General features: G+C 53.2%; 56 protein-coding genes and 1 tRNA gene (1 of these 57 cut by a window edge). 10 read left to right on the forward strand and 47 right to left on the reverse strand.

Annotated elements, in window-relative coordinates; all coding sequences use genetic code 11:
• On the reverse strand, nucleotides 1-190 hold the 5' end (the start) of the coding sequence (locus FWG96_06885) for a potassium channel protein (GenBank protein ID MCL2032970.1). Its footprint begins 392 nt before the window's first position; the window shows 190 of its 582 coding nt (coding positions 1-190); the start codon lies at nucleotides 188-190; its stop codon lies beyond the left edge, outside the window.
• Nucleotides 187-861: a potassium transporter TrkA gene (locus FWG96_06890; GenBank protein MCL2032971.1), complete on the reverse strand. Its 675-nt coding sequence runs from the start codon at nucleotides 859-861 to the stop codon at nucleotides 187-189. Before FWG96_06890 ends, FWG96_06885 begins: the two co-directional genes overlap by 4 nt.
• A 223-nt stretch (nucleotides 862-1084) precedes the next feature.
• Here FWG96_06890 and FWG96_06895 point away from each other — a divergent pair, with 223 nt between their 5' ends.
• Both FWG96_06895 and FWG96_06900 read left to right on the forward strand, forming a co-directional pair.
• Entirely contained in the window at nucleotides 1085-2254 is a 1170-nt protein-coding gene (locus tag FWG96_06895) for a formate--phosphoribosylaminoimidazolecarboxamide ligase family protein (GenBank protein ID MCL2032972.1), read from the forward strand.
• A 9-nt stretch (nucleotides 2255-2263) separates the two neighbouring features.
• Nucleotides 2264-3088, forward strand: a complete 825-nt coding sequence (locus FWG96_06900) for a hypothetical protein (protein MCL2032973.1) — start codon at nucleotides 2264-2266, stop codon at nucleotides 3086-3088.
• Nucleotides 3089-3135: 47 nt separating this feature from the next.
• Here the strand turns inward: FWG96_06900 and FWG96_06905 are convergent, their stop codons facing one another.
• The 3 genes from FWG96_06905 to prf1 are packed head-to-tail and all read right to left on the reverse strand — an operon-like array spanning nucleotide 3136 to nucleotide 6583.
• Nucleotides 3136-3633 carry a GNAT family N-acetyltransferase gene (locus FWG96_06905; GenBank protein ID MCL2032974.1) on the reverse strand — a complete coding sequence of 166 codons (498 nt, stop codon included), beginning with the start codon at nucleotides 3631-3633 and terminating at the stop codon, nucleotides 3136-3138.
• Nucleotides 3633-5354 (reverse strand): arginine--tRNA ligase, encoded by a 1722-nt coding sequence (gene argS, locus FWG96_06910; protein ID MCL2032975.1) that lies wholly within the window; start codon nucleotides 5352-5354, stop codon nucleotides 3633-3635. The genes FWG96_06905 and argS overlap by 1 nt, the downstream gene beginning before the upstream one ends.
• Nucleotides 5351-6583, reverse strand: coding sequence for a peptide chain release factor aRF-1 (prf1, locus tag FWG96_06915; protein ID MCL2032976.1), 1233 nt, complete (start codon nucleotides 6581-6583; stop codon nucleotides 5351-5353). Before prf1 ends, argS begins: the two co-directional genes overlap by 4 nt.
• A 59-nt stretch (nucleotides 6584-6642) precedes the next feature.
• Between prf1 and pyrH the strand changes: the two genes are divergently transcribed.
• Nucleotides 6643-7329 (forward strand): UMP kinase, encoded by a 687-nt coding sequence (gene pyrH / locus FWG96_06920; protein ID MCL2032977.1) that lies wholly within the window; start codon nucleotides 6643-6645, stop codon nucleotides 7327-7329.
• Here the strand turns inward: pyrH and FWG96_06925 are convergent.
• Complete coding sequence (locus FWG96_06925) at nucleotides 7316-8164, reverse strand: D-aminoacyl-tRNA deacylase (protein ID MCL2032978.1); 849 nt, start codon at nucleotides 8162-8164, stop codon at nucleotides 7316-7318. The two genes, pyrH and FWG96_06925, sit on opposite strands and share 14 nt — an antisense overlap.
• Nucleotides 8165-8212: 48 nt before the next feature.
• On the opposite strand from FWG96_06925, the gene FWG96_06930 reads away from it, so the two are divergent.
• Nucleotides 8213-9472 carry a hypothetical protein gene (locus tag FWG96_06930; protein MCL2032979.1) on the forward strand — a complete coding sequence of 420 codons (1260 nt, stop codon included), beginning with the start codon at nucleotides 8213-8215 and terminating at the stop codon, nucleotides 9470-9472.
• Here FWG96_06930 and FWG96_06935 read toward each other — a convergent pair whose 3' ends face one another.
• Entirely contained in the window at nucleotides 9473-10993 is a 1521-nt protein-coding gene (locus FWG96_06935) for a phenylalanine--tRNA ligase subunit alpha (GenBank protein ID MCL2032980.1), read from the reverse strand.
• 4 nt (nucleotides 10994-10997) lie between these two features.
• Complete coding sequence (locus tag FWG96_06940; protein MCL2032981.1) at nucleotides 10998-12119, reverse strand: tryptophan--tRNA ligase; 1122 nt, start codon at nucleotides 12117-12119, stop codon at nucleotides 10998-11000.
• A 673-nt stretch (nucleotides 12120-12792) separates the two neighbouring features.
• Between FWG96_06940 and FWG96_06945 the strand changes: the two genes are divergently transcribed.
• Complete coding sequence (locus FWG96_06945; GenBank protein MCL2032982.1) at nucleotides 12793-13227, forward strand: hypothetical protein; 435 nt, start codon at nucleotides 12793-12795, stop codon at nucleotides 13225-13227.
• A gap of 5 nt (nucleotides 13228-13232) precedes the next feature.
• Here the strand turns inward: FWG96_06945 and FWG96_06950 are convergent, their stop codons facing one another.
• The 35 genes from FWG96_06950 to FWG96_07120 all read right to left on the reverse strand — a co-directional run bounded on the left by FWG96_06950 (nucleotide 13233) and on the right by FWG96_07120 (nucleotide 34938).
• Nucleotides 13233-14360, reverse strand: a complete 1128-nt coding sequence (locus FWG96_06950) for an oxidoreductase (GenBank protein MCL2032983.1) — start codon at nucleotides 14358-14360, stop codon at nucleotides 13233-13235.
• On the reverse strand, nucleotides 14342-14719 hold the full coding sequence (locus FWG96_06955) for a hypothetical protein (GenBank protein MCL2032984.1): 378 nt from the start codon (nucleotides 14717-14719) through the stop codon (nucleotides 14342-14344). The genes FWG96_06950 and FWG96_06955 overlap by 19 nt, the downstream gene beginning before the upstream one ends.
• 23 nt (nucleotides 14720-14742) lie before the next feature.
• Nucleotides 14743-15741 (reverse strand): RNA-guided pseudouridylation complex pseudouridine synthase subunit Cbf5, encoded by a 999-nt coding sequence (locus FWG96_06960; protein ID MCL2032985.1) that lies wholly within the window; start codon nucleotides 15739-15741, stop codon nucleotides 14743-14745.
• On the reverse strand, nucleotides 15732-16271 hold the full coding sequence (locus tag FWG96_06965) for an AAA family ATPase (GenBank protein ID MCL2032986.1): 540 nt from the start codon (nucleotides 16269-16271) through the stop codon (nucleotides 15732-15734). The genes FWG96_06960 and FWG96_06965 overlap by 10 nt, the downstream gene beginning before the upstream one ends.
• Before the next feature lie 7 nt (nucleotides 16272-16278).
• Nucleotides 16279-16968, reverse strand: coding sequence for an EMC3/TMCO1 family protein (locus FWG96_06970; protein ID MCL2032987.1), 690 nt, complete (start codon nucleotides 16966-16968; stop codon nucleotides 16279-16281).
• 2 nt (nucleotides 16969-16970) lie between these two features.
• Nucleotides 16971-18509 (reverse strand): preprotein translocase subunit SecY, encoded by a 1539-nt coding sequence (gene secY / locus FWG96_06975; protein ID MCL2032988.1) that lies wholly within the window; start codon nucleotides 18507-18509, stop codon nucleotides 16971-16973.
• Nucleotides 18510-18532: 23 nt separating this feature from the next.
• On the reverse strand, nucleotides 18533-18955 hold the full coding sequence (locus FWG96_06980; protein MCL2032989.1) for a 50S ribosomal protein L15: 423 nt from the start codon (nucleotides 18953-18955) through the stop codon (nucleotides 18533-18535).
• An 11-nt stretch (nucleotides 18956-18966) separates the two neighbouring features.
• On the reverse strand, nucleotides 18967-19431 hold the full coding sequence (locus tag FWG96_06985) for a 50S ribosomal protein L30 (protein MCL2032990.1): 465 nt from the start codon (nucleotides 19429-19431) through the stop codon (nucleotides 18967-18969).
• A gap of 2 nt (nucleotides 19432-19433) precedes the next feature.
• Complete coding sequence (locus FWG96_06990) at nucleotides 19434-20111, reverse strand: 30S ribosomal protein S5 (GenBank protein ID MCL2032991.1); 678 nt, start codon at nucleotides 20109-20111, stop codon at nucleotides 19434-19436.
• 1 nt (nucleotide 20112) lies between these two features.
• Complete coding sequence (locus FWG96_06995) at nucleotides 20113-20613, reverse strand: 50S ribosomal protein L18 (protein ID MCL2032992.1); 501 nt, start codon at nucleotides 20611-20613, stop codon at nucleotides 20113-20115.
• A complete protein-coding gene (locus FWG96_07000; GenBank protein MCL2032993.1) occupies nucleotides 20613-21071 on the reverse strand; it encodes a 50S ribosomal protein L19e in 459 nt (152 codons plus the stop codon). The genes FWG96_06995 and FWG96_07000 overlap by 1 nt, the downstream gene beginning before the upstream one ends.
• Before the next feature lie 2 nt (nucleotides 21072-21073).
• Nucleotides 21074-21769, reverse strand: a complete 696-nt coding sequence (locus tag FWG96_07005) for a 50S ribosomal protein L32e (GenBank protein ID MCL2032994.1) — start codon at nucleotides 21767-21769, stop codon at nucleotides 21074-21076.
• The gene (locus FWG96_07010; protein ID MCL2032995.1) at nucleotides 21766-22317 is read right to left on the reverse strand and encodes a 50S ribosomal protein L6; all 552 of its coding nucleotides are present in this window, start codon (nucleotides 22315-22317) and stop codon (nucleotides 21766-21768) included. The genes FWG96_07005 and FWG96_07010 overlap by 4 nt, the downstream gene beginning before the upstream one ends.
• 9 nt (nucleotides 22318-22326) lie before the next feature.
• The gene (locus FWG96_07015; GenBank protein MCL2032996.1) at nucleotides 22327-22716 is read right to left on the reverse strand and encodes a 30S ribosomal protein S8; all 390 of its coding nucleotides are present in this window, start codon (nucleotides 22714-22716) and stop codon (nucleotides 22327-22329) included.
• A 10-nt stretch (nucleotides 22717-22726) separates the two neighbouring features.
• Complete coding sequence (locus FWG96_07020) at nucleotides 22727-22873, reverse strand: 30S ribosomal protein S14 (GenBank protein ID MCL2032997.1); 147 nt, start codon at nucleotides 22871-22873, stop codon at nucleotides 22727-22729.
• Nucleotides 22870-23379, reverse strand: a complete 510-nt coding sequence (locus tag FWG96_07025) for a 50S ribosomal protein L5 (GenBank protein ID MCL2032998.1) — start codon at nucleotides 23377-23379, stop codon at nucleotides 22870-22872. The genes FWG96_07020 and FWG96_07025 overlap by 4 nt, the downstream gene beginning before the upstream one ends.
• Entirely contained in the window at nucleotides 23376-24083 is a 708-nt protein-coding gene (locus FWG96_07030; protein MCL2032999.1) for a 30S ribosomal protein S4e, read from the reverse strand. Before FWG96_07030 ends, FWG96_07025 begins: the two co-directional genes overlap by 4 nt.
• Nucleotides 24080-24454, reverse strand: a complete 375-nt coding sequence (gene rplX / locus FWG96_07035) for a 50S ribosomal protein L24 (GenBank protein ID MCL2033000.1) — start codon at nucleotides 24452-24454, stop codon at nucleotides 24080-24082. The genes FWG96_07030 and rplX overlap by 4 nt, the downstream gene beginning before the upstream one ends.
• A 10-nt stretch (nucleotides 24455-24464) precedes the next feature.
• Nucleotides 24465-24863 carry a 50S ribosomal protein L14 gene (locus FWG96_07040; protein ID MCL2033001.1) on the reverse strand — a complete coding sequence of 133 codons (399 nt, stop codon included), beginning with the start codon at nucleotides 24861-24863 and terminating at the stop codon, nucleotides 24465-24467.
• Nucleotides 24864-25202 (reverse strand): 30S ribosomal protein S17, encoded by a 339-nt coding sequence (locus FWG96_07045; GenBank protein MCL2033002.1) that lies wholly within the window; start codon nucleotides 25200-25202, stop codon nucleotides 24864-24866.
• A gap of 5 nt (nucleotides 25203-25207) precedes the next feature.
• Entirely contained in the window at nucleotides 25208-25462 is a 255-nt protein-coding gene (locus FWG96_07050) for a ribonuclease P protein subunit (GenBank protein ID MCL2033003.1), read from the reverse strand.
• Between the two features lies 1 nt (nucleotide 25463).
• Nucleotides 25464-25763, reverse strand: coding sequence for a stress response translation initiation inhibitor YciH (gene yciH / locus FWG96_07055; protein MCL2033004.1), 300 nt, complete (start codon nucleotides 25761-25763; stop codon nucleotides 25464-25466).
• Complete coding sequence (gene rpmC, locus FWG96_07060; GenBank protein ID MCL2033005.1) at nucleotides 25763-25966, reverse strand: 50S ribosomal protein L29; 204 nt, start codon at nucleotides 25964-25966, stop codon at nucleotides 25763-25765. The genes yciH and rpmC overlap by 1 nt, the downstream gene beginning before the upstream one ends.
• Entirely contained in the window at nucleotides 25966-26670 is a 705-nt protein-coding gene (locus tag FWG96_07065) for a 30S ribosomal protein S3 (protein ID MCL2033006.1), read from the reverse strand. Before FWG96_07065 ends, rpmC begins: the two co-directional genes overlap by 1 nt.
• A 1-nt stretch (nucleotide 26671) precedes the next feature.
• A complete protein-coding gene (locus tag FWG96_07070) occupies nucleotides 26672-27127 on the reverse strand; it encodes a 50S ribosomal protein L22 (protein MCL2033007.1) in 456 nt (151 codons plus the stop codon).
• 9 nt (nucleotides 27128-27136) lie between these two features.
• Nucleotides 27137-27598 (reverse strand): 30S ribosomal protein S19, encoded by a 462-nt coding sequence (locus tag FWG96_07075; protein ID MCL2033008.1) that lies wholly within the window; start codon nucleotides 27596-27598, stop codon nucleotides 27137-27139.
• A 6-nt stretch (nucleotides 27599-27604) separates the two neighbouring features.
• The gene (locus FWG96_07080) at nucleotides 27605-28294 is read right to left on the reverse strand and encodes a 50S ribosomal protein L2 (protein ID MCL2033009.1); all 690 of its coding nucleotides are present in this window, start codon (nucleotides 28292-28294) and stop codon (nucleotides 27605-27607) included.
• Nucleotides 28295-28303: 9 nt separating this feature from the next.
• Nucleotides 28304-28594 (reverse strand): 50S ribosomal protein L23, encoded by a 291-nt coding sequence (gene rplW, locus FWG96_07085; protein MCL2033010.1) that lies wholly within the window; start codon nucleotides 28592-28594, stop codon nucleotides 28304-28306.
• Nucleotides 28582-29352, reverse strand: a complete 771-nt coding sequence (gene rpl4p, locus FWG96_07090; protein MCL2033011.1) for a 50S ribosomal protein L4 — start codon at nucleotides 29350-29352, stop codon at nucleotides 28582-28584. Before rpl4p ends, rplW begins: the two co-directional genes overlap by 13 nt.
• 3 nt (nucleotides 29353-29355) lie before the next feature.
• On the reverse strand, nucleotides 29356-30354 hold the full coding sequence (locus FWG96_07095) for a 50S ribosomal protein L3 (GenBank protein MCL2033012.1): 999 nt from the start codon (nucleotides 30352-30354) through the stop codon (nucleotides 29356-29358).
• A 448-nt stretch (nucleotides 30355-30802) separates the two neighbouring features.
• A complete protein-coding gene (locus FWG96_07100) occupies nucleotides 30803-31129 on the reverse strand; it encodes a DUF5611 family protein (GenBank protein ID MCL2033013.1) in 327 nt (108 codons plus the stop codon).
• A complete protein-coding gene (locus FWG96_07105) occupies nucleotides 31122-32126 on the reverse strand; it encodes an archaeosine biosynthesis radical SAM protein RaSEA (GenBank protein MCL2033014.1) in 1005 nt (334 codons plus the stop codon). The genes FWG96_07100 and FWG96_07105 overlap by 8 nt, the downstream gene beginning before the upstream one ends.
• A 194-nt stretch (nucleotides 32127-32320) precedes the next feature.
• Nucleotides 32321-33403: a hypothetical protein gene (locus FWG96_07110; GenBank protein MCL2033015.1), complete on the reverse strand. Its 1083-nt coding sequence runs from the start codon at nucleotides 33401-33403 to the stop codon at nucleotides 32321-32323.
• 67 nt (nucleotides 33404-33470) lie between these two features.
• Nucleotides 33471-33842 carry a hypothetical protein gene (locus tag FWG96_07115; GenBank protein MCL2033016.1) on the reverse strand — a complete coding sequence of 124 codons (372 nt, stop codon included), beginning with the start codon at nucleotides 33840-33842 and terminating at the stop codon, nucleotides 33471-33473.
• Nucleotides 33832-34938, reverse strand: a complete 1107-nt coding sequence (locus FWG96_07120) for a hypothetical protein (GenBank protein ID MCL2033017.1) — start codon at nucleotides 34936-34938, stop codon at nucleotides 33832-33834. Before FWG96_07120 ends, FWG96_07115 begins: the two co-directional genes overlap by 11 nt.
• A 473-nt stretch (nucleotides 34939-35411) precedes the next feature.
• On the opposite strand from FWG96_07120, the gene FWG96_07125 reads away from it, so the two are divergent.
• Nucleotides 35412-36758: an FAD-dependent oxidoreductase gene (locus tag FWG96_07125; protein MCL2033018.1), complete on the forward strand. Its 1347-nt coding sequence runs from the start codon at nucleotides 35412-35414 to the stop codon at nucleotides 36756-36758.
• Nucleotides 36759-36762: 4 nt separating this feature from the next.
• Nucleotides 36763-37524, forward strand: coding sequence for a C15orf41 family protein (locus FWG96_07130; GenBank protein ID MCL2033019.1), 762 nt, complete (start codon nucleotides 36763-36765; stop codon nucleotides 37522-37524).
• On the opposite strand, the gene mptA is transcribed toward FWG96_07130, so the two are convergent.
• On the reverse strand, nucleotides 37514-38410 hold the full coding sequence (gene mptA / locus FWG96_07135; protein MCL2033020.1) for a GTP cyclohydrolase MptA: 897 nt from the start codon (nucleotides 38408-38410) through the stop codon (nucleotides 37514-37516). The genes FWG96_07130 and mptA overlap by 11 nt on opposite strands.
• A gap of 93 nt (nucleotides 38411-38503) precedes the next feature.
• Here mptA and rnhB point away from each other — a divergent pair, with 93 nt between their 5' ends.
• From rnhB to FWG96_07150, 3 genes are all read left to right on the forward strand, one after another.
• Nucleotides 38504-39142 carry a ribonuclease HII gene (gene rnhB, locus FWG96_07140; GenBank protein MCL2033021.1) on the forward strand — a complete coding sequence of 213 codons (639 nt, stop codon included), beginning with the start codon at nucleotides 38504-38506 and terminating at the stop codon, nucleotides 39140-39142.
• A 4-nt stretch (nucleotides 39143-39146) separates the two neighbouring features.
• Entirely contained in the window at nucleotides 39147-39479 is a 333-nt protein-coding gene (locus tag FWG96_07145) for an SCP2 sterol-binding domain-containing protein (protein ID MCL2033022.1), read from the forward strand.
• Between the two features lie 155 nt (nucleotides 39480-39634).
• Nucleotides 39635-39712, forward strand: a tRNA-Met gene (locus FWG96_07150).
• 40 nt (nucleotides 39713-39752) lie between these two features.
• Here the strand turns inward: FWG96_07150 and FWG96_07155 are convergent.
• The 3 genes from FWG96_07155 to FWG96_07165 form a co-directional block, all read right to left on the reverse strand.
• Complete coding sequence (locus tag FWG96_07155) at nucleotides 39753-40265, reverse strand: tetratricopeptide repeat protein (GenBank protein MCL2033023.1); 513 nt, start codon at nucleotides 40263-40265, stop codon at nucleotides 39753-39755.
• 233 nt (nucleotides 40266-40498) lie between these two features.
• A complete protein-coding gene (locus FWG96_07160; GenBank protein MCL2033024.1) occupies nucleotides 40499-44101 on the reverse strand; it encodes a hypothetical protein in 3603 nt (1200 codons plus the stop codon).
• A 657-nt stretch (nucleotides 44102-44758) separates the two neighbouring features.
• On the reverse strand, nucleotides 44759-45102 hold a 344-nt coding region (locus tag FWG96_07165; GenBank protein ID MCL2033025.1), incomplete at its 5' end, for a hypothetical protein.

The raw sequence follows: 45102 nt of genomic DNA on the forward strand, positions 1-45102 counted from the left end.
CCGGATTGCTGGTCCCGATATCGACGGCCTGTTCCTGGATCTTCGCGGAAAGGTTCTCCATTGTTCCGGCCAGGAAGATGACCTCTTCCGCTATCTCCTCATTGTCATAGATAAGGGAAGAATACGCCAGATCCACCATGAACTCGGAAGTGTTCTTCAGTTCCAAGATCATCTCCTGCAGCCTGTTCAATCTTCCTCCTCCTCTTCGTCGTTTATGCTGGCCGCCTCTTCCTGCGTGGTGGTCTCTTCCTCGTCCTCGGATATTTCGGGGAACTCCCACGGCTTGTTCCCTGTTGCGAATTCCACAAGCCGGTTGTATCCGTCCTCGGTCCCTCTTATTATTATGTCGTCGCCCGCACGGATCTTGACGTCATCCTCCGGGTCATATATCCACCCGCGGCGGTTCTTCAAAGCGATTATCCTGCATCCGGTGGACGCTTCGACACCCAATCTGCCTATCGTATACCCCACCATAGATGACTCCGGCCTCAGCCTTGTAGCGCGGATCTTTTCGCCTGATTCGTGCAGCATCGCCGAAACGAAGGGGCGCCTCTCGATAGGCAGTTTCAGAAGGTCCACGATCTCTGCCGCCGCGTCGGAGATCTTGTCTGCCGCGGAGGCGACCTGCAGCAGCCCGGAGAGCTGTTTCGCATCCTCTTTCGTCCTTGAGGACATCAGCACTTTGAATCGTATGACGAACTTAAGATCGTCCATCTCTTCTTCGAGCTCATTGACCTTCTGCGCCATGTCCTCGCTGTTGTACAGAAGGGATGCGTACGCCAGATCGACTATCACTTCGGATGTGTCCTTCATCTCCGTCAAAAGTTCGCGGACCGTCATCTCTATGTGGTCCAGATTCATATAGCCCTCGGAATCGCCCGTTATAACCCCTCCCCCGCCGGCTCTGGACAGCTACTGCTGCCGTCCGGTTCATCTGAGCTGATCAACAATTTCGGCCACCTTTATCGGAACTTATCCGAATGCAACGAACGTTCTACATATATTTAAGATTTAGATTCGACCGCTTCGGCGTTCGCCGACCGTTCACTTATAAAAGATTATATTATGGCGAAAACTATTGCGGATGAGGTTGACGATGATAAGCAGAGACGAGGTTCTGGCAAATCTTGACGATTATGATCTCAAAAAGGCCAAAGTGGGGGTCGTTGCGTCGCATTCCGCGCTGGACACCTGCGACGGAGCGGTATCCGAGGGCCTAAGGACCGTGGCGGTCTGCCAGAAGGGAAGGGAGAAGACCTTCGCCGATTACTTCAGGACTCAGCGCGACAGCTCCGGGAATGCTGTGCGGGGGGTCGTGGACGAGGTCGTCCTTGTGGACAAATTCAAGGACGTCATGCTTCCTGACGTACAGGACTCCCTGATGAAGAACAACGTGCTTTTCATCCCGAACAGATCGTTCGTCTCTTACGGCGGGATAGACGCTGTCGAAGACCGGTTCAAGGTCCCGCTTGTCGGAAGCAGGAACCTCCTCAGATCGGAAGAGAGAGGCGGCGAAAGGGATTACTACTGGATCCTGGAGAAGGCCGGTCTCCCATTCCCGAAGAAGATCGAGAAGCCCGAGGACATAGATTCCCTTACGATAATCAAGGTCCACCACAAAGTGAAGAAATTGGAAAGGGGATTCTTCACCGTTAAGGATTACGACCAATTCGTTGAGAAGTCAACAGAGCTGGTCAAACAAGGCGTCATAGAGAAGGATTTCCTAAAAGAGGCGAGGATGGAACAGTACATCATCGGGCCGGTGTTCAACCTGGACTTCTTCCGCTCTCCTCTGGAAGAGAAAGGGGAGCAGCTTGAGCTCCTGGGAGTGGACTGGAGGTTCGAGACCTCCCTTGACGGATACTGCCGGCTCCCCGGCAAGCAGCAGGTGGAGCTTGAAGATGACGGAATCATGCCGGAATACACAGTATGCGGCCATAATTCCGCAACTTTGAGGGAATCCCTTCTGGAGAGTGCATTCGAGATGGCCGAGAAGTATATCAAGGCCGCAAAGAGATACTATGACCCGGGGATAATCGGCCCGTTCTGTCTGCAGACGTGCGTAGACAAGGACCTGAACTTCTACATCTATGATGTAGCTCCGCGCATAGGAGGGGGCACCAACGTCCATATGTCGGTGGGGCACCCTTACGGCAACGCCCTTTGGAGGAAAGAGATGAGCACAGGAAGGAGGCTTTCCATGGAGATAAGAAGAGCCGTCGAACAAGAGCGCGTCGATGAGATAATTACCTGAGGTGAAGAGATGAACCACAAAAGAACAATGATCGCCCTTGCGGTCATCATGATGGCCGTCATACCGATGAGCATGATCACGTCTGACGAGTCGGACGCAAGTATGAATTTTGGTGATGTGAGGGGTGAAGGATTCACCAACACCGGCGACGGTACGCTCTTCATTCCCCTGATAAGCACCGAGGCCGTTCCCCACGACATAACGATAACCGTCACGGAGACGGAGGGCGGGAGGGTACTCGCAACCGCCACTGTGACGGTGCCCGCGGAAACCACATACGTGGCTGAGCTGAGATTCAGGCTTGGCGCGGGTGAGCATAACCTAACGGTCACCTGCACACCCGCCGACCCGTTCCCGACTCCTCCCGGCGGCAATCCGATAAATTATATTCCGGTACAGGTAACGGTCACCGAATCCATATGGAGCAAACCGACGACCTTTGCCGCGATCGCGGTCATCGCCATCCTGATCGTCATCGCCGCCTATATGCGGATGCGCAGCGCACCGACAACCAAGCCCGAAATGACATTCACCGAACTGGAGAAAAGGCAGAAGGGCTCCAAGGCCGACGAAGAGAAACCAAAGGCGTCTGCGACAGAAAGAAGAAGATACAGAGAATCCGACGGCTCCGCCAAGGGCGCTGAGAAATCTTCTGCGCCGCCGCCGGAGAAGAAGGCGGAGACCTTCACCGAGCTTGACAGACAGAAGAAGGCGGAGACCGCATCTAAGAAGGAATCATCAGAAGAACCGAAGAAGGCGGAGACCGCATCCAAAAAAGAATCGTCCTCGGAAGAGCCGAAGAAACTCAAATACGTCAGTTCCAGAAGGAAATGAACATTTGAAGCGGGACATGCCTCATCGGGGTGTGTCCCGCATATTTTTCATAATTTCAGTTTCGGGTCTTTAAGGTCTATGAGGGCAACTTCCCTTCTGTCCATGAAGAACCCGATCTTCTTGTGGAGCATTATTGAGGGCGCGTTCCCTGTCTGGAGCATGCTGTGCGCCGCTTCGGCGCCCATGGACTGACCTTTTCTGAGCACTTCCCTCAGAAGTCTGTATCCGATCGCGTTCCTCCGAACATACTGATGGACGCCCATGTTCTCGATCCACACCAATCTATTGACGTCGAAAACATGCTCCAGCATCTTTGCGAATATGAAGCCGTATATCTCGCCGTCCTCCTCCGCGACAAAGCTGAGGCCGCTTTCCATGTATGAGGCAAAGTGGTTCTTGCTGCTCGCTCCGAGATTGTCCTTCCACTCTTTGGGAAGCTCTTCCCACTTGTTCTCGATCGTTTCCGCAAAATATTCCTTTATACACGATATCTCAAGCGCCCGGACCTTCTCGATATCCTTGAGCTTCATCTGCCGGATCTCCATCACATCTCCTCCGGACAATCTATACCCAGACAGTCAAGGACGTTCCTCAGTACCGTCCTGGTGCACTCCACGAGCGTCAGCCTTGCGTTCCTGTTCTCTCCGGATTCGAGGACGGGCACCGCCGCATAGAACTGGTTGAACGCAGATGCCACCTCGTGGCCGTATGCTGGCAGCACGTGCACGCGCTTCTCTTCTCCAGCCTCCCTTATGACCCTGCCGAACTTGGACAGCGCTTTTATCAGCGCCTTTTCATATTCGTCGCGGAACATGCCCGGATCCGTGCAGTGCCCGTATTCCCCCGCCTTCCTGATCATGCTGCAGGCCCTCGCGTGAACGTATTGGATATACGGCCCGCTGTTCCCGTCGAAATTGAGCGCCTCATCCCATTTGAAGACAAACTGCTTTTCCGGATGGACCCTGATTATATTGTAGCGGATGGCACCTATGCCCACCTTTTTCGCGATGCACAGCATCTCATCTTCGGACAGATCCTTCCGTCTGGATCTTATCTCTTCCGTCGCGCGGCTCACAGCCTCGTCGATAAGATCGTCCAAATAGACGACGACCCCTTTCCTTGTGGACATCTTCCCTTCGGGAAGGGATACGAAGGCATAGAACATGGCCTCCGGGACCTTTTCGCTGCCGAGGATCCCCAGCGCGGAGCATAGCTGCTTTGAGCCGAGCTTCTGATCCTCCCCCAGGACGTCGATCGCCCTGTCCGCTCTTTTGAATTTATCCAGATGATACGCCAGATCGCGGGTTGTGTAGAGGGTGGTCCCGTCGGACCTCATGAATGTGAACTTTGTATTTTTGCCCTGTATCCCGAAATCCTTAAGGTCAAGGTACCATGAGCCGTCGTCGGTCTGCCCCGCATACTCGGACCCTTTGAGCTTCTCCACCACCTCCCTTGCCGAACCGTCGGCGATGAAATCCGATTCCCATGTATATCTGTCAAGTTCTACATTGATGCCCGACAGTGTCTCCCTGAGCCCGCCGATCATCGCCTCCGCCGTTTCTCTGACGCTGCCTATGACCGTTTCATCCCCGTCCTCGAACTTTCTGAGCATCTGGGATATCTGATCTTTGACATCGTCCTTCTCTTCCATCAGCCTGTTCGCTTCGCGGTAATATGAGACGAGCTTATGATCCGTTTTGTCCCTCTCCTCCTCATCTGCGGAACCCTTCGGGACATTGTTGACCCCCCATGTGAGGATTACCACCTGCTTCCCCACATCGTTCACGTAGTATTCTGTCTGCACATCATATCCGCATCTCTTCAGGGACCTGGCCAGCGTATCCCCTATTATGGGGTTCCTGGCTCTTCCCACATGTATCGGTCCGGTGGGGTTCGTTGACGTATGTTCGACATTGATTCTGATGCCGTTAGGAGACGCCGAGCCGTAAGCTTCACCTTCCGCAAGTATACTGTCCAAGGTCTCTTCTGTCAGAGCGGCCGCATCCATCATGAAATTCAGATAGCCGTTGAGTGTGCTCACCGATGATATCATTCCGGACGGTTCGATGTGAGCTGCCAATCTTTTGGCTATTTCTTCCGGGGCGGACCTCAGCTCTTTTGAGAGGCTGAAGCACGGCACCGCAAGGTCCGCCTTCTCCGAGACCTCTTTCACAAATCTTAGTTTGGGGTGACCTATCTTTTCCAGGGCCGCATTGACCGCCGAATCGACCTCTTCCTCAAACCTCACTATGCATTCCACGCTCATCCCGCCCTGTATCTCAATATGGCCGCCATCCCTCCGAACGCCCTCATCAGCATATCGCCTTCCTCCGAATCTCCGGAGATAAGCTGCACCTTTGTATTGAATCCGTCGGCGGTCTCGAAGAACTCATCTATGATGTCCTCCTGCTTGAGCACTTTTGCGGCCAGTCCGCATTCGGGACAAGTTATCTTCTCTTCGGGATCGTCGACGGTGACCTTCATGTTGTGTCCCGATGCGCACTCGATCTCCGTCCTGTATTTGTTGAGGGACTCCGACAGAAGCAGCACCTCTACCGCGCCTGACTCCGTCGCCGTCCTCACGTCGTCCTCGCCGTACGCCGCCAGTCCTCCGTCGGGTTTCCTTATCTCTCTGAAGAGTCTCTGCATATACTCCTTCTCGATGGTCAGCTGCATATCCGACAGGGCCTCCTTGGCCGCATCCACCAGCTCCCTGAGGCCGGATTCGTCGGTGTAGCCGGTATCGAAGAGGGGGCTTACGACCTTTTTCCTTAGTTCATGGTGCAGGTACTCCTCTTTCACGAAGAAGTCCTTCGTCGAGCCGGGGCCGCCTACCAATATCCCCTGAAGCTCCTGCCTGTTGAGGAAAACCTCCGTAGCATGGTCCGCCACCTTTCTGTAGAACTCATGGGCGGCTATCTCTATCAGCCTTTCGAAACGGACCGAGGACTGCCCGCCCTGGTGATGCTTGCTTGGAACCAGAGAGTCGAAGTGTTTCAGAACGGTTATCCTGCTTCCCGACAGGAGCCCGAGGGTCGCCTCTTTTCTGTCTATGGTGATAAGGCCGTATGATTTCTTGTCCAGGAGCATCTCCTCAAGCGGCTCCGTAAAGAACTCAGAGTCGCATCGGTATAGGAACGCGGCCACCTCTTCCGGGGGTTCCAGCGTGTACTGGACCATCCTGGTCTGGTCTCCCGCGCGGGGCACCTCCCCGCAGAATATCACCACGCCGTTCGGCGGCGTCGTCTTATACGTTCTGAGTCTGGACATTATGGAATCGATCGCGCTTGTGACGTTCTTCATGGTGGACTTTGACTTGATGTTCGACGCCTGGGACTGCTCTTCCCTGAGATACGACATAACGTCCGATATCATTTTGCCGCTCGGTACATAGACCGATATGAGTTCCGTTCCTCTTCCTCGGTATGACATTATCTCCTGCATCGCTTTCTTGAAATCGTATCTGGCCCTGTCCAGAGCGTTAGCCTCACTCATTTTGTTCCACCAATAATATTTATCTCAATTGCGCATTCCTATAAAAGTATTGGTGAAAAATGAAAGAAAAAGTGGTCGTATCCATCGGCGGGTCCATTCTTATACCCGGCAAAGACGATCCTGCATACATAAAGAGATTGGCCGATACGATCAAAGAGGTCTCCGAGATGGTGCAGATCGTTATCGTCTGCGGAGGCGGCAGGATCGCCAGATACTATACCGAGACGGGAAGGGACCTCGGAGGTTCCACTTATCAGCTTGACATGCTCGGCATCGGCGCCACAAGACTTAACGCCCAGCTTCTGGCCGTCTCTTTGAACGAACTCTCCTCGACCGACATCCCGCTGACGGCGGCGGAGGCCGCAGAAAAGTCCACCCCTTACAACATCGTCGTGATGGGGGGCACCGTGCCCGGACACACCACCGACGCGGTGGCGGCCATGGTGGCCAGGGAGATGCGCGCGGACAGAGTGGTTAACGCGACCTCCGTGGAGGCCGTCTACACGGACGACCCGAAGAAGAACCCGTCCGCCAAGAGATTCTCAAGGATGACGATAGACGAACTGGGAGATGTGGTTTACAAGGAACACGGCGCGGGGAGGTCGAGCGTCTTCGACCCCCTCGGAATAAAGATCGCAAAAGAAGAGAAGATAGACATCCTGATGGTGGACGGCAGGAACCTCGCCGAACTGAAGAACGCCATATTGGGCAAAGAGATCAGCGGGACGTACGTCAGCTCCCGCTGATGGTCTCCAGGTCGGACGACGATATCAGCTCTGATCCCGCCGACGCTATCAGTTCGGACAGCCTCCTCTCCTCCGACCCTTTCAGGGATTTTCTGTGCAGGTACACCAGCTTTGTGTCCGACGCTGTGCAGGCGTCCTTCACCATTCTGACTATGTCCTCGTCGTCCCTGCCTTCCATGTGATAATTGGGAAGCATGTGGCCGAAGTTTATCTTGAATTTCAGCGCAACCTCCGTGAACCTCGGCGCATAGTGACCGCCGGCGACGCCGACAGCCGTATCGTAATCATTCTGTTCCATACCCAGAAGAGCATCGGTGAGTATGTCCGCCGCCCTCTCGTTCCCCCAATTCCTCTCATCGCTCCCTATCTCGATGAAGAATGTCGGCCTCTCAAGCCACGGCCCGTGGTGCGTCACTTCGAAACAAACTCTGAAACCGGCCAGGTCATTGTATGCGGATATCCTTCTCAGCGCGTCGGTCATAAGGGCGGGGTTTGATCTGACAAGCGTTCTCTCCTTTCCTCCGAACTTGTTATCATGATAGTTGCCGATGGGGTGCACGGTAAGCGAGGCCTCTCCGCTTTTCGCCGAATGTCTGGACATGAACACTACCTCGCCGATATCTAAGGAAGCATCCTCGATCCTTCTGTCAAGGTCCTCTAAACGGATGTGGAAGTCCGGAGTTGTCATCATCACCATATCGCCGCAGGCGATGAAATGGTCACTGCCGAATCTCCCGATCTCCTCCCATTCCCTTTTCTTAAGAAGCTGGGTCTTCATGTTCACAGACGGTATGTCGGTCTCGCTGCACACAAGCAGCCTCTTTTTTCCGGTCATTTTCAACAAACGTCTATCGCAAATAAGATATATATCTCTCTCCGGTTCATGCTCGTGTCAATCGAGAGCGCGACGATTAGGGAGAGGGCACTGCTTCATCTTAACAGATTCCCAGGTATGACTCCGAACGAGATGTTCAATGTTCCTTTCGATCTCACGCAGGACGGCATCGCGTCTGTGCTGGGGATCTCCCGTGCACACGCATCCCTCGAACTGAAAAAGCTCAAGGAGATCGGGAAGGTCGATGACTGGCAGGCGCACATAAAGGGTTCCGGCACTAAGAGAAGGGTTTACTACCTGCTGCCGGACGGCATGGCCGAGGCCGAGCTGCTGAAGAAAAGGTTCGAAAAGTCCGGCATTACCGTTGAGACCCTTCTTGATATGAAGAGGTGCGAACCGGAAATAATGTGGGACAGCCTCAGCGCAGAAGACAGGGAGACGTTCGGCGCCGCGTGCGTATTCAGGGTTAAGATACAGAGAAAAACACTTCCGCATACGAACACCGGTGTGATCCCCGCCGATTTTTACGGGATGACATGCATAAGCGAAGACGTCCGAGAGAAATATCTTTCATTGGCGGATCCGGGAAAAGCAAGGGCCTGGCACAGCTACGCGGCGGATTGGTGGATGGACCATGAAAAGGACTATAGGAAAGACGACGACGAAGATCAGTGCCAAGAAAGACTTTACCATTTGGTAGAGGCAGGAAGGAACACCGAAGCATGCAAATTCGTCCTCCGGTTATCCGATGAGTTCCTTGAGAACACCAACGAAGATCTCCTTTCAATAATGAAAAAGATGACTGTGATACCGAAGTATGCCGAATCGATCTACAACATAAGGGCGAGAGTGGCTTTGGACTGCGAGGATGTGAAAGACGCCCTCTCATGCGCGGATGTGCTTGCGGATTTCCTTACCGACGACGCCGATGTTATACGGGCCGAGGCACACATGCTCTCAGGAGACCCCCAGAAGGGCTTTGATATGGCAGCGGCCCTGTTCGATAAAAGCCGTTCTTCCAGAGCGGCGCTCGTCGCCGCAAAATGTCTGTTCAGGATGAAAAAGTATGACGATGCGTCCGGCTTCTTGGATTCTTCATACAGGGTGCTTTCCGATAACGGCGAAGCGGCCAGAATAGACGACATACTTCTGCTGAGAGCGGGCGTGGCATATGCTGCGGGGAAGACCGACGAAACACTCAGCTATCTGAGCAAAGCGAAAAAAGCCTCCAGAAAGAAAAGGGTCAAAGAGAAGATAGACGCCATGACCAAGAACATAAAGAACGGCAAGGGCGTAAATTTCGAATGATCAGAACACCGTGTTCCTTTTGAGATCATCAATGTCAGAGATGTACAGATCCCGTATGTCGCGGATGCCCCACTTCAGCATAGCCAGCCTCTCAAACCCGAATCCCCAGGCAAGCACAGGGTGGCTCACGCCGAACGGTTCCACGACCTCCGGCCTGAATATTCCTGCGCCTCCCAGCTCCATCCACTTTCCGTTGAAGAACACCTCCACTTCAAGGGACGGTTCCGTATACGGGAAATATGCCGGCCTTATCCTTACCTGATCGAATCCCATCCTTGCGTAGAACTCTTTTATCATCGATATAAGCATATCGAAATTGCCGTTCTCATCGATCACGATCCCCTCTATCTGGGTAAACTCCGGAAGGTGGGTGGAGTCTATCGATTCGTTCCTGAATATCCTGGATATGGAGAATGCTTTCTGAGGCGTGTCCGGGTGCTCGGCGATGTATCTTATGCTACTGACCGTGCTGTGTGTTCTGAGTAAAGCCGCCTCCGCTTTCTCTCTTGACCACGAGCCTCCCCATCCCGTGGACCCTGTGTTCCCGCCCCTTTCGTGTATGTCCTTAACTTTCCGCACGAGGTCCTCGTCCTCAAGGTCTATCCTGTCTGGGATATCAAGATAGAACGTATCCTGAAGGTCCCTCGCGGGATGGTCCTGCGGGGTGAACAGCGCATCAAGGTTCCAGAACGCAGGCTGCACGTACTCAGAGGACATCTCGGTGAACCCCATATTGGTGAATAACATCCTTATCTCATCGCCCAGCCTAGTCAGGGGATGCTTCTTTGCGGGGGCTATCGTAGGGGCGAATGTTCCCACGTCATACTTTCTGAATTTGACGTTCTCCCAGCCGCCGCTTTGGATCAGGCGGTCGGTCACGTCCGTGACCTCTTCCTTCAGTTCTATTCCCAATGAGACCGCCTTTATGCCTTCGTCTGTGACCCTTATCGTTCTCTTTGTGACTATCTTGTCCCTGATGAGCCCCTGCCTCCCCTTTAGGTCCCCGACGATCTTAGGATCGGCCTCGCTCTCATGGATAGGCGACGTCGCCATCCTCTCGATCAGGACCTCATAGTCCATTTTAGACCCGGCCGCCGATCTGCCTTCGTCGGTGAGTACCAGAAACTTGGTCCCGTCCTGCGGGACTATGTCGGCTAGACCTTTTCTCTTCAGCCACCCTACGGCGATCTTATCCTCGCCGCCGGGCATCTTTTCTGACAGGATGTTCATATCCAGCTTTCCGCCGGATGCGCCGATGATCGACAGGGCGCGCCTCTCTGGCAGCCCCTTTTCGACTACCTCTTTGTCGGACAGCTCAAAGAATTTCCGGACCTCTTCCTCTATTCTTACCAGGCCTTTCGATTCCAGCCACGACGCGGCGCCCATTATCTCCACCTCGAGGCCGAACTCCCCTGCTTTCATCAGGTCCGCCGGAGAGGCCGCCCCTTTGAAAACATCAAGCGCTATCAGAAGCTTCCTCTCATTATAGCTCAGTCCTTCCACGATGTCTGGAATATCCATCTGATCACCATTTGAATCCGTCGAACGTCATGCTGCCGACCACTTCTTTTGCCTCTTCTCTCTTGGCCTGATGTTTCTCAAGGAAGACGTTGATCTTCTCCGTGAGCATCTGTTTGCACTCTCCGCAGAGTATCTCGCCTCTTCTGCATTTGTCTGCGAGTTCGTTTATCTTCTCATCGCTTCCTTCGAAAAGGAAGTAGTTGTACTTGAACACTGCACAGACCTCCGGGTTCCCGCCTTTCTCCTTCTGCTCCTCTACGGACACGCATCCTCCCGTGAACGCCCTTCCGACCTTCTTCTTCACATCCTTGGGGGCGTCCGTTGTGTATATCGTACCGTATTCGTCGGATGACGACATCTTGTCCCCGCCTCCTAGGCCTGGGAACATCTTGCAGTAGAGCATGGTGGGCTTCGGATAGTTGAGGCCGGGCGCCACATCCCTCGCCACCCTGAAGTGCGGGTCCTGGTCGATCCCGCAGGGTATCAGGCAGGGTACTTGTCTCCCCTCTCTCTCCGTCGGAAGGAATGCGGGCGCGGCCTGGATTGTGGTGAAGAATATCGATCCTATGTTGGTCGAATTGTCGAACCCGAACACTGCTTTGGCGGTGGAGAACGTGACCTTCTTGGATACTTTGAGGGCTATCGGATAGAGGGTGCCTATGTTCTCTGTGTCCAGGATGATCTTCGTCCTTTCCGGATCGAACCCAAGCGCGATGAAGTCCAGCGCGTTCTCGTATGCGAGGGACCTGGTATCTTTCAGCGTGAGGTCCTTGAACAGGAACTTCTCGTCGTCGGTCATCTGGAACAGCATATCCACTTTGAAAACGTCCTGTATCCACTTGTTGAGTATCCACGGCATGACGTGCCCGAGATGTGTGTGCCCGGACGGACCTCTGCCCGTATAGAGGATGAATTTGTTGCCTTTGTCGTACTCGTCCAGCAGCTTTCCGAAGTCCCTGTGGGTATAGAATATCCCTCTCCTCAGCATAGGATGGAGTTCACCATATCCGCCGATCCTTTTCAGCAGCGGTTCGTCGATGGGCGTGGTGCCGAACCTCTCCATCAGGAGATCGTAGTCTATGTCTCCGCTTACCTCCCAGGGCGTTACCTTGAAATCATCTGCCATATCGAGTGACCTTACAGTGGAGAAGGATGAATCTGTCTTTAAGTTTTCTAACAATTACCTGGCGCAGGGACGGCGGAAACTCTGTTTACGGCCGGGTCGGGTGTACGCGGTCCGTCGTACTTTCGGCAAATTCGGAGACCCCCTTGTTAGGTATTTATGTGTGAGAGAACGTGAAGTATTGCCGTTAGGATGGGAAGCCCCGGGTCGGGTGTCTGTCCCTCAGACGGCTAACCCGGGACCGCCTGGCAGGAGATTATAACGTAGACAACAGCCCTACCGGCCCCTTAATCCGTACCTAATCCCGATGCGACGCCTGATCCACGTTACAGATCCGCCCCCTCCTGTGAGGGGACGTTAAACCCGCTGCCTGAGATACGATTGGCCTGCGTCCTTATAAAATCTCCCCTAAAACTGCATGGTCGAGCCTCTGACCCGGAAAGAATATCCTGAATCCGTTACTCTGCCGTCAATGCCGGATCCATATTCGGAAATAAACACGACCCAGATATGAACAGAAAAACCTCCGGTGCCTCTTACCTCGGCGCAAAGGCCCTTATGCTTACGCTGAATTGTTGCGGACAGCTAAGTAATTTGCTTTTTTGATGGGCCGTACTGTTCAAACAAGAGCCGATCATCGGAATCTCTTAATTATGCGAACCGCTTTGAGGTGGTCATGTGGAAGATACTCGGTATCAAAACGATCTACATCGACATACCCAATACCGCCAAGAACAGGCTCATCGAACTGACGGGCGACGACGAGAAAGGCGTCAGGTTCAAGGACCTTATGGAAAGGTCGGAGATCATGTTCCTGCTTAATGGCGAGACGGAGGAGTGTTCTTTTTTCATTACCGTCCCGGACGACCTCGGCCCCGACGACATACAGATAATGGCGGACGTCGTTCTAGATATCGCCAAAACCATTGAATTCCCGTTCATCACAGCGGACGGCGTGGAACAGAGGTATCAGGTCATCATAACGAATAACAAAGAGCCGGAACTGATCGGACTGAACAAAACTCCCGGAATATCATCCGGCGAGGTGTTCAAACCCATCATAAAGGCCCTGGACTCCAAAGGCAGGATGAATCCCGGATTCTTCGATTGAGAATGTTACTTCTCTTCCGGAAGAACGAGCTTCCCGAAGTCGCTCTTATCTCTCTTCGGAGTGCCGGGCAGGTCTTCCCGCTGCTGCCCTCTTTTGTGATCGTTCAGCCCCGCGAAGACCGATACCGGCCTGAACATCTTCCATTTGGAAATGATGTCGTTTATGGTCACCGCTTCGAATACCCAGTAGTACAATACGGATACTAGCGTCAGCGTGGCGACGATCATCGCCGCTGACAGCGCTATGTAGTATGCCACGGTGTATATGTCCGAGGTGTTTATCGCCACCAGAACAAAGAAGAGGGCCGCTATGACCGGAACCGCCATCCTCTGGAGGGTGGCCTTTATGCCGCCGTATACTTTGAAGTCCCTGTAGTTTGTCTCGATCCTTACGTTAAGGGACCTGAAGATCGACCAGGGCATCACCAGCACCGGGATGTAAAGTATTAGGGTGAACATCAGAAGCGGCACCGAGGTCTCCGAACTCAGGTCCATGAATGCCGGGTTCATGGATATGTATATCCAAATGAACATCCCCACCATCAGTCCCAGAGAAATGGAGTTCAGCACCTCCTTCCAAGGCATCTTCGTCCTGCTGAGCTCATAATCCATCGTTATGTTCCTTGTATCCATGTCCTCCGGGACATTGAACAAGAAGGCCGTCATCTTATCTTTGGCGGTTAGCTTGCTCTTCACATTGATATACTCGATCCGGCGAAGCACCTTATAGAAAATAGACCTCTGGACGGCGTCCACCACGGCCACTACTCCGGCGGCCCCTATCACTAAAAAAAGCAACAGGAATATCAGCGCCTCCGGGATGTTGATGAACCAAAGCACGGCCGCTGCCGCTGCCAGGGCCAGGAGTGTCCAGTACTTCGTCCTTATGTAGAATATTACGCCGCAGACGAAGAAGGGAAGCGCAAGCCAGGGCATAACGTCATATACGGACGAGCCGCCTCCTATCTCCTGATAAAGAATATATGCCAGAGCTATCAGGAATGATGCTGCCGCTGCGATCATTATACATTTATCGAACAGCCTTACCAACGATATCCCTTCCGGCAGCTGGTCCGCCCAGAAGTCACCGTTCCTTCCCTTTTCTATGCGGAGATTCATGACCTTTCCATCCATACCTCTACGCTGACTGTCGCCTTGTCCCCGGGGTGAATACCCAGGATCATTCCCATCTCTCTGTTGCCTTCGGTCGGGAACGGACCTATCATTCCCTCTTTGACCGCCTGCTTATAGCTGACGGACGATCCGTTTTCGTCTGCAACGGCAATATCCACGGGAACATCCGCCTTTATGTCCATTCTGATAGCTCTTCTTTTTTTGACCTTGAATGCGAATGTTTGGACGTTCTTATAGAAGCCTTCGGCGGAGGGGTCGAACTCCCCCAGCGTCAATCCGTCTATTTTGAAGACCAGTTCCGTCCCGTTGAACATCGCCATCACACTGAGAATGACCCGGTTGTTAATAGGCGTTTTCATACCGCGCGCTCAAAAAGAGCAGCTTAGCTCTCATTGGGGGCAGTGGTCTGCATCTCTTCCATATCTGTGGAGAATCTCCACATCTTCGGATAATGCCCCCGGTCCATGAACACCCTGTCGACATCCACCGCTTTCCCCTGATCGGAAGATATTATCCTTGACGTGGACATTGCCATCTTGCCTATGGCTATCAGTTCGCCCCTTGCTGTCATGAGCGCCGCCAGGGCATTCTTCCTTATGTCATCGTCCAGCATGTGTATCCCTTGTACATTGAGGTCCGCCCCGTGACATATGGCGTCGACTGCGGTGGGTTTAACGATCACCTTCGGCAGCGGCTCGACAAGGACCTCGATGGGCATCAGTAAGCTCCTCAGCCACCTTTCTTTGCCCATCTGCTGCCAGAATATGTATGCGTCGGTAATGTCCTGCAGTGTCGCGGCGCTGTCCTCTTTCATGGCACCGGAGCGCGTGCGTCTAAGCTCCGTCATATTGGCCCCGCATCCCAGCGCCTCTCCGACGTCCGTGCACAGTGTCCTTATGTATGTGCCGGCGTCGCAAGATGCTCTGAACAGCACCTCCCGCCCTTTTATCTCGATCACTTCCAGCTCGTTTATCGTTCTTATCCTGAGCTGTCTCTTCACTGCTGACCTGACCGGCGGCATTTGGTATATCTTCCCGGCGAATCTCCCCATTGTCTTGATTATCTTGTCTTTTTCGACATCTTTGTGGAGCCTCATCAGACAGACGTATTCTTTGTCCGATGACAGCACGACATCGGTCAGCCTGACCGCCTTACCCAGACAGATGGGGAGGACCCCGCTTACATAGGGGTCGAGGGTCCCTCCGTGGCTTATGCTCTCCGCGTGAAGGGAATTCCTTGCCCATGCGGTGACCTGATGGGAGGTCGGACCTTGGGGTTTGTCGAGAGCTATCACTCCCGCATTCAGAAGTTCGCCTACGGAGCGGTCCGAGGGCCTTTTCCCCCATTTGTCCGGCAGGGTGTTGGGATCTTTTACGAGCACGTGCTTTCCTCTATGTCCTTGATTATCCTATCCACGACCTGGTCCGCGTCCATGTCGTCGGTGTTGAGGACCAGATCGTACACGCTTTTGTCGTCTATATCTATATCGTAGTACATCTTGTAACGTTTTGCCTCGGATGATTGTCTCTCGATGGTGTGGAGGCATACGTCCTCAAAGGATTCCCCGTCCCTTATGCCGACCCTCCTCAGCCTTACTTCGGGGCTCGCCCCCAGATATATCCTGAAAGCCGGGATGTTGTTATTCGTCAGCATGTAGGCGGAAAGCCTGGATTCCAAAATTATATCCTGGTTCTTTCTTGCGATGTCCAGGATCATCTCGTCGATCTTCCCGTCTATGGAGGGGTCCTCCTCGGCGAGAGCGCTGAACTCGGCGAGGGTCATTCCTCTCTCCCGGGCAAGCTTGCGGAAGAATTCTCCGAAGACCACCGATTCAATGCCGAGCCTTTCCGAGAGCTTTCTGCACGCGGTCGTCTTCCCTGATCCTGGCGGGCCGCTTATTGTGATCCTCATGCCCGCCTCAGATTCTTTTCTCGATGCCGTCCAGTTCCGCCAGGCGTTTCCTCAGAAGATAGTATCTGATCGCTCTGTTCTCAAGCTGGCCTATGGGGAGGCTGATCATGGTATAGATGACGATCCATATCGGAAGGAACCACAGGGTCTCGTTGAGATGCACCGTGCCCCAAGGCAGGAATGCTGTGAGGAGTTCCTCCGGCACGGTGTTGCTGATGAAGTACCATACCCAAGCGTAGATCGGTATTATGACGACCATAGTGACGGGCATGATCTTCATCATCTGCGTGCTGGTTTCCATAGACTTTGCCATCATTTTGGGCTGTTCTTCCTGGAGCTTCTTTAATTTGTAAAGATTATTCTCAAGCTTTGCCTGCCTCATCTCTTTGTTGAAATCGCTCTGAATCTTCTGATTCCTGGCCTGAGCGACGAAATCCGTCAGGAACGATCTTATGACCGTGCTTACAGTTATCATTATCAGGCCGGCGATGACGAGCGTCAGCACGGGGCTCTGCCCGCCGAAGTCGATGACATGGAACACATAGTTCAGCCCTCCGCCTATCGCGTCTCTGAAGCTCATGACGACCAGCATGATTATCAGCACTGCGAACATGCCGATCATGGTGCCTTTCTGCATCGGCATCGGCATGTTCTGCCTGCTCTGCTGCATCGCCTGGGGGCTTCCGGGGTTGGGCATTATCATTCCTCCCTGCCGAAGAACCCTCTCAGAACGGGATTCATCTCCATCATCTGCTCGCGCCCGATCGCTTCATAGAAGTGTATCAATATACCTACGGCAAGCAACAGACCCGTTCCGGAGGCATTGCCTGTGGTACCTATCATGTCCGCTCCAGCCGCCAATGCGCCGATCATCGCTCCCGACATTATGGTCACGGTCGGAATATATCTTTCGAGCACCCTTTTCAGCACCCTCGGGTCCCTTCGGAATCCGGGTATCTGCATTCCGCTCTTCTGTATCTGTCTCGCGACGGCATCCGGCCCGAGGTTCGTCGTCTGCACCCAGAACTTTGCGAACAGTATCGCGCCCATGACCATCACCGTCCCGTATATCAGAACATGACCTACGTTTTGTATGATCGTATGACCGTTTGCGTAATTCACCGGATCCAAGATCGGCATTAGCCAGCTGGTAATGCCCATCGGCGATGAGAGATACCATGCTATGCCTCCAGATGCATGAGTGTTTCCGGCTTCAAAATAACCTATCGTGCCGTTATTACCTATGAGCGGGATGCTGCTGAGGAAGTCGTTGCTGTACAGCAGCAGCGCCACCATGCTCACGTTTGCCAGCAATGCGGACATCAATATGACCGGGATATTGCTTGCATACATCAGTTTGATGGGATATCGGCCTCTGGCTCCTCTGACATTGCCGTGCGATAGCGGTAGCTCGATACGTGTGGATTCGATGTAGACCACTATCAGGAATATTATCAGCGTACCCACCAGCGCGATCATGGGGTTAGGTTCCCCCAAGAATATCAATTCGTAGCCGCCGTTGGCCATTTCACCGGAGTTGGTATTGAATAAGACGTAGATCGCCTTAGGTATAGTCCCCGCCGGCGGATTGGAGAGGCTCATGGCCTCTCCCGCTGAGATGGGATACCAGTTCAGAGCTCCTGTGAACACTGACTGCGCCACGCCCGCCGCGATGAACAGGGATATACCGCTGCCTATACCCCATTTGGATATCACCTCGTCGAACAGGAACACCAGATACGATCCGACGCATAGCTGCAGAATTATCAGCAGTTTCGCTCCTCCCGCACCCCAAGTGGCCTCGAAGGGAGAGGACGGCACCAGGAAACCGAAGACCTGCGGCACTGCCTCCACGAATATCATCGCTATGACCAGCAGCTTCAGCACTGACTGGTAGCATGCCTTGTCATTCTTTGAAGTGAGATCAAGCTTTATGATCTTTGCACCGACGAACAGCTGCATTATGATCGAAGCTGTGACTATCGGCCCTATACCCAACTGTAAAATCGTTCCTGAGGCTCCCGCCATGATGGTCCTGTACTGCGCGAACAGATCCAGGGATCCGGCTTGGTCCAAGCCGTAGATGTATACGTTGGTCATCACAAAATAGAGGACAAGTATAACCACGACCCACATCATCTTGGTCCTGAAATGCACGTGGCCCTCAGGGCGTTTGACCGCTGGGAGCTTGTCGCTTATCGGTTTTATCTTGTACAACAAGCTAGGCTGTTCTTCCATCCCAATCTTCTCCTACTACGTCCTTACTCTGCTATCGTTCCGCCGGATGCCTCGATTTTCTCGCGGGCCTTGGCCGAAACTTGGGATACGGTCACTTTGACGGGTATGCCTATGCTCCCGTTCCCGAGCAGCTTATCGATACCTGCATCAGTGAGGTTGATATTATACATATCCCCTTCTTTGACCGCGAAGCCCATCGATATGAACCGCTCCATCTGCTGCGCGAGCTCGCTTACGTTGATCGAACTGTTCGCCCGCACAACGCATTGCGGCCTTTTGAAACCGCGCCTTCCGAAGTGGTCCCGGTCATATCTGAGCATGTACATCTTGCCGGTCTTTGCAAGACCCGCCTGTCCGTGTCCGCCTATGAGTCCAGCTCCGCGGCCTGCTTTCTTCCCACGTCCGTGGGTCCTTGATCCTCTCATCTTCCTTGTTCTGCTTGGCATTTCTCTCCACCTCACAGCATCCTGTTGATGAGGTCGTTGATCTCTTCCCCTCTGTAGCCAAGGGAGCCGCCGTTCCTGAACGAACGTTTGTTGCCCTCGTAGCCTTTTATAGGGGGGTGCAGGCGGAAGACCGGTTTTGCGTCCTCCATGTCCCTCATCCTGTAATCGTCATTGATCATCGCTTTGGCGAGCTCTTCGACGCTTCCGAAGCCTGTCCTCTCTTTCAGATAGTCCTCGGTTATTTCTCTATCGCCGATTATCTTTCCGCGGGTCTTTATCATTGCGATAAGGGTCTCCTCATCGATCTCACCCCAGGTGCAGTAGTCCTTGACCATCTGCAGCATCCCCTTTATCGAGGGGGTCTCGGGAAGCACGACGCAATGGTTGACCCGGGTAAGACCCAGCAGTCCCATTGTGTATCTTATGTCCTTGTTGACGTCCGCCTGTCCGCGCACGCGTACCACCGCATATGCCATGCTCATTCCTCCCCTGCGTTGACATCGGTCTCGGATATCCTGATCCCTACCGGGCCGGGAACTATCTTGAGCCTCTTCGCCTGCTCTTCGGTGACCCTCATGCGGGCGGTCATCTTCAGTGCTTCGAAGGTTGCCATGGCATAGTTGACCTTCGTCTTGGTGTTGCCGGTGGCGAATCCCCATGCGTCATGCACTCCGGCAAGCGTCAGGAGCTTCTTAGCAACGTCCCCCACCGCAAGCGATATGCCGCGGGGGGCCGGCTTCAGGTATACGGTCACAGACCCTGTGCGCCCCGACACCTCAAAGGGAAGCGTGTGCGGCTGGCCGCACCCGCATTCCCATGATCCGCATCCTCTCTTCACCTCGATGATGTTGAGCTTTGCGTTGTCGATCGCCTTCTTTATGGACGGTCCGACCTCCTTTCCCTTGGCCCTTCCTATTCCGATGAACCCGTCGCCGTTGCCGACTATGCATGTCACCGCGAACCTTACCCTCCTTCCGGAGTCGGTCATCCTCTGGACCATGTTCAGATCTATCACTTCGTCTTTGAGGTCCGGCAGGAGTATATCCACTATCTCCGCCTCGCGGAGAGGCAGCCTTGTCTCCAGTGCGTCGCTCATGGTTGTTACCTCGCCGTTGAGGACCATCTGCCCCAACCTTGTCTTCGGGATCCACTCCATCTTACTCAGCCTCCATCTTCTTCTTCATGCTGCTCACCGCTGCCTCTATGCTGTCATCGATATGCTTGCCGTCGATCCTCTCTTTTGCCGGAATGACGTCCTCGCTGTGAGGCACTTCAAGCCCCGCATCGGCCATACCCTTCACGGCGGCGAACAATACCCCGCCGCGCTTCGGGTTCTGCATACCTATATCCAGCACGGCGTATTCGATGCCGTCCTTCAATGCTCTTCTGCCGGCAAGGAACCCTACGAGGTACGCCGCCGGGATCGAAGAGCACGAGTGCTCCCATCCCATGCCGCGCAGCTCTTTGGTCGTTGCCGCGGCTCTCACTAAATCCCCTTCCATGTCGAAATCGACGAACTGGATGGTGATGTTCCTGTTGGACCTCCTTACCACGGCCCTCGGCTCGCCGCTCCTCAGGAGCTTCTTCCTGGCGTAGTAGTCGGTACGGTATTCTCTCCTTCTTCGGAACGCAACTTTATATCTCGGTCCTGTTGCCATCAGATCTCCTCCTCTTTCAGGTGGCCTGCGGCGATCATGTGCTGTCTGAGGTTCCTGCGGGATTTGTAAACTCCTCCCTTAGACCTCCTGTAATAGAGCCTGTAGATGGACGGGGTTATCTTCCCTTCCGACCTCAGGGTCTTCAGCTCGTCGCGGATGGGCCTTATGGTGGCTATCCACCTGCGCTTGTCGGGGACGCGTGCGTTTGCTGTTCCCTTCCTGCTGCCGGGGCCCTTCCTCTTCCCGCTTGCCTTCTGGTTGGCTGCATATCTAATCCTTCCTTTTGACGATCCCTGCTTGGGTTTCGCTTTTATGATCCCCGATCCGATCGCCATGCGGATGTCTGAGCGTGTTATGCAGCTTTCGATGTCCTCGAGGTTGTCCGGGTCCATCCAGACCCTGTTCTCGCCGCATTTGAGAATCTCAGCCGCCATTCTTTTCTGGTTCTTAAGATCCATGCTCACACCATCCTGTTGAGGACTCTGATGCCCAGTTCGGCCGCCCTGTCCTCTATCGCTATCCTCTTCTTTGTGCCCACGCTTCCGCCGATGCGCACCGCCTGTACCTTCGGGTCGATGCCCTCAAGCCCGTCCAGGTTGTACACGAGCACCTCCTCGAACCCCGACGGGTGCAGTCCTCTCACCGACGCGGGGCCCCTGAATCCTATGTCCGCCATGGGAGGGCGCCTCTTGAGCCGCCTCTTCATTTTGGAGTGTATGCCTTTCGGCTTCCTCCACTTCTCTCCCAGTTTGGCGTATCTGAACCATTCCTGCCTCTTGAACGCAGGCCTGCGCCCAGATATGATCGCCCTTTTTGCAAGGGCTTCCGCCGTCTCGTCGGAAAGCTCGGGCTTTATCTTCGCTACATATTCCCCGTGCTCGACTACGACCGCCTCTTCATCGGGCTCGTCGACTATCTCCACCTCTTTGGGAGCGGACTCGGCCTTCTGCTCTTGTGCGCTGTCCTGAAGCAGCGCCTTCCAGTTCTCTACCGTCTTCGGTCCCACTCCGGACAGGTTCTTTATCACCTCTTTCGCCCTGACGCTGTCGAAGATGGCGTCCCTGAGCTCCGGCACGGATGTTATCCCTATCTGTTCCAACTCCGGAATGTTATCATCTTTGAGGCCGGGAAGGTCCTTCAATGTCTTTACGCTCATTCTTTCACCTTCTGCGATCTGTGGACGAGGTATATCCCATCCTGGAAGATCCTCTTGTCGAACCCGAGCCTGGATGTCGCCCTTTCTATGTTGGCCGCGGTCTGCCCGCACGCCTCTATGCTGTTCCCTTCCACAGTGACATCCGCGCCGCTGATCGTGACCTTGCATCCTCCCACGATATTCGCATATCTGGGTGCATGGCCTCCCATGTAATTGTTGATCTCCACGCGGTTGTCTTTCACTGCTACTTTCATCGGGAAGTGTGAGAACACTATCTTAAGGGTATACGTGAAACCGATCGTGACCCCTTTTATCATGTTATTGATGTGGGCCGCGAATGTTCCTACCATTGCCTTATCCTTTGTCCTCGGGTATTCGCTGCTTACGATGACCGTTCCTTCTCCGATGGCAATACTAACGCGGGGGTACGCAAAGTTTCTGCTCAATTCACCCCTGGGTCCTTTGACCTTCACGGTGTTTCCGCTCATAGAGACGGACACCCCACCGGGGATGGCGATGGTGCTTTCGATTTTCCCTGCTATTGTCATCTTTATTCCTCAGTATATATACGCTAACAATTTTCCGCCTATGCCAAGTTCTTTGGCGCGGTCCTGGGTGATCACACCGGCCGTCGTGGTCAGGATCAGAACGCCGAAGTCCTGAGCGGGCAGATACCTCGCCTCGAACCTCTCTATCTCGTTCGCTTTGACCGAATACCTCGGCTTTATCACACCGCAGTTGTTTATGGCTCCTTCCATCATCACGCGGAACTTGCCTGCCTTGCCGTCCTCTATGTACTCGAACTGGTTGATGTATCCGTGGTCCTGCATGACCTTCAGCACGCGGCCTATAAGTTTTGAGGATGGCTGGATCATGCATTCGCTCTTTCCATCGGTTGCTGCATTTTTCATGACGCACATTGCGTCGTTAAGTGGATCGCTTTGCATTCTTCACACCTCACGAATATTTCTTGAATCCCAGTTCAGGGGCCATGTCCCTGAAACATTGGCGGCAGAGGTGCATTCTGTATCTCCTTATGATGCCCCTTCTGCGTCCGCAGCGGGTGCATCCGACTGTCCTGCCGTACTGCTTCTTCGGTTTCATTCGACCACCTCTACCTCGTAGTTGTCCTTCATGTACTGGATCGCCTCGCCGCGGTCGACGCGGTGTCCTTTCGGGATCCTCCTTTTGAGGACCGATCTCTGGGTGATCCTGTTCCCGGTCCTCCTCAGCACCACACTGATGTCCATGCCGAATATCCCGATCTCCGGATCGTATTTCATTCCCTCAAAGTCTGTGTAATCGGATATGCCAAAGGACATGTTGCCCTCTTTGTCAAAGGAGTACTCATAGACCCTTCTCTCCCTTATGGGAAGCGCTTTCTGAAGGAACTCCTCTGCGGAGTCCCCTCTGAGGGTCACTTTGCATCCGAGCGGCATTCCCACGCGGATCCCGAGGTCCCTGTTCACGCTCTTGGATATCGTCTGCACCGACTTCTGGCCGGTGACCATCTCCAAGACCTTCTGCGCTTTGACCAGCCTCTCTCCGGCCTCTCCGACGCCGATGTTGACGGTCACCTTTTCGATATGGATCTGTCTCGTCGTGTTCATTCTGACGCCTCCGGCAGTTTGATCTCCGGCTTCGATGAGCCTATGACGAACACGTTCCTCTTGACCGTCTCCTTTCCGCTCTTGAACTTTACCACATTGTCGGCGGGTCCTTTCACGACCACATATTCCGCGACGGTCTCGATCTTTCCGGCAAGCGCTCCGTTTATGATAAGCGCGGACGCACCGTCCGCCAGCGGATAGCGGTCAATGACCTTCTGATCCGCTACATTGATCTTAAGCGTGTCACCGGAATCGTACATGTTAGCGTCAAGGATTATGTTCCTTCCTCCGCTGAGGTTCAGCTGGATCTTTCCTCCGCTGATCTTGGTCTTGCCCTCGACCCTGCAGAGTTTCCACTCCGTTTCGTCCTCGCCTATCGGGACGAGCGTCAGCTTACCTTTGTCTGTCAGGAGCATACGGTAGCTGAGTTTCATCTTTGGTATGGAGATCACATCCATGAGGCCTATGGGCGCCTTTGGGTTCTTGACCGCTACGCCGTCTACGAACAGTTCGCGGTTCCCGATTATCCTCTTTGCCTCCCTTGCCGTGTCGCACACTTTTATCATATCCCTCAGCACCATCACCGCGGGCATGCTGCTTCCAAGCGAGTGCGCTCCGGGGGACTGTTTTGTCGCCCAGACGGCCACTTTCCTCTTCAGAGGCCATGTCCCGGGTGCGGCTAATCTTTTCATATGGTCGCTCATTCTTTAGCCTCCTTCTTCTTTGAAAGCGAGTCGATCCTCCACTGATCCTCCGTGTTGAGCTTGGTTATGATCAGGTTGGATGCGTGTACCGGGCGTACCGTCGCGGTCCCGTCCGCCTGGTTTATCGTTATGCCTTCGATGGATACGCGGCCGGTGTTCGTGAAGATATCAAGTACCTTCCCCTCCGTCCCGCGGACATCCTCCTCGCCGCGTATCACTGCAACTGTGTCTCCCTTGCACACCCTTGCGGTGCGTACCCCGTACTGACTGCGGAGTTCGTTGCTGAGGTGTGCCGAGAGCATCTTTCTTTTGACGTGAGAGGGGGCGTTCGCCTGTACCTTTCTCTGTACCCTTGCTTTGCTGCTTGCCATCCTTCTCACCTCACACTATAGTATTCGCGGTCGCTGCGATACGGGGCCACCTGTCGGCCGCCTCCCTTGCCACAGGACCTTTTATGTCCGTACCTTTCGTCTCGCCGGTCTCGCTCACGATGACCGCCGCGTTGTCCTCGAAGTACACCATGGTGCCGTCCGCACGCCTCGTGGGACGTCTCTGGCGGACTATCACGGCGAACACTATCTGCCTTCTCATTGCGGGCGTTCCTTTCTTGACAGATGCTATCACCATGTCCCCGATCCCCGCCGACGGCACTCTCCTTGCGACGCCGTGGTATCCCGGGACGGTTATGATCTCTATCACTTTCGCACCGCTGTTGTCGATCACGTCGATCTGCGATCCGTTCTGAAGTCCTCTTGTCTGTGTTCCAGAGATTCCTTTCATTCAGATTCGCTCCTTTTTCTCTATGACCACGAAAGAGACGGTCTTAGAGATCGGGCGGCACTCCATGATCCTCACTCTGTCCCCCGCCTTGAGCCCAAGGCAGGGGGATGCGTGGGATGAGTACCTATTGGATCTCTTCTCGTATCTCTCGTATTTCTTTTGGTATTTCAGGTAGTTGCGCTCTACTACGACGGTCTTGTTCATCTTGACGGTCGCAACCACTCCGTCGATGATCTGGCCTCTGACCGGAAGGCTGCCGTGGAACGGGCAGTTGGGGTCATTGCACTCTGCGGTCGGGGGGACCACGTCGATTCCGATGTCTCTTACTTTTGCTGTCATTTTGCTCACCTGACCTTTTTTATTCTGTCCTCTGGCCGGTGTTGTATGTCTATGCCTTTGATATCCATGTGTTCGCTTTCATAAGTGAACCTGAACTCGTTGCCTTGTTTCGGTACCATCTTTTCGGTTCCGGCCGAAGAGACGGTGATCGTATTCTTTGTTTCGTCCACCACTTTCCCGGAAATTCCCGAGTACGGGGCCGATAACACTGCCACATCCAAACCAATGAATTCTGATCTCATGAAATCGCTCCTTTTCATCTTATCTCACTTCTGTGCGGAAACCCATGTTCTCCAGCACGGCTTTTACTTTTTTCTTATGGTCTCCCTGAAGCTCTATGCGTCCGTCTTTGTATGCTCCTCCGGCGGCGCATTTTATCTTCAGCTGTTTGGCGAGGTCCTCGACGTCTATGTCATTCTCGTCGATACCCTCTACCACCGTGACCATTTTGCCGTATCTTCTGCTGTCCACGGATATCCTTACCATCTGTTGCTCGCGTGCGATCTCCTCGCACATGCAGAGCTCTTTAGGCAATCCACAAACCGGGCATATCTCGGCCATCAGATCTTTTCCTCCTCATTCTGAACGGTCAGTATGCGTGCTATGTTTGTTCTTATGGCGCGGATGATACCGGGATTGGAGGGTGCCCCTCCCATCGCCGATACACCTCTCTCATGCATGAGGTCGTTGCGGAGCTCCTTGAGCTTCTCGTTGCGTTCCTCTGTGCTCATTTCTCTTATCTCAGCGGTCTTGAGCAGCGCCATCAGTTGACCTCCCTGTCTGTCTCTGGGGACGCTTCTGCGGGCACCTCTGCGGGCACTTCCGCCGGCGCCGGGGCGCCGAACAGGTCCGGCAGTTTCGCCGCCGCTTCGGTCTTACTGAGGATCGTCGTGTCCGCCGGGAGTTTCGAGCCGGGCCTCATTATTTCGACCGTGACCCCGATCACTCCCATCTTCAGCTTCGCGATCGCGTATCCGCGCTCGACGAACAGCACCCTGGGCTCGCCGCAGAACTTTATGTAGCCTTCTTTGAACTTCTCGGTCCTGTGTCTCTGCCCGGTGAGCTTTCCGGCCACGATTATGTGGCAGCCGCGGGCTCCGGCATCCATCACTCTGCGTACGGTGGAGTGTCCCGCCCTGCGGAAGTGCCACCCTCTCTCAAGGGAGAATGCCAGCTTCTCCGCCATTATCTGCGCATTAAGGCTTGCATTCTCGACCTCCTGAACCTCGATCTGGGGGTTCCCGAAACCGTATCTCTCTTCGATGACCAGCGTCAGGTTCTTGATCGTCTGGCCGCGCCTTCCGATCACCAGCCCCGGTCTTTCCGTCGTTAATATGACGCGGGTTCCCATCGGAGTCCTCTGGATGTCAAGGCCTCCGAAACCGGCGCGGCTGACCTCCTTCATGAGGTACTCTTTGAGAAGAACCCTGCGGACATTCTCGGCAACGAATTTCCTTTCTGATGCCATATCACTCAACCTCCTCTATTATTACCTCTATGTTGGCCGTCTCCTGATTCCACTGAGTGGCCCTTCCCTGCGCCCTAGGCATGTGCCCGGGGATGGTCTGTCCTCTTGCAATGGTTATGGTCGAAATGGCCATGTTGGATGCGTCAAGACCTTTGTAATCGGCGTTGGACATCGCACTCTTTATCACTGCGAGTATAGCCTTCGACGCCTTCACGGGGTATCTCCCCGGCCCGACGCCTTTCTTGTGCGACACTCTCTTGTTGTATCTTTTCAGAGGTACCGGCCTTTCGAGGGCTATTACCTCCTCGAGCGCCGCGACCGCTGTCTCTACTTTCATGCCGCGCACCATTCCGGCGACCTCCCTTGCGAATTTAGGCGAGATGGGCTGATCCTTTGCCACGGCCTTTGCGGAGATGTCCGGGTCGGCCGGCGTTGTGTAGTATTTGTTCCTAGCCATTTTGACACCTCACTTCAGCGGCATGAACTTCGAGGACCTCGTCGCGCCCACTCCGGGTCCGGAGTGCTGGGGCGGCTTCCTCGTAAGTATGAACTCTCCGAGGAAATGGCCGATCATCTCCGGCTTTATCTCGAACTCTTTGAATTCCTTTCCGTTGTATATGCTCACTTTCTTCCCAACGAACTGGGGTATGATCGGCAGGTCCCTGCGGTGTGTCCTGACCGGCTCCTCCGCAACCTTCAATTTATCGAACAGCAGCTGCTGCTCGTAGTTAAGGCCGCGGAGGTACGTCCTCCTGGCCCTTGAAGGAAGAATGCCCAGTATCTCGTCAAAGGACATGGCCAGAAGCTCCTCCATCGTGAATCCGCGATAGAGGAATTCTTTCTTCCTCCTCGCCTGGATCGCCGATGCTTTCTTCCTGGTTCTCCTCCTGGTGGCCTTTGCCGATCCTGCAATTATCTTCTTTGCCATTCAGAATCACTTCCTCTTTTTCTTAGGCAGGAAACCTACCTTTTGTCCCGGCGATGCGGTCCTCTTCTGACAGTTCGGCCCGCCCACATGGGGATGGCTTCCTCCGCCGTGGGGGTGGTCCACTGCGTTCATCGCAACACCGCTTACTTTCTTGTTAGCGGTGGACCTTGACCTCAGCGTCAGGTAATTCTTTCCGGCTTTGGCGAGAGGCTTGTCTCCTCTCCCTCCACCTGCAACGACACCTATCACCGCGCGGCAACTGGGGTTGAACTCCTTCATTGCTCCTGAAGGCATGAGTATCATGACCTTCTCTCCTCTGGTGACGACGGTCGCCGACGACCCGGCGGTCTTGGCATATTTTCCTCCGTCGCCGGGTTTCGATTCGATGTTGTGGATAGCCGTTCCCTCCGGTATCCTGGACAGGAGGGTTATGCAGCCCGGTGCGATCCTGTCGCCCCCGACGTATATCTTCTGTCCGACCTTCATGCCGGCGGCCGCGAGCTGGTAGTCCGTGACCCCGCCGAAGTCTATGACCGCAAGAGGGCTTGTCCTTCCGGGTGCCTGAATTAGGTCTTTTATCGTGCCTACTCCCTCATCGAAGCTGGGGAGTCTGACGTCGTCCACGTGTCTGTGGCTGGGCGAGCGGTATTGCGGTCCGCCGCGCCCCCTTCTTTGTGTAATCAATCTCTTTCCCATTCGATCACCTCAGAACACTCCGACCCTCATACCTACATCCTCCGCAGAGTAGCCTTCCGCGAGCTTGATGATGGCGTGTTTGCCGTCTTTCTGTATCTTCGTCCACACAGCTTCGACCTTCACTTCGAAACGCTCCTCGAAGGCCGTTTTTATGTCCGCTTTATTGGCGTGCCTGTGTACAATGAACTCTATCTTGTTGCCGTCCCTGAATCTCTGAGTGGGGGTGCCGGACAACAGATTGAGGGTCTTTTCCGTAACGTACGGTCTGATTAGTATGTCGCTCTGTTTCACTGCGTCCACTCTCCTATCTCGGCGATGGCCGATCTGGTGTATACCGTGAGTCTGCCTGCGTCCCCGCCGGGTGCGAGTATGCCTGCGTTGAGGGTGCTGACCGACTCGATATCCACTCCGGGGAGGTTCTTTGCTCCCTTGAACACCGGCGCGTCCCTGTCGGACACCACTATCAGGATGGAGGTCGGAGTTCTGTATCTCCTGTTCCTCATCTTCCCTCTGCCTGCGCGGATCTTGCGGCCTTCCTTTGCCCTCTCCACATCGTAACCTATGCCGATGCTGTCGAACACGTCGTTTATCTCAGACGTGCTTGCGATATTCTGGAATTCGTCATCTATGACGATGGGGAACGAAACAGAGTCATCGAACTGGTGACCGCGCTCTCTGACACAGTCGGCGCAGCCTGTTGCCGCAATTGCGGAAAAACGCGCCACTCTCAATTCCTTCTTGTTGACCTTCTGTTCCCATTTCCTCTCCGGGCGCGGAGGGTGGGCCCTCCTTCCGGTCACGTTGTTGGGGGACTCCGTCGCCCTCCTTCCGTCATGGAGCCTCTGGACACGGGCTACGCCCCTTCCTTTGCCCCATGTGCTCACCGAGTGCCTCATTCCCGATCTCTCGGCCGGTCCATAAGGCTGTCTCTTGTTCGCCGCGGCGGCCAGGATCGCTTTCTTGATTATGTCCGGTCTGTACTCGGACGAGAACACCTCGGGGACGTCGATGGTTCCGGAGACCTCTCCTTTTACGGAATAAACATTAGTCTGTGCCATTTCTCATGCCCCCTGCTTTGACTCGGTGGAGATGTATGTCACATCTGCGGCCGAGATGTCGGCTTTCTTGGGCGCTCTTGTGGCGTCCCTGAGCCTTATCAGTCTCTTTGTGGGTCCCGGAACGGATCCGTGTATCAGGACATATGTGTTCCTTACTTCTCCGTAGTTGAGGAAACCTCCCTTGGGGTTGACCTCCCCTCCGTCCTGTCCCACTTTTATTATCTTCTTATTGAACTCCGTTCTCTGGTGGTATCCCATCTGACCGGATGCCGGAACGGTGCTTCTTACATAACCGGGCCTCTTGGGGCCTAGGTTCCCGATGCCGCGGCGGTGCTTGCTGTTCTTGTGCGAGAGCAGCTTGACCCCCCATCTCTTGGTAACTCCCTGGAACCCTTTTCCTTTCGTGACCGCGATCACGTCTATCAGTGCGCCTTCGGCCGCAAAATCCTTGAGTGCTATCTCTTTTCCCAGGATCTCCTTTGCATACTTGACCCTGTCTTCGGTCTTCCCGCCGCCGATCCTGAGCTCCATCAGATCGGGGACCTTCTTCGGAACCCCCGATACCATCTTCGGCTGAGTGTATGCGAGGATGCGGACGTCTTCGACGTCAAGCCCCTCATACCTTCCGAATGATGACTCATCATGGTTGGTCGGCGTGTTCAGTCTCCTTGAAAGCAGGGGGTCGATGTCTTTTGCCCATACTTCCCCTGCCGTCTTGAGACCCATTATGCTGCTCTCATAGAATCTTACCGCGGCCACCTTCATGGGCGGCACTTCGACAACCGTGACCGGTATCTGAAGCTCCATGCCGGACGTTGTGCTCTTGGCCCTCTTGTCGACGATGAACGCATGCGTCATCCCGACCTTATATCCGGCGAACCCCTGTATCTTAGGTGCTCCGCCGATCTCCGGCCACGAGTCCAGCCTCGGAGTCTGCGACTTCGCTCTTTTCCTAGGGCCGAATGCCCTGGATCCTCTCTTTGGACGTCTCCTCTGTGACATTTATTCACATTCCTGCGAGGGTGTCTTCGCTAACCTCGCGCTTTATTGACGAACGCGTCTTGATGTTCCGACCGTGACGCCATATTCATCTCGAGAACTCGACATGAGTGAACTTGGGTTGCTCAAGGCATTGCCCGGTGCGTCTGGTCGGACATGCTGCATGTCCAATCTAAAAGTGGTATAATTGGGTTATATTTAAAAGCTACTGATAAAAGCGGCTTATGTTCTCTTGATCGGGCATGTTAATTACACCCCCGCTTGCCTATACATGATCTTAAACCAATGCGGAACTTATGCTTAAGAGGACGGCTCCGTCCTGATCTGCTGGAGGAGACCTGTTCCCAGAAATGTTGAGGAATTATTCCCAGAAATGTTGAGGAATTATTCCCATGAATATTCGAACTATCAAAGATCAGGGGGTCCGACCGACCCGGGTGAATACTGGCCTTCAGAGCTCACCGCTCTTCGCCTTTGCCTGGGCCCTCTTCATGCGTGCCTTCGCGTCGAAGCCCGTTGCTTTCTCCACGAACACATTCAGCTTCCTCTTGCTGTCAAGGATGTCGCTGTCTGCCATCTTCCCTTCCTTGCTGGCGGTGACCACTTCAAGCTTATCCTTGCCGATCACCTTCACAGTTATGCTTTCCAGCACCCCGTATGACGAAACGAGCGCATCCCCTTTCTTGGACGCGTTGCCGAAGACATCTTTCATCATATTTTCCAGAAGATCCCCTTCTATATTCTTGAACCATCCTTTTTTAATATCGTACTCAACCATCTTTCGCACTTCCCAAAGCAAGGTCGTTGTCGAACCTTCTGTCAAGGTCCGCCGCCGTACCAAGTATCCTTTCCAATCCCAAATACGTTTGCCAATCCTTTATACAGTCGCATTTGACGTCAAGGTCTTTCACGTCCTGCGAGAATGAGAACTTCTCGATCCCTTCCAGAACGTTCCTGTCGCATTTACCGCAGTTGTGCACGCCCCTCATGGTCCCCCCTCCGGAGGGAGAGGACATCAATCTGGCGTTCACGGCGCCGGATAGTTTCCTCAGAACTTCTGTCAGTGACCACACCCACGGCGGCCTCAGTTCCCCCGCCCTCCACAGTCTCTCCGCATACGTTCCGCGCTGAACGTTCAGAGGATTTATGGATATCTCGTCCGAGAACTCATCCGCGAACAGAGCCGATCTGATCGTATCCTCCATAGCCACCGATTCCGTGAGGAAGGGCGGCTTCAGCAGAAGGTACGTTCTGACGGTCAGGCCCGCCCCTTTGATGATCATTCCGGCGTTTCTGCTGTCATCCGGAGTGAACCCTTTGCTGATCGAAGTTGCCAAGACATCGGGGTCGGAACTCTCAAGACCCAGCGCGATCGTGATCGTTTTGGGGAGCGCTGCTATCGTCTCCTCTTTTACAAATTCGGGGCGGCTTTCGAAAAGGATCCTTTCACACCCGGAAAATTCTTTCAATATCCTTTCTCTTATGGAGAGAGGTATCTCGTTCTCGTCAAGAAAGCTGCCGGAGGTGTATATCTTGACGAATCCCTCTTCATTATATTTTGACAGTGCCTCGTCGACCTGTCTGTTGAGATCGTCCTCCGTCACCCGGCTCAGGGACGCCTGCCTGTATCCGCACATTGTGCAGCCCCCTGTCTTTGCCCAGCAGCATCCGTTCGTGCGCATTATCATTACCATCGCATCGGACACCCTGCCGGATATCAGGTCTTTCTCTTTCCAGCACGCCTCAAGCTGAGACGGCGATCTTTTTTCTTTCATTTCCGTGCCTGTCCTGAGCATATGCTCCTGATTATTAATCATTATCAATTCCGGCCTTGACGTTTCATAACTTGGGTCTTGACACGAAGATGTAACGGGGGGGTTGACTGATGAATATCGGCGGCGGGCGTATTTTTGTTTCGCTTCCTATGCGCTCAAGATCATCCTTGGCTGAAAAGTGCCTGCAGCCCATTTTATTGGGGAGCAAACCAGGCTTTATATGCTGCCCAAGCCTTCGCTTCCGCAAGCCCAAGTCCTATGTCCCCGTCATTATTTTTGACAAAGAGTTCAACTGCTTTGGCAAAGCTTACGCCGTAAATTGCCAACACTGCGTCGACATAATTCTGTGCATTGCTTGTTGCTATCTCTTCGCCATTCAGTTCAACAGTGAGGTCCGTGAGGTTGCCATTGTGCAGGAAGTCTTTCCAATCGTCATATTCGTGTATCAATCCTTTGTGCGTCTCGGCGGCGCCGGAGACCATTTCGCAAAGGTCTCCAAGCTCGGATGATACCCGCTCGGAGAAATCACTTCCATCATGGTAATAATCTTCGTATAGCATGTTTACAGCGATGCAGTCCTCCATACTAACGCCGCCGTGCATGAACAGCACCTTCTTAGCCAGATTCACTGTGCCTTCGGGATCCAACGGCATAATTATATTGTCGAGGATAGAAAACTGTCGCTCTCTGATGGCATCCCTTACCTCATCTATGTTTCCGCATTTGCCTATTATATAGTAATCATATAAGAGGGCCTTCTTGTAAAATGGTAATGGATCAAAAGGTGGAGGGTATTCAGCTGCATAGGGCACACCATCAGACAGCGGTGCTTCCCCCATGTCCCAGCGTAACGCATCAGGAGGATGTGACATGTCTTTGTAAAAATCTATAAACGCGCCTGCAGATAGTGTGCTAAAGGCAGCGACCACAGCTACGACTTTTTGGCAGGTTTCTTTTGGAGATGTTGACTTCTTATCAGTTATTATTGGTTTTCTGCATATGAGTGTGCCCTCATTAGCTTTCTCTCTGTATCCCCAATTGGCAAGGATGTTCGATGTCTCGCCGCCCGTTGGCGTATCTTCAACAACTTTTTTTCGAACTCCAAAATTTATCTCATTCTCTCTTTGAGGAAGCGGGTCGGGTATATATTCCATAGCTTTTCTTCGTATTCCAAATATCCCTTGTTCAGAGAGTGCATCCGCCACTTTATATTGTGTAGCCCTTACATTAACTGTTTCGCCATTTGTAGTTCTTACTTCCATTACAACTTCATCCAACGCAGAGTCATGAGATTCACTAATTACTGTAGGCTTTTGCGGGGCTTCTGTTTTAGCTTTTTTAACTTCAGCGGATCGGACCAAATAACCAACCTCGGTCTGTCGCCAGCCTTTTTAATTTTATGGCTATTCTATCGGATTCTTTGCTTGATTTACTGTTGTAAAGTATACTAATGTGTTCGGGATATGGAACCCTGTCTTCTATTACCGACAGCCCTTGGGATTCACATTCTCCTTTGGAAACCGCAACAACGCCACAGGATGCATTACGCAGAACCTTTGTGTAGTGGTTGTAGGCATCGTCAGGCGTGATCATCTCGCCATCATATACGGAAAGTGATGACCCTCCTTTTGGGAGCGTGAATACTTGGGATGTTATATTTCCCGCTTGAATGAAGCTTGGATGTACCTGGCGCAACAAGAGGGCATCATTTTCCATTGACCATCTCCGATATAGACGAATTGATGCGGTCCCAGCTCAACTTTTCAGACAAGTTGCATTCATATTCTTTTTCAGAATCATTTTCAGTGTCTATCGCGACAACCCGTCCAATCAGCGTTTCGAGATTGACTCTGAGTATCAACTCGCTGACGCCGATAGACCACTCTGCCTGAAGTTCGCCATCTTCGGTTGGAAATATGTGAGGCGTTGGAAGTTTTTCTTCATAGCATAGGGCGAAAAGCTCTGCGACTCTCTTCGCCCCGTCCTTCAAAATCCCTTTACCAGTCCCATCGAGCCAGCCATCCTCCAAATGAGAGAGTTCTTCGATCCTAGCTTGTATATCCAGTGGGTCTAACAGCTGAATATCTTTTACCTCTTCTATTGAAAGCAATTTACCGACACCGCTGAAGTTGCCGATTCCTTCTATATAGATCTTTGTCTGACTTATTTTGTTAGATACCTGCCCTATGAGGTAATTGGACCAAATATCCATATCAATATCCACGGGCAGTGATACTCCCCCCTCGGAGGAGATAACTATAATCTTATCATGTTCCAGATCTATGTTACTGACTATCCCCCATAGCTGTATTTCATCCGTAAAGGGTTTACGGGTTGTAGCCAGTATCCTATGGCGTCTTGCTTTGTTGAATTCCGCCTTTCTTCTGCCGCTCTGTATTATGACTTCTTCGCCTTCCTTGAGGCTGCGCCCAAACTTATCAAAGAAAGGCGCCCACTCTTCGGGCAGTTCCGAGTTGCCTTCCTCTATCACTTCGATGGCGTTTATAATCTCATCGACTGCTTGATAATAGCACGCTTCCTCATCTGTCAGAGATATATGCTGCTGTCCATAAACTGTGAAAGAGAGTCCCACCTCTGTTGATCCTGGCGATATCTTAGAAATACCTATTGAAACCTGCTCTTTGAACCCCCTTGGTAACCGCTCCCTTTGAGGGTGCTGTTCCATGTATTTTTTTGCTGCACAATGTTTTATCAGTTTTTCAAATGCAAGGATGTCAGGGAGTATATCTATTGGCAATGTGTGAAAGTCGAACCTCTTTCCTCTGAAGACAAGCGTTGTACTCTGATCCATATGTTATTTCAATATATCATATTGGTCAATTTATAAATAAAATCTTGTTTGTGTTTTTCTTCTTTGCCAAATATGACTGATAATTATCAAACGAAGTCCATTCGATGGGAAATCAATGGATAACACTCGAAGCGGCAGAGCGTATGGCCTGTGTCAAAAAATTGCCCCGGCAAGCTCATCCGGTATGCGGTGGAGCCCTTGATGTCCCGCACGACAGTGTCCGCACCTATCGGCAGTGGTGCGAGAATCCCCATCGATGAAAGCATATATGCCTTGTCGATGGAGCCTTTTGGACTCTGAACGCATCTTTCAGCGCGAGAACGCGGTCGGCCGTGACATTCAACAAATCTCAGGGGCTCGCTGCCGCAAATCGAGCTACAAAATCGGAAGTTGATACCGGGCCGTTATCTTAATTTTCCGTCGCTGAGGAAATATTAATATGATGCCATTCAATCCAGCCGACAGGTAGATAGATGGTCAGAGAGATTGTCATAATAGGCTCGGGCGCGGCGGGGATCACAGCGGCATCCTCCGCCAGAAAGACCGATCCTGACGCAAAGATAACCGTTTTCACAGAGGATGCGGACATAGCTTACTCTCCCTGCGTCATACCTTGGGCGGTGGAGGGGAAGATCGCGTGGGAAAACGTGATCATGCGTACACCCGATCACTATTCCAGAGAGAAGATGATAGATGTTCTGACACAGACCAAAGTAGACTCCGCGGACGGTTCCGCGAAAACTGTGACCGCCGGAGGTAAGACCTACGGATACGATTCGCTGGTCATAGCCGCCGGAGGGAGAACGTTCATACCTCCGATAGGCGGCGTTGATCTTGACGGGGTGTTCGGCGTAAGGACCCTCAGGGACGGTCGGAACATACAATCATATGCCGAAGGCGTCAAAAGCATCGTGATCTGCGGGGCGGGGACAATAGGACTGGAGATGGCCCTTGCATTCTCGCATCTCGGGAAGGATGTGACCGTCGTCGAAATGCAGGACCAGATCTTACCTCGCATCGCCGATAAGGATATGGCAGACGAGGTCCAGAGATATCTTGAAGATAAAGGGATCGTATTCGCGCTCAATTCACCGGTGCAGTCTGTCAACGGCGCCGGAAAGGTAAGCGGGGTCACCGCAGGGAACAAAGAATATCCCTGCGGCATGGTCATATTCGCTACAGGCGTAAGAGCCAACACAGAGATCCCCAAACAGCTGGGTCTTGACATCGGCCAGCTCGGAGGGGTCATCGTGTCGCCTTCGCTCCAGCCTTATAAGAGGGGGCGCATCGTCCCGGACGTATACGTCGCGGGAGACATAATACAGTGCTCGTCCGCCGCCATGCCCGGTCCGACCGTTAGCCAGCTCGGGTCGTCCGCCGTCAGGCAGGGCAAGGTCGCCGGCAAGAACGCCGCCGGAGGGAAGGCTCTGTACGGGCCGGTAGCAAGCCCGTGGGTGAGCGTGATAGACGAAATGGAAATAGCCGGCACGGGGCTGTCGCTGGGCCTTGCGTCCTGGTACGGAGCGGATCTGGTCTGCGGAAAGGCCGACGGCCTTACCCGCGCCAGGTATTATCCGGACACAAAGAAGATGACTGTGAAAGTGCTTGCCGATGCGGCGTCGCACAGAATAGTGGGCGCACAGATAATCGCAGGCGAAGGGGCCACCGGCAGGATCAACTGGCTTACTTCTGCGATAATGTCGGGAGTGACAGCGGAAGACCTCCTTGTGCGCGCCGAGAATGCTTACTGCCCGCCCACATCGATGGTGAAGGACGTGGTCATCTCGGCTGTGGAAGACCTCTGCGAGAAATTGAAGTGATCCGATGGAATACGACGAATACAAGAAGCTCTACGACTCCCTGAACAGGCCGGACGACATAGAGAGACTTCTCGAGAAAGGTTACGATCAAAGGCTGCTTGAAACACTGTACACCCAGAAGACAAGCAGGGACGTTAAAAAGCGCTTCCATTTCATCAAACAGAAGGCCCCCGATATGCTCAGGGAATGGAAGAGGGGGAGGACGATCATGAACATCTCCGACAAATACAGGTTCCCTCCCATACTGACCGCGATGTTCATTTTTCTGGAGGACGGGGCCAGCAGGAAACAGTTCTGGGAATTCATAAAAACGCCGGAACTGCTTGAAAGCCAGCAGACGGCCGACGAGGTCAGGGATGTGGTCAGGAACGATTTCGTATACTCACCGGACGCCAACGACAGGCAGAAGGAGCGGGGGGTATGGGGAGAGACGCTGCTCCAAGACTGGCTGGACGAGCAGAACATCAAATACAGAACGGAAGAGGATCTTCGCGGCGAGGGACAGAAGACCCCCGACTGTCTGCTTGACGAGCCGATGCTCTATGACGGGAAGAAGATATGCTGGATCGAGAGCAAGGCGTCGTTCGGCGATAATGTCGAGTTCCGTTTCAACTCAAGAAAGCAGCTCTGCCCGTACACAAATCTCTTCGGCCCGGGTCTCGTAGTGTATTGGACAGGCTGTCTTAACGATATGGAATGCCCGGAAGGCGTTTACATCTCCGACATATCCGTGCTGGAGAAAAAACTTGAGAAGATCACCGAGTGATCTTTCTTTTATATTCTTCTCTGAGTTCACCCAGCGTCGCGGTCCTCTCCGCGAATGCGTCATGCTTGTGAATGGATTCCTCCGACTCGCTCTTCACCGTTATCTCCACGTTGTCCGGGAGCTTTTCATACTTTTCGACGATGGATTCCAGAACGCTCCTCACCACATCCTCCACGAACTTCGGGTTGGCGTGGGCGTTGATCACGACCTGCCCCTCGTCGTCTCTTTTAAGAAGTTCGAACGTGGGCGAAGAGAACGCTCCCTGTATGATGTCGATTATCTCATCCGCCTCCACATCAGTGCCCTCATCCGTGGTGAACAGGGCTGTGCATACGTTCCTCTGGTTGTGGGACATCACCGCTGTCCCGCCGCAGCCCGTCATCTCCGACACGGTCTGCTGGGCGCACGGACACGCCGTCATCCCTATCACCTCGGCGCCGATCGTCTTCCGTATCCTTTCCCCTCTCACGGCGGTCCCGCCCGCCAGCAGCTTGTATATCTCCAGCGTTTCCCTTCCCAAGGGGGTCCTGCTCTCCCGGAAGTACTCCGCCTCTATACTGACATTCGCCGTTCTGGCATATTCATGGTGGACGAGCAGTTTCCTGCACATGCCGCATGCCATGTTCTCCAGGCCGGTCACCGGCGCCCTTATGCTCTCTTCCACGATATCGCTGAGGACCTCCACGTTCCTGGACAGGTGGGATCCTTTCTGCTCTGCCGGAAGATCCACAAAAATGTCTATTGAACAGTTCAGCGCTCCGTTCAGGGCGCTGCTGATCCCTTCTCTCTTTACGACCACCGGCTTCCTTACGCCGGTAACGCCTACTTTTGTGAGCTTGGACCACGTATCGCCTTTCCGATACTGCACATCGCACTTCAAAGTCATGCGGCGTAATATCCGTTTTAACTTAAAAAGTATAGAGTTACAACAGTTCAGGTAGCAACAAGAAATATCATATCGTATGTTCTATCGGAACGCATGCTGTGCGGCGTCGACGAGGCGGGAAGAGGCTCCGTGCTCGGCCCTTTGGTGGTCGGAGCCGTCTGTTCGGTATCGGACAGGGCGCTCATCGACATCGGAGTGAAGGACTCGAAGAAGCTCTCTCCCAGAACAAGGGAACGCATGTATGACCGGATAGTCAGCGTCTGCGGGGTCAGCGTCGTCTGCGCGTCCGCGGCGGAGATAGACGGCAGGAGGAAAGAGATGTCGCTGAACGAGATCGAACTGAGGATGTTCGTCGAGGCCTGTTCGGCGCTGTCCCCGTCTTCTGTGTACGCGGACTGTCCGGATGTGAACGAGGAGTCCTTTTCAAAAGAGATGCGCAGAATGATGAAAGATGCGGTGATAATAGCCAGACACAAGGCCGACGATATATTTCCGATAGTCTCCGCCGCATCCATTGTCGCAAAAGTGACCCGGGACAGGATGATCGCCGATATTCAAAATGAACTGGGAACCGATATCGGAAGCGGCTATCCGAGCGACCGTTGTACGATGGAGTTCATAGAAAAATGGATAAAAGATAACGGAACTCCTCCCCCACATACGCGCTGTTCATGGGAGCCGGTGAGACAGATGATGACCGTTTCGAAGAACACCAAGATCAGCGACTGGTGAGATCATGAGCATGGAAGCATCGATTCAGACACTTATTGACAAGTTCCACGGGAAGATGGAGAAGGATGAACTGGCAAGAGAAGAGATAATGCCATTGAAGAAAACGTTCAACATCGACCTCGGTACGGAGCATTACTCAATGAGGCTGGAGAATGCCCGGATAGAGGATTTCGTGCCGCAGATGCTTGACGAGGCCGACGTGACCCTCTACACCACACCGGAAAGTCTCCAGGGGCTCATAGACGGCACCCTCAGGCCGATGAAAGCGTACATCACGAAGAAGATAACGATAAAAGGCAAGATACAGGACCTCCTGTTCCTGAAGAAGTTCTTCTGACGAAGGGATACGGTCCTTCGTTACACGATGCCGATAAACCTGCCGCACACTGTATCAGACGGACCGCGTGTGTTCTAGCTACGGAATTCGTGAACTGTGCAGTCAGAGCAGGCTGTGCAAAGTTTTTATATCAAATAGCAGTAGGAGGGGATAACAGCGAGGTGGGGTAGCCAGGATATCCCGTCGGGCTCATAACCCGGAGACCGGTCGTTCAAATCGACCCCTCGCTACCATCCTTTCTATCACTTTTCCGCACTGGGTCTTTCTTTGACCTTATAACAGGCCCTTCGCTTCTTCGGGAGATATCTCCAGCGCCTTGAGCATGTATTCCAGAGCTTTCTTGGCATACGGCGCCCTTGCCTTCGGGTCCTCCATTATTTCTCCGTAGGTTGCCATGACATTGTTGAAGTACTCGATGGCGAACTCAGAGTAAAGCGACGATTCCAGCGACTCGTCGATCTGCGCTGCCTCATTGTATGCTTTTTCGGCCTCGTCGTACTTATTCACGGAGATACAGAACGAGCCGTATGACTGGTAGTATTCCACCTTGTCTCCGTCCAGCTCTATCGCTTTCTTATAAGAATCCATGATCTCTTCGGGGGAAACCTTAGCACCGAACATTCCTGATGCATAATTCCCGCATTCCGCTTTGTAATACCAAATCTCCGCATTCTTCGGATACTCTTCCGCAAGTTTTTTGAAGTGCGAATATGCCTTCTTGAAGTCCCCCTCGTCCATTGCCTTCATTCCGGCCATTATCTTCTTGTCCGGCGTGTCTTCTGCCATAGGCATGATAAGGAAGAGCCGATTTTAAATCTCTTTCCTTCTACAACAGCGCTGCGGCATACGTCCGACTGCCGTTGCGCTCCCGGACAGAGAAGATGACACAGAAGCCGGCCTCATCCGGGAAATAAAAATACCGGGGACGGCGCCCCGTGACCATAAAGAAAGATTGTTAAGTTGTTTAGGGGTGTTTTCCCTTCCGCATGCTCTGTCCGTTGCTGTCGGCTTCGTTCTTCTTACGAGTTCTTTCTCCCGAAGATAAGGAAGGCCGAGATCAGCAGTATCAGCGCGACGGCTATCACAGCAGCTATCCATATCCAGTAGCCGGCGCTGTCGCCGCCGGAGAAGCAGAGGACCATGTCCACACTTTCCGCGTTGGAATAGAAGGTCACCACGGATGTCTTGTAGACGTCGCTCCCTTCCCTCCATTCTTTGAACTCGTATCCTCCCTCGGCGACGGCCCTGATGATGAGGTCCGTGTTTTCAGAGAGGACCACCGTCGATGTGTACCTCGTGAAGCTCACTCCTCCGTCCACGCTGTATTCGGCGTAGCCTCTGCCTTCTATGGCCCCGATGTTCAGGGTTATGTCCCCTCCGACCCTTGTGGTCCTGCCGGTGACCTGTATGGAGTGGTTCATATCCACATTATAGAAGCTGTACGACCCGCGGCGGATATCCGTCTGCGAAAGTTGTACGCCGTCCACTATCACCGCGTCGATGTAGAAACCGGTATTGGCGGAGAAGACGAACGTGATATCGTTCCCCTTCTGTACGGCCGTCTTCCCGTTGGGAGATATGGAGGTCATGGAATCGGAGGTTGCGGTTATGACGTAATTCATCGTGACGACCGGAATGAACACCTCTGCGATCAGCTGGTCGCTCACAACCGATATCCGGAGGTCGTATCCGCCGACAGCGAGCGTCGGGTTCGCCGGAGTTCCGGACATCGTTCCGGCGCTTCCGTCGATCAGGATCATCTTGCCGCCGGGCAGCATTCCCGCCGGCGGACCGGCCGAGTCAATGTCCACAGCCGCGGCGCCTATGTCCGCGGCGCCGTTGACCGTTGCGTATACCATTGTGACCAGGTTGGGCGAACCTATGAAGTCCAGCGCAGAGTTGGCGTTGGAACCGATAGTGAAGTTTCCGTCTATCACGCTGTCGGCGGCGAACGCCGCTCTGTTCACGTCGTTTGAGAGAAGGACATCTCCGGTTATGAGGTCCCAGTTCTCAATCACCGTTCCAGCGTTTGCGCGTATGCCATATGTGTTGCCTTTGATCTCGCCGCCGTAGTTATAGACCTCTCCTCCGGCGACAAGGTAGATGCCGTCCCATACGGTACCTTGGATCAGACCGGAGTTCTCTATCTTATCGCCGGCTGAGCCAGCTCCGATATACACTCCGCTGGGGCCGGTGATCACGCCGCCAGTATCGTTTTCGATGTTTGCGGACGCCTCAGCGTAGATGCCGTAAAGGTTGCCGGCGATGCCGCCTTCGTTGTACACAGATCCGCTGACAAAGAAATATATGCCGTAGCGGTCGCCTGAGATTATCCCGGCAGCGTTGTTGGTTATCAGGAAATCACTTCCGGCATTGATTTCAATGCCGCTAAACATCGTACCTTGTATCAGACCGGAGTTCTCGATCTCGTCGCCCGTTGAGCCGACCCCGATGTACACTCCGGTGGGGCCGGTGATGATGCTGGCGGCAGCGTTGTCGATCGCGGCGGAGGTCACGGCGTAGACACCGCAGAGGTTGCCGGCGATGCCGCCTTCGTTATAAACAGAACCGTGGACATTTAGACATACACCGTAGCGCTCGCCTGAGATTATCCCGGCAGCGTTGTTGGTTATCAGGAAATCACTTCCGGCATTGATTTCAATGCCGCTAAACATCATACCTTGTATCAGACCGGAGTTCTCGATCTCGTCGCCGCTGGCAAAGTTCCCGATGTACACTCCGCTGGGGCCGGTGATCACGCCGCCAGTATCGTTTTCGATGTTTGCGGACGCCTCAGCGTAGATGCCGCAGAGGTTGCCGGCGATGCCGCCTTCATTGTGCACCTGACTGCTGACGTTGAGATATATGCCGTTGCGTTCGCCTGAGATTATCCCGGCAGCGTTGTTGGTTATCAGGATATCGCTTCCGGCATTGATTTCGATGCCGCTAAACATCGTACCTTGTATCAGACCGGAGTTCTCAATCTCGTCGCCGGTTGAGCCAGCTCCGATATACACTCCGCTGGGGCCGGTGATCACGCCGCCAGTATCGTTTTCGATGTTTGCGGACGCCTCAGCGCAGATGCCGCAGAGGTTGCCGGCGATGCCGCCTAAGTTGTGCACAGATCCGCTGACATTGAGGTATATGCCGTAGCGTTCGCCTGAGATTATCCCGGCAGCGTTGTTGGTTATCAGGATATCGCTTCCGGCATTGATTTCGATGCCGCTAAACATCGTACCCTGTATCAGACCGGAGTTCTCGATCTCGTCGCCGCTGGCAAAGTTCCCGATGTACACTCCGCCGGGGCCGGTGATCACACCCCCCGTATTGTTTTCAACATTGGCGGATGTCACGGCATGTATGCCGTAATAGATGTTCCCGGTTATCCGGCCTTCATTGTCGATATTGCCGGCCACATCGGCATCCAGGAATATTCCTCTGTTCCCGCCTTCTATGGTGCCGCTGCTGGCGTTGGTAACGGTAACGCTGGGAGAGATGCCTTGGCCGTCATATGCATATATGCCGTTATAGTTCCCGCCGTATATCACGTTGTTATTGATGACCGTTCCGCCGGAACCGAGGTTTATGCCGTTGTTGGGGCCTTGGATCGTTCCTCCTACTTCATTTGTGATGTGCACGTCAGCGAGTTCCGCATAGATGCCGTTGTAGAGGTGGCCGGTGATGGTGCCGGAGTTGACAACTGTGCCGTTCCCGTTAACAAAAACTATGCCGCTCCCGTTCCAGCCCTGTTGTGTAAACCCTTCGATCGTACCGCTGTTATTGACATAGCCGTCTTGATCGATCAGGATACCGATGTCCCCTCCCTGTATGAGGCTGCCGAAGTTATTCGTAACAGAGAACGGGGTGCCTTCGGCGAAGATCCCGTAATAATCATTACCGACTATCGCGCCTGAATTTGTGACGATGCCGCCGCCGAGGGTGTGTATGCCGTATTGGCCCCCTTGGATCGTGCCGCCAGAGTCATTTGAAATACTGATGCTACCGCCGGAATAGATCGCATCCCAGTTCGTCCCGTTGATCGTGCCTGAGTTAACGACAGTGCCGCCCGAGTCAAGCCAAACGCCTTGTTCGGTGCCTTCGATCGTGCCGGTGACCCCGTTAGTAACAGTGACAGCGGATGCAGAAAATACTCCTTGCATCAAAGCAGTGACCGCCGCCGTATTAGTAAAAGAAGAACCGCTTTGAAGAATAATGGCTATGCCGGCCGATTCGTCCGCTCTGCCAATATCATGGCCAGCCTCCTCGGGCTGAGAGTATATCCACAGATTGCTTCCGGGCGTGACGGTAAAGCCGCCTTGGCCAAAGACGTAGAAGGTATTCATCGTGCAGTCGTTCGCAATGATCAGATGCACGTCGCCGCTGACGTTGATCGTTGTTGCGTAAGTGAATGTCGTCCCGTCGGCATAATACCAGCCGGACGTAAGCCCGGTCTCGCCACCGGTGATGGCCGTCGGTGTTACCGATGTGTAGCCTGTGCTGCCGTCCACATCCACATATGCGACCCTTTTCCTTATTAACGTTATCGGGTAAAACCATTGTCTGACGGAACTTGGAGTACGTAAACTCACGCCGTAAATAACGTGCTTCTTTGTTTGCATCATTACTGTCATTCTTTTTTTCCATCGTAATCACCAAATCGTTATCGTCATCGATTTGCACAGAAAAATCATCTTTTGTCATGCCGGCAGCCGCTACTTCGACGATATAGGCTTGCTCTGATTCTTTAACATTGATAGCCGGAACGGTTGCGCTTGTTCCGACTTTCCAGTCGTCTTTAAAAAAATCGTTGAAAAACAACGGGAGCCATTCCTGATTCTGATTTCTTCTCATTACTGTTGTCATAATTTTTATCTCCTATCTCTTTATAAATTAAAAAAATTGAACTTTTATTTTGCTTGGACTTTTTTATCTTCGCATCTATTGTAAAACAAATCTCATGCCAATCACCCCAATACGCCATTTTGTCATATATTTTTCATTTATTACTGCAATTTAAAGAAATATCATGTCATTATGTCATTTTTTGCTATTTTATTGTTTATCTCCGATAATGTAATGCACCTCCTTTTACGGCTATTATTTTGAATTGCTCTTAACTTGTATTGCTTTCACATCCGATGTAAGCGCCGAATTAATGAAAGTAATACACGTCACATTCATCTTGTTCGCCGTGTGAAGCGCTGCTGGTGTCTACACCCTGTCAGCCCCCGCGATAAGCATCTTTAACCGCCGTTATATTCCAACCACAGCATGTAAATCTACGTTCTAGGATTTGTAGTTTGGCCGGGTAAAGGAACATCTTCATTAAATCCGGGAATAGGGCCAAACTCATAATTATCTAAAAGCAGATTTTGTGGAGAGGCCATGATTTCGTCCCAGGTAATGAATTTACCGGTATATGCCGATTCACGCCCCATGATGGCCATGAGCGTTGAGTGGGCAAGAATATCAGCTTCATTAATAGGGTTATCGGTTCGTATGGCATGTATCAAACGGACGTGTTCCTGTACCATGAGGTCATGTGTTTTCAGACGCGCCGAATCGTCGTCACTCCGTTTTGGTGGTTCCCACATTACTGAACCGTCCAAGTTATAAATCTTAC

The sequence above is a fragment of the Candidatus Methanoplasma cognatum genome (genome assembly GCA_009777615.1).
Classification (GTDB): domain Archaea; phylum Thermoplasmatota; class Thermoplasmata; order Methanomassiliicoccales; family Methanomethylophilaceae; genus Methanoplasma; species Methanoplasma cognatum.

Excerpts from the sequence above, each read along its gene's own strand:
- FWG96_06925 (MCL2032978.1), bottom strand. The coding sequence starts at position 8,164 with ATGACCGGAAAAAAGAGGCTGCTTGTGTGCAGCGAGACCGACATACCG.
- FWG96_07015 (MCL2032996.1), bottom strand. The coding sequence starts at position 22,716 with ATGCAAAGCGATCCACTTAACGACGCAATGTGCGTCATGAAAAATGCA.
- FWG96_06955 (MCL2032984.1), bottom strand. The coding sequence starts at position 14,719 with ATGAAAACGCCTATTAACAACCGGGTCATTCTCAGTGTGATGGCGATG.
- FWG96_07030 (MCL2032999.1), bottom strand. The coding sequence starts at position 24,083 with ATGAGCGACCATATGAAAAGATTAGCCGCACCCGGGACATGGCCTCTG.
- FWG96_07005 (MCL2032994.1), bottom strand. The coding sequence starts at position 21,769 with ATGAGCGTAAAGACATTGAAGGACCTTCCCGGCCTCAAAGATGATAAC.
- FWG96_07050 (MCL2033003.1), bottom strand. The coding sequence starts at position 25,462 with ATGAAAAGGAGCGATTTCATGAGATCAGAATTCATTGGTTTGGATGTG.
- FWG96_07120 (MCL2033017.1), bottom strand. The coding sequence starts at position 34,938 with ATGGATCAGAGTACAACGCTTGTCTTCAGAGGAAAGAGGTTCGACTTT.
- FWG96_06995 (MCL2032992.1), bottom strand. The coding sequence starts at position 20,613 with ATGGCAACAGGACCGAGATATAAAGTTGCGTTCCGAAGAAGGAGAGAA.
- FWG96_07010 (MCL2032995.1), bottom strand. The coding sequence starts at position 22,317 with ATGACAATAGCAGGGAAAATCGAAAGCACCATCGCCATCCCCGGTGGG.
- FWG96_06985 (MCL2032990.1), bottom strand. The coding sequence starts at position 19,431 with ATGGCATATGCGGTGGTACGCGTGCGCGGACAGGCGGACGTCAACAAG.
- FWG96_06980 (MCL2032989.1), bottom strand. The coding sequence starts at position 18,955 with ATGCCAAGCAGAACAAGGAAGATGAGAGGATCAAGGACCCACGGACGT.
- rpmC (MCL2033005.1), bottom strand. The coding sequence starts at position 25,966 with ATGGCGCTGCTCAAGACCGCTGAGATAAGAGAAATGAGCACAGAGGAA.
- FWG96_07130 (MCL2033019.1), top strand. The coding sequence starts at position 36,763 with ATGGAATACGACGAATACAAGAAGCTCTACGACTCCCTGAACAGGCCG.
- FWG96_06970 (MCL2032987.1), bottom strand. The coding sequence starts at position 16,968 with ATGCCCAACCCCGGAAGCCCCCAGGCGATGCAGCAGAGCAGGCAGAAC.
- FWG96_07095 (MCL2033012.1), bottom strand. The coding sequence starts at position 30,354 with ATGTCACAGAGGAGACGTCCAAAGAGAGGATCCAGGGCATTCGGCCCT.
- FWG96_07115 (MCL2033016.1), bottom strand. The coding sequence starts at position 33,842 with ATGGAAAATGATGCCCTCTTGTTGCGCCAGGTACATCCAAGCTTCATT.
- FWG96_07020 (MCL2032997.1), bottom strand. The coding sequence starts at position 22,873 with ATGAAACCGAAGAAGCAGTACGGCAGGACAGTCGGATGCACCCGCTGC.
- FWG96_07080 (MCL2033009.1), bottom strand. The coding sequence starts at position 28,294 with ATGGGAAAGAGATTGATTACACAAAGAAGGGGGCGCGGCGGACCGCAA.
- rplX (MCL2033000.1), bottom strand. The coding sequence starts at position 24,454 with ATGGCAAGCAGCAAAGCAAGGGTACAGAGAAAGGTACAGGCGAACGCC.
- FWG96_06935 (MCL2032980.1), bottom strand. The coding sequence starts at position 10,993 with ATGGATATTCCAGACATCGTGGAAGGACTGAGCTATAATGAGAGGAAG.
- FWG96_06905 (MCL2032974.1), bottom strand. The coding sequence starts at position 3,633 with ATGGAGATCCGGCAGATGAAGCTCAAGGATATCGAGAAGGTCCGGGCG.
- FWG96_07100 (MCL2033013.1), bottom strand. The coding sequence starts at position 31,129 with ATGGTTGAGTACGATATTAAAAAAGGATGGTTCAAGAATATAGAAGGG.
- FWG96_06895 (MCL2032972.1), top strand. The coding sequence starts at position 1,085 with ATGAGGTTGACGATGATAAGCAGAGACGAGGTTCTGGCAAATCTTGAC.
- FWG96_07045 (MCL2033002.1), bottom strand. The coding sequence starts at position 25,202 with ATGACAGCAAAAGTAAGAGACATCGGAATCGACGTGGTCCCCCCGACC.
- FWG96_07155 (MCL2033023.1), bottom strand. The coding sequence starts at position 40,265 with ATGGCAGAAGACACGCCGGACAAGAAGATAATGGCCGGAATGAAGGCA.
- FWG96_07075 (MCL2033008.1), bottom strand. The coding sequence starts at position 27,598 with ATGGCAAAGAAGATAATTGCAGGATCGGCAAAGGCCACCAGGAGGAGA.
- prf1 (MCL2032976.1), bottom strand. The coding sequence starts at position 6,583 with ATGAGTGAGGCTAACGCTCTGGACAGGGCCAGATACGATTTCAAGAAA.
- FWG96_06950 (MCL2032983.1), bottom strand. The coding sequence starts at position 14,360 with ATGGATGGAAAGGTCATGAATCTCCGCATAGAAAAGGGAAGGAACGGT.
- FWG96_06890 (MCL2032971.1), bottom strand. The coding sequence starts at position 861 with ATGAATCTGGACCACATAGAGATGACGGTCCGCGAACTTTTGACGGAG.
- FWG96_07040 (MCL2033001.1), bottom strand. The coding sequence starts at position 24,863 with ATGAAAGGAATCTCTGGAACACAGACAAGAGGACTTCAGAACGGATCG.
- secY (MCL2032988.1), bottom strand. The coding sequence starts at position 18,509 with ATGGAAGAACAGCCTAGCTTGTTGTACAAGATAAAACCGATAAGCGAC.
- FWG96_06990 (MCL2032991.1), bottom strand. The coding sequence starts at position 20,111 with ATGGAGTGGATCCCGAAGACAAGGTTGGGGCAGATGGTCCTCAACGGC.
- FWG96_07125 (MCL2033018.1), top strand. The coding sequence starts at position 35,412 with ATGGTCAGAGAGATTGTCATAATAGGCTCGGGCGCGGCGGGGATCACA.
- FWG96_06965 (MCL2032986.1), bottom strand. The coding sequence starts at position 16,271 with ATGAGGATCACAATAAGCGGCCCGCCAGGATCAGGGAAGACGACCGCG.
- FWG96_06930 (MCL2032979.1), top strand. The coding sequence starts at position 8,213 with ATGCTCGTGTCAATCGAGAGCGCGACGATTAGGGAGAGGGCACTGCTT.
- FWG96_07160 (MCL2033024.1), bottom strand. The coding sequence starts at position 44,101 with ATGATGCAAACAAAGAAGCACGTTATTTACGGCGTGAGTTTACGTACT.
- FWG96_07145 (MCL2033022.1), top strand. The coding sequence starts at position 39,147 with ATGAGCATGGAAGCATCGATTCAGACACTTATTGACAAGTTCCACGGG.
- FWG96_07105 (MCL2033014.1), bottom strand. The coding sequence starts at position 32,126 with ATGAAAGAAAAAAGATCGCCGTCTCAGCTTGAGGCGTGCTGGAAAGAG.
- rpl4p (MCL2033011.1), bottom strand. The coding sequence starts at position 29,352 with ATGGCACAGACTAATGTTTATTCCGTAAAAGGAGAGGTCTCCGGAACC.
- FWG96_06900 (MCL2032973.1), top strand. The coding sequence starts at position 2,264 with ATGAACCACAAAAGAACAATGATCGCCCTTGCGGTCATCATGATGGCC.
- rnhB (MCL2033021.1), top strand. The coding sequence starts at position 38,504 with ATGCTGTGCGGCGTCGACGAGGCGGGAAGAGGCTCCGTGCTCGGCCCT.
- FWG96_06945 (MCL2032982.1), top strand. The coding sequence starts at position 12,793 with ATGTGGAAGATACTCGGTATCAAAACGATCTACATCGACATACCCAAT.
- FWG96_07025 (MCL2032998.1), bottom strand. The coding sequence starts at position 23,379 with ATGAACACGACGAGACAGATCCATATCGAAAAGGTGACCGTCAACATC.
- argS (MCL2032975.1), bottom strand. The coding sequence starts at position 5,354 with ATGAGCGTGGAATGCATAGTGAGGTTTGAGGAAGAGGTCGATTCGGCG.
- FWG96_07070 (MCL2033007.1), bottom strand. The coding sequence starts at position 27,127 with ATGGCTAGGAACAAATACTACACAACGCCGGCCGACCCGGACATCTCC.
- FWG96_07065 (MCL2033006.1), bottom strand. The coding sequence starts at position 26,670 with ATGGCATCAGAAAGGAAATTCGTTGCCGAGAATGTCCGCAGGGTTCTT.
- yciH (MCL2033004.1), bottom strand. The coding sequence starts at position 25,763 with ATGGCCGAGATATGCCCGGTTTGTGGATTGCCTAAAGAGCTCTGCATG.
- FWG96_07000 (MCL2032993.1), bottom strand. The coding sequence starts at position 21,071 with ATGGATCTTAAGAACCAGAAAAGAATGGCGGCTGAGATTCTCAAATGC.
- pyrH (MCL2032977.1), top strand. The coding sequence starts at position 6,643 with ATGAAAGAAAAAGTGGTCGTATCCATCGGCGGGTCCATTCTTATACCC.
- FWG96_06940 (MCL2032981.1), bottom strand. The coding sequence starts at position 12,119 with ATGGCAGATGATTTCAAGGTAACGCCCTGGGAGGTAAGCGGAGACATA.
- mptA (MCL2033020.1), bottom strand. The coding sequence starts at position 38,410 with ATGACTTTGAAGTGCGATGTGCAGTATCGGAAAGGCGATACGTGGTCC.